The sequence below is a fragment of the Actinoplanes sp. NPDC051513 genome (assembly GCF_044454685.1).
Lineage (GTDB): Bacteria > Actinomycetota > Actinomycetes > Mycobacteriales > Micromonosporaceae > Actinoplanes.
The window spans coordinates 55647-112221 of record NZ_JBITDW010000024.1 but is presented as its reverse complement, the minus strand read 5'-3'; the positions used below and the strand labels follow the sequence as shown (position 1 = coordinate 112221).

The 56575-nt window shown below is 70.7% G+C and carries 50 protein-coding genes and 3 pseudogenes (2 of these 53 only partly in view); 22 read left to right on the top strand and 31 right to left on the bottom strand.

Annotated elements, in window-relative coordinates:
* The 8 genes from ACIA5D_RS42065 to ACIA5D_RS42030 form a co-directional block, all read left to right on the top strand.
* Positions 1-642 carry the 3' portion of an aldo/keto reductase gene (locus ACIA5D_RS42065; RefSeq protein ID WP_396036189.1) on the top strand. Its footprint begins 438 nt before the window's first position, so only the last 642 of its 1080 coding nucleotides appear in the window; the start codon falls outside the window, past its left edge; its stop codon occupies positions 640-642.
* A 412-nt stretch (positions 643-1054) separates the two neighbouring features.
* Positions 1055-2035 carry a LacI family DNA-binding transcriptional regulator gene (locus tag ACIA5D_RS42060; RefSeq protein ID WP_396036188.1) on the top strand — a complete coding sequence of 327 codons (981 nt, stop codon included), beginning with the start codon at positions 1055-1057 and terminating at the stop codon, positions 2033-2035.
* A gap of 12 nt (positions 2036-2047) precedes the next feature.
* A complete protein-coding gene (locus ACIA5D_RS42055; RefSeq protein ID WP_396036187.1) occupies positions 2048-3253 on the top strand; it encodes an extracellular solute-binding protein in 1206 nt (401 codons plus the stop codon).
* Positions 3250-4296: an ABC transporter ATP-binding protein gene (locus ACIA5D_RS42050; protein WP_396036185.1), complete on the top strand. Its 1047-nt coding sequence runs from the start codon at positions 3250-3252 to the stop codon at positions 4294-4296. Before ACIA5D_RS42055 ends, ACIA5D_RS42050 begins: the two co-directional genes overlap by 4 nt.
* Positions 4293-5165 (top strand): ABC transporter permease, encoded by an 873-nt coding sequence (locus tag ACIA5D_RS42045; protein WP_396036183.1) that lies wholly within the window; start codon positions 4293-4295, stop codon positions 5163-5165. Before ACIA5D_RS42050 ends, ACIA5D_RS42045 begins: the two co-directional genes overlap by 4 nt.
* Positions 5165-6031, top strand: coding sequence for an ABC transporter permease (locus ACIA5D_RS42040; RefSeq protein ID WP_396036181.1), 867 nt, complete (start codon positions 5165-5167; stop codon positions 6029-6031). The genes ACIA5D_RS42045 and ACIA5D_RS42040 overlap by 1 nt, the downstream gene beginning before the upstream one ends.
* Positions 6028-7233 carry a D-mannonate dehydratase ManD gene (gene manD, locus ACIA5D_RS42035; RefSeq protein ID WP_396036179.1) on the top strand — a complete coding sequence of 402 codons (1206 nt, stop codon included), beginning with the start codon at positions 6028-6030 and terminating at the stop codon, positions 7231-7233. Before ACIA5D_RS42040 ends, manD begins: the two co-directional genes overlap by 4 nt.
* A 160-nt stretch (positions 7234-7393) precedes the next feature.
* Positions 7394-8344 carry an ABC transporter substrate-binding protein gene (locus tag ACIA5D_RS42030; protein WP_396036177.1) on the top strand — a complete coding sequence of 317 codons (951 nt, stop codon included), beginning with the start codon at positions 7394-7396 and terminating at the stop codon, positions 8342-8344.
* 50 nt (positions 8345-8394) lie between these two features.
* Here the strand turns inward: ACIA5D_RS42030 and ACIA5D_RS42025 are convergent, their stop codons facing one another.
* Together ACIA5D_RS42025 and ACIA5D_RS42020 are read right to left on the bottom strand one after the other, a co-directional pair.
* Positions 8395-9807, bottom strand: a complete 1413-nt coding sequence (locus tag ACIA5D_RS42025; protein WP_396036176.1) for a gamma-glutamyltransferase — start codon at positions 9805-9807, stop codon at positions 8395-8397.
* 69 nt (positions 9808-9876) lie between these two features.
* Positions 9877-10107 carry an RIP homotypic interaction motif-containing protein gene (locus tag ACIA5D_RS42020; protein ID WP_396036175.1) on the bottom strand — a complete coding sequence of 77 codons (231 nt, stop codon included), beginning with the start codon at positions 10105-10107 and terminating at the stop codon, positions 9877-9879.
* A 159-nt stretch (positions 10108-10266) separates the two neighbouring features.
* Here ACIA5D_RS42020 and ACIA5D_RS42015 point away from each other — a divergent pair, with 159 nt between their 5' ends.
* Positions 10267-10833: a carboxymuconolactone decarboxylase family protein gene (locus ACIA5D_RS42015; RefSeq protein ID WP_396036174.1), complete on the top strand. Its 567-nt coding sequence runs from the start codon at positions 10267-10269 to the stop codon at positions 10831-10833.
* Between the two features lie 21 nt (positions 10834-10854).
* Here ACIA5D_RS42015 and ACIA5D_RS42010 read toward each other — a convergent pair whose 3' ends face one another.
* Together ACIA5D_RS42010 and ACIA5D_RS42005 are read right to left on the bottom strand one after the other, a co-directional pair.
* A complete protein-coding gene (locus ACIA5D_RS42010) occupies positions 10855-11586 on the bottom strand; it encodes an SGNH/GDSL hydrolase family protein (protein WP_396036172.1) in 732 nt (243 codons plus the stop codon).
* Positions 11587-11649: 63 nt separating this feature from the next.
* Positions 11650-12168, bottom strand: a complete 519-nt coding sequence (locus ACIA5D_RS42005) for a hypothetical protein (RefSeq protein ID WP_396036171.1) — start codon at positions 12166-12168, stop codon at positions 11650-11652.
* Between the two features lie 126 nt (positions 12169-12294).
* Here ACIA5D_RS42005 and ACIA5D_RS42000 point away from each other — a divergent pair, with 126 nt between their 5' ends.
* Positions 12295-13455 (top strand): glycosyltransferase, encoded by a 1161-nt coding sequence (locus ACIA5D_RS42000; protein WP_396036170.1) that lies wholly within the window; start codon positions 12295-12297, stop codon positions 13453-13455.
* Here ACIA5D_RS42000 and ACIA5D_RS41995 read toward each other — a convergent pair.
* Entirely contained in the window at positions 13433-14689 is a 1257-nt protein-coding gene (locus ACIA5D_RS41995; RefSeq protein ID WP_396036169.1) for a class I SAM-dependent methyltransferase, read from the bottom strand. The genes ACIA5D_RS42000 and ACIA5D_RS41995 overlap by 23 nt on opposite strands.
* A 164-nt stretch (positions 14690-14853) precedes the next feature.
* Here ACIA5D_RS41995 and ACIA5D_RS41990 point away from each other — a divergent pair, with 164 nt between their 5' ends.
* Both ACIA5D_RS41990 and ACIA5D_RS41985 read left to right on the top strand, forming a co-directional pair.
* Positions 14854-16023, top strand: coding sequence for a zinc-binding dehydrogenase (locus ACIA5D_RS41990; RefSeq protein ID WP_396036168.1), 1170 nt, complete (start codon positions 14854-14856; stop codon positions 16021-16023).
* A gap of 9 nt (positions 16024-16032) precedes the next feature.
* Positions 16033-16188 (top strand): annotated as a pseudogene (locus ACIA5D_RS41985) (ATP-binding cassette domain-containing protein); the annotation flags it as partial.
* Positions 16189-16247: 59 nt separating this feature from the next.
* Here ACIA5D_RS41985 and ACIA5D_RS41980 read toward each other — a convergent pair.
* The 10 genes and pseudogenes from ACIA5D_RS41980 to ACIA5D_RS41935 all read right to left on the bottom strand — a co-directional run.
* Positions 16248-16505: pseudogene (locus tag ACIA5D_RS41980) on the bottom strand (acyltransferase); the annotation flags it as partial.
* A 1769-nt stretch (positions 16506-18274) separates the two neighbouring features.
* Positions 18275-19810, bottom strand: a complete 1536-nt coding sequence (locus tag ACIA5D_RS41975) for a DUF1593 domain-containing protein (RefSeq protein WP_396036167.1) — start codon at positions 19808-19810, stop codon at positions 18275-18277.
* Positions 19807-20793 carry a sugar phosphate isomerase/epimerase family protein gene (locus tag ACIA5D_RS41970; RefSeq protein WP_396036166.1) on the bottom strand — a complete coding sequence of 329 codons (987 nt, stop codon included), beginning with the start codon at positions 20791-20793 and terminating at the stop codon, positions 19807-19809. The genes ACIA5D_RS41975 and ACIA5D_RS41970 overlap by 4 nt, the downstream gene beginning before the upstream one ends.
* A 1-nt stretch (position 20794) precedes the next feature.
* Positions 20795-22171, bottom strand: a complete 1377-nt coding sequence (locus ACIA5D_RS41965) for an FGGY family carbohydrate kinase (RefSeq protein ID WP_396036165.1) — start codon at positions 22169-22171, stop codon at positions 20795-20797.
* Positions 22164-23126, bottom strand: coding sequence for a transketolase family protein (locus ACIA5D_RS41960; protein WP_396036163.1), 963 nt, complete (start codon positions 23124-23126; stop codon positions 22164-22166). Before ACIA5D_RS41960 ends, ACIA5D_RS41965 begins: the two co-directional genes overlap by 8 nt.
* Positions 23123-24004 carry a transketolase gene (locus ACIA5D_RS41955; protein WP_396036162.1) on the bottom strand — a complete coding sequence of 294 codons (882 nt, stop codon included), beginning with the start codon at positions 24002-24004 and terminating at the stop codon, positions 23123-23125. Before ACIA5D_RS41955 ends, ACIA5D_RS41960 begins: the two co-directional genes overlap by 4 nt.
* Positions 24005-24092: 88 nt before the next feature.
* Positions 24093-25064, bottom strand: coding sequence for a D-ribose ABC transporter substrate-binding protein (locus tag ACIA5D_RS41950; protein ID WP_396036160.1), 972 nt, complete (start codon positions 25062-25064; stop codon positions 24093-24095).
* Positions 25065-25080: 16 nt separating this feature from the next.
* The gene (locus tag ACIA5D_RS41945; protein ID WP_396036159.1) at positions 25081-26157 is read right to left on the bottom strand and encodes an ABC transporter permease; all 1077 of its coding nucleotides are present in this window, start codon (positions 26155-26157) and stop codon (positions 25081-25083) included.
* Complete coding sequence (locus ACIA5D_RS41940; protein WP_396036158.1) at positions 26157-27674, bottom strand: sugar ABC transporter ATP-binding protein; 1518 nt, start codon at positions 27672-27674, stop codon at positions 26157-26159. The genes ACIA5D_RS41945 and ACIA5D_RS41940 overlap by 1 nt, the downstream gene beginning before the upstream one ends.
* Entirely contained in the window at positions 27671-28312 is a 642-nt protein-coding gene (locus ACIA5D_RS41935) for a DUF2291 family protein (RefSeq protein ID WP_396036157.1), read from the bottom strand. The genes ACIA5D_RS41940 and ACIA5D_RS41935 overlap by 4 nt, the downstream gene beginning before the upstream one ends.
* Positions 28313-28653: 341 nt before the next feature.
* Between ACIA5D_RS41935 and ACIA5D_RS41930 the strand changes: the two genes are divergently transcribed.
* The 3 genes from ACIA5D_RS41930 (at position 28654) to ACIA5D_RS41920 (ending at position 32482) form a co-directional block, all read left to right on the top strand.
* Positions 28654-29637, top strand: a complete 984-nt coding sequence (locus tag ACIA5D_RS41930; protein WP_396036156.1) for a sugar-binding transcriptional regulator — start codon at positions 28654-28656, stop codon at positions 29635-29637.
* Between the two features lie 22 nt (positions 29638-29659).
* A complete protein-coding gene (locus tag ACIA5D_RS41925; RefSeq protein WP_396036155.1) occupies positions 29660-31600 on the top strand; it encodes a hypothetical protein in 1941 nt (646 codons plus the stop codon).
* A 258-nt stretch (positions 31601-31858) separates the two neighbouring features.
* Positions 31859-32482, top strand: coding sequence for a maleylpyruvate isomerase N-terminal domain-containing protein (locus ACIA5D_RS41920; RefSeq protein ID WP_396036154.1), 624 nt, complete (start codon positions 31859-31861; stop codon positions 32480-32482).
* Between the two features lie 43 nt (positions 32483-32525).
* Here ACIA5D_RS41920 and ACIA5D_RS41915 read toward each other — a convergent pair whose 3' ends face one another.
* The 3 genes and pseudogenes from ACIA5D_RS41915 to ACIA5D_RS41905 form a co-directional block, all read right to left on the bottom strand.
* Positions 32526-32603 (bottom strand): hypothetical protein, encoded by a 78-nt coding sequence (locus ACIA5D_RS41915; protein ID WP_396036233.1) that lies wholly within the window; start codon positions 32601-32603, stop codon positions 32526-32528.
* Between the two features lie 202 nt (positions 32604-32805).
* A pseudogene (locus ACIA5D_RS41910) lies at positions 32806-33186 on the bottom strand (lysostaphin resistance A-like protein); the annotation flags it as partial.
* A gap of 327 nt (positions 33187-33513) precedes the next feature.
* A complete protein-coding gene (locus ACIA5D_RS41905) occupies positions 33514-34413 on the bottom strand; it encodes a LysR substrate-binding domain-containing protein (RefSeq protein ID WP_396036153.1) in 900 nt (299 codons plus the stop codon).
* Positions 34414-34504: 91 nt separating this feature from the next.
* Between ACIA5D_RS41905 and ACIA5D_RS41900 the strand changes: the two genes are divergently transcribed.
* From ACIA5D_RS41900 to ACIA5D_RS41885, 4 genes are all read left to right on the top strand, one after another.
* Positions 34505-35302, top strand: a complete 798-nt coding sequence (locus tag ACIA5D_RS41900) for a GNAT family N-acetyltransferase (RefSeq protein WP_396036152.1) — start codon at positions 34505-34507, stop codon at positions 35300-35302.
* A 246-nt stretch (positions 35303-35548) separates the two neighbouring features.
* Positions 35549-36214 (top strand): DUF4097 family beta strand repeat-containing protein, encoded by a 666-nt coding sequence (locus ACIA5D_RS41895; protein ID WP_396036151.1) that lies wholly within the window; start codon positions 35549-35551, stop codon positions 36212-36214.
* Positions 36215-36245: 31 nt separating this feature from the next.
* Complete coding sequence (locus tag ACIA5D_RS41890; RefSeq protein WP_396036150.1) at positions 36246-37181, top strand: ATP-binding cassette domain-containing protein; 936 nt, start codon at positions 36246-36248, stop codon at positions 37179-37181.
* Positions 37178-37969, top strand: a complete 792-nt coding sequence (locus ACIA5D_RS41885; protein ID WP_396036149.1) for an ABC transporter permease — start codon at positions 37178-37180, stop codon at positions 37967-37969. The genes ACIA5D_RS41890 and ACIA5D_RS41885 overlap by 4 nt, the downstream gene beginning before the upstream one ends.
* A gap of 39 nt (positions 37970-38008) precedes the next feature.
* Here the strand turns inward: ACIA5D_RS41885 and ACIA5D_RS41880 are convergent, their stop codons facing one another.
* The 7 genes from ACIA5D_RS41880 to ACIA5D_RS41850 all read right to left on the bottom strand — a co-directional run bounded on the left by ACIA5D_RS41880 (position 38009) and on the right by ACIA5D_RS41850 (position 47008).
* Complete coding sequence (locus ACIA5D_RS41880; RefSeq protein WP_396036148.1) at positions 38009-38818, bottom strand: carbohydrate ABC transporter permease; 810 nt, start codon at positions 38816-38818, stop codon at positions 38009-38011.
* A complete protein-coding gene (locus ACIA5D_RS41875; protein ID WP_396036147.1) occupies positions 38815-39699 on the bottom strand; it encodes a carbohydrate ABC transporter permease in 885 nt (294 codons plus the stop codon). The genes ACIA5D_RS41880 and ACIA5D_RS41875 overlap by 4 nt, the downstream gene beginning before the upstream one ends.
* Positions 39699-41000 (bottom strand): ABC transporter substrate-binding protein, encoded by a 1302-nt coding sequence (locus tag ACIA5D_RS41870; RefSeq protein WP_396036146.1) that lies wholly within the window; start codon positions 40998-41000, stop codon positions 39699-39701. The genes ACIA5D_RS41875 and ACIA5D_RS41870 overlap by 1 nt, the downstream gene beginning before the upstream one ends.
* The gene (locus tag ACIA5D_RS41865; RefSeq protein WP_396036145.1) at positions 40997-43039 is read right to left on the bottom strand and encodes a glycoside hydrolase family 36 protein; all 2043 of its coding nucleotides are present in this window, start codon (positions 43037-43039) and stop codon (positions 40997-40999) included. The genes ACIA5D_RS41870 and ACIA5D_RS41865 overlap by 4 nt, the downstream gene beginning before the upstream one ends.
* Before the next feature lie 22 nt (positions 43040-43061).
* Positions 43062-45182, bottom strand: coding sequence for a carbohydrate-binding protein (locus ACIA5D_RS41860; RefSeq protein WP_396036144.1), 2121 nt, complete (start codon positions 45180-45182; stop codon positions 43062-43064).
* Positions 45183-45300: 118 nt separating this feature from the next.
* A complete protein-coding gene (locus tag ACIA5D_RS41855; RefSeq protein ID WP_396036142.1) occupies positions 45301-46308 on the bottom strand; it encodes a LacI family DNA-binding transcriptional regulator in 1008 nt (335 codons plus the stop codon).
* A 139-nt stretch (positions 46309-46447) separates the two neighbouring features.
* Complete coding sequence (locus ACIA5D_RS41850; RefSeq protein ID WP_396036141.1) at positions 46448-47008, bottom strand: TetR/AcrR family transcriptional regulator; 561 nt, start codon at positions 47006-47008, stop codon at positions 46448-46450.
* Positions 47009-47112: 104 nt separating this feature from the next.
* Between ACIA5D_RS41850 and ACIA5D_RS41845 the strand changes: the two genes are divergently transcribed.
* The gene (locus ACIA5D_RS41845; protein WP_396036140.1) at positions 47113-47661 is read left to right on the top strand and encodes a hypothetical protein; all 549 of its coding nucleotides are present in this window, start codon (positions 47113-47115) and stop codon (positions 47659-47661) included.
* 83 nt (positions 47662-47744) lie between these two features.
* Entirely contained in the window at positions 47745-48536 is a 792-nt protein-coding gene (locus tag ACIA5D_RS41840; protein ID WP_396036139.1) for a hypothetical protein, read from the top strand.
* Between the two features lie 52 nt (positions 48537-48588).
* Here ACIA5D_RS41840 and ACIA5D_RS41835 read toward each other — a convergent pair whose 3' ends face one another.
* The 6 genes from ACIA5D_RS41835 to ACIA5D_RS41810 all read right to left on the bottom strand — a co-directional run bounded on the left by ACIA5D_RS41835 (position 48589) and on the right by ACIA5D_RS41810 (position 56206).
* Positions 48589-49329 carry a pectate lyase gene (locus tag ACIA5D_RS41835; RefSeq protein ID WP_396036138.1) on the bottom strand — a complete coding sequence of 247 codons (741 nt, stop codon included), beginning with the start codon at positions 49327-49329 and terminating at the stop codon, positions 48589-48591.
* A 39-nt stretch (positions 49330-49368) separates the two neighbouring features.
* Positions 49369-51093, bottom strand: a complete 1725-nt coding sequence (locus tag ACIA5D_RS41830) for an ABC transporter ATP-binding protein (RefSeq protein ID WP_396036136.1) — start codon at positions 51091-51093, stop codon at positions 49369-49371.
* Entirely contained in the window at positions 51090-52673 is a 1584-nt protein-coding gene (locus ACIA5D_RS41825) for an ABC transporter transmembrane domain-containing protein (RefSeq protein WP_396036232.1), read from the bottom strand. Before ACIA5D_RS41825 ends, ACIA5D_RS41830 begins: the two co-directional genes overlap by 4 nt.
* Before the next feature lie 130 nt (positions 52674-52803).
* A complete protein-coding gene (locus ACIA5D_RS41820) occupies positions 52804-53340 on the bottom strand; it encodes a DinB family protein (protein ID WP_396036135.1) in 537 nt (178 codons plus the stop codon).
* A 106-nt stretch (positions 53341-53446) separates the two neighbouring features.
* Positions 53447-55303: a glycoside hydrolase family 5 protein gene (locus tag ACIA5D_RS41815; RefSeq protein ID WP_396036133.1), complete on the bottom strand. Its 1857-nt coding sequence runs from the start codon at positions 55301-55303 to the stop codon at positions 53447-53449.
* 36 nt (positions 55304-55339) lie between these two features.
* Positions 55340-56206: an alpha/beta fold hydrolase gene (locus ACIA5D_RS41810; protein ID WP_396036131.1), complete on the bottom strand. Its 867-nt coding sequence runs from the start codon at positions 56204-56206 to the stop codon at positions 55340-55342.
* An 84-nt stretch (positions 56207-56290) separates the two neighbouring features.
* Here ACIA5D_RS41810 and ACIA5D_RS41805 point away from each other — a divergent pair, with 84 nt between their 5' ends.
* Positions 56291-56575, top strand: the 5' portion of a protein-coding gene (locus ACIA5D_RS41805) for a CGNR zinc finger domain-containing protein (protein ID WP_396036129.1). 228 nt of this gene lie beyond the right edge of the window; only the first 285 of its 513 coding nucleotides appear in the window; the start codon lies at positions 56291-56293; its stop codon lies off the right edge, out of view.

The window sequence follows — 56575 nt, the reverse complement described above, 5'->3', positions numbered from 1 at the left end:
GGCCTGGTCACGGCCGGGAAGGTCCGCTACCTCGGGTTCTCCAACACGCCCGCCTGGTACACGGCGCAGGCGCAGACCGTGGCGCTGCTGCGCTCGTGGACGCCGGTGATCGCGCTGCAGGTGGAGTACTCGCTGCTCGCCCGCACGGTCGAGGGCGAGATCGTGCCGCTGGCCCTGGACGCGGGGATGGGGCTGACGCCGTGGAGCCCGCTCGCCGGCGGCTACCTGTCGGGCAAGTACCGGCGGGACGGGAGCGCCGACGACACCTATCGCGGGCAGATCACCGGCGGCCCCAGTGAATCGCAATTCGCCGTCATCGACGCGGTGACGGCCGTCGCCTCCTCACTCGGCGCATCGCCCGCCGCCGTGGCGCTGGCCTGGCTGCTCGGCAAGCCCGCGGTCACCGCCCCGATCCTCGGGCCGCGTCGCCTCGAGCACCTCGCCGCCAACCTCGAGGCGCTTTCGCTCGCGTTGACCGACGAGCAGACCGCCACGCTCGACGCCGCTTCACAACCAGGGCTCAATTACCCGTACGCAGTGAACGCCGCCACCGGCCGAATGTTGCAGTTCGCCGGCGCGACCGTCGACGGCGAGCCCTCGGCCGTCTACCCGCCGCTGCTCGCCGACCCGGTGCGGCACTGAATCACAGGTCGCGCACAGCGGAAACGGCTGGTCGGACCATCCCGCACCCGACGGACGGACACCCATGACCGTCGGCCCAGATGAAGATCAAGTTAACGAAGCCGACTAGCGTCGCAGGCCAGGATCTTCCTGAAAGCCTTACTCGCAGTAGGGCGGCGCTGTGGCCTGGTAGTGCGGGACCGAACCACAGCGCCGCCGGGCTTTCCTCCCCGGCGCGTCGTCGCGGGTCACGATCCCGCGATCGGGCCGCAGGGCCGGCCTCCGCCGACACCATCGGTTGCGCCAAGATCGCCAACGTTTTCATTGGAATCATGGGATGCCGGAAAGGATCATGAAGAGATCGTGGTCGATGCCTTGACATCGATCCGAAATGGATTTCAAACTTGCCGTTAACTCCGGACAGGGGAGCGGCATGGCGGTGACGATCAAAGATGTGGCCCGCGCGGCCGGCGTCTCGGCGTCCACCGTCACGCGCGCGCTCACCCTGCCCGAGCTCGTCCACCCCGACACCCGCGAGCGCGTCCGCCGCACCGCGGTGAGCCTCGGTTACCACCCCAACCGCGCGGCCCGGGGCCTGAGCACGGGCCGCACCGGCAACATCGGCCTGCTCGTTCCCGACCTGGGCAACCCGTTCTTCCCGAGCGTGGTCAAGGGCGTGCAGGCCCGCGCGCACGAGGCCGACTACGCCGTGTTCCTCGCCGACACCGATGAGGACCCGGCCGCCGAGGCCGGCCTGGTGCGGCGGCTGTCCAAGCAGGTCGACGGCATCGTGCTCTGCTCACCGCGGATGCCCGACGAGGAGTTGCGCACGCTGGTCGCCGACACCCCGGTCGTGCTGGTCAACCGGCGCATCGCCCGGGTGCCGTCGGTGACGCCGGAGTTTCCCGACGCCATGCGGCAGGCGGTCAGCCACCTCACGGCGCTGGGTCACCGCCGCATCGCGTACGTTGCCGGCCCGCGCTCCTCCTGGGCCAACCGGGAGCGTCTGCGCTCGCTGAAGGCCGCGGCCGCCGAGATCGAGCTCGTCGAGATCGGCAACGTCAGGCCGCAGTTCGAGGGCGGCGTGGCCGCGGCCGACCAGGTGCTCGCCTCCGGGGCGACCGCCGTGATCGGCTACAACGACCTGGTCGCGCTCGGCCTGCTCAACCGCTTCACGGCCCGTGGCGTCGCGGTGCCGGGCGACATCAGCCTGCTCGGTTTCGACGACATCCCCCTGGCCGCGATGGTCCACCCCTCCCTCACCACCGTCGCCCTGCCCAAGGAGCAGTCCGGCCGCGCCGGCGTCGATCTGCTCCTGCAACTGTTCGCCGAGCCGGACCGCTCCACCGCGGCCCGGCGGGAGCTGCCCACCCAGCTCATGGTGCGCGACTCCACCGGCCCCGCCCCCGCATGAAGGGATACCCCAATGTCCCGGAAAATTGTCATAGCTGCCTCGGCAGCGATCCTCGCCCTCGCCGCGTGCGGCGCGCCGGACAAGCCCGGCGGTAGCAGCGGCAAGACCGACGGCCCGGTGCCCGACAAGCCGGGCAAGGCCGTCACGCTCAACATCCTCGACGTGGCCGGGAACCTCCAGCTCACCCAGGGCATGATCGACGAGTTCGTCAGCAAGAACAAAGACCAGATCGAGAAGGTCACGTACTCCAAGGCGACCGCCCCCGAGCTGGTCGGCAAGGTCAAGGCCCAGCAGAACGCGGGACGCGTCGACATCGACCTCGTGCTGACCGGCGTGGACGGCCTCGCCGCGGGCATCGACCAGAGCCTTTGGGTTCCGGTGCTGCCGGCGTACGCGAATCGCCTGCCCGGAATGAACGACTACCTGGACGGCGCCGCGGCCATGCAGAAGCTCGCCGGCGATTTCGGGGTGACGGTCACCTATTACCCGTCCGGCCCGCTCATCGAATACCTGCCGGCCAAGGTGCCGACCCCGCCGAAGACGGCCGAGGAACTGCTGGCGTATGCCAAGGCGAACCCGGGCGCGGTCCAGTACGCGCGGCCGTCGAACTCCGGCCCCGGCCGTACGTTCCTGATGGGTCTGCCGTATCTGCTCAAGGACGAGAATCCGAAGGACCCGGTCAACGGGTGGGCCAAGACCTGGGCCTACCTGGCCGAGCTCAACAAATACGTGACGCTCTATCCCTCGACCACCAGCGAGACCATGAAGAACCTCGCGAACGGCTCGGCGAAAATCATCGCGAGCACCACCGGCTGGGACATCAACCCGCGTGTGCTCGGCACGGTGCCCAAGGAGGCCGCGGTCGGCACGCTGGCGGGCTTCCACTGGGTGACCGACGCCCATTACGCGGTGATTCCCAAGGGCGTCGACGTCGAGAAGCAGGCCGCGATCCTCAACCTGATCAAGGACATGCTCACCCCGGCGCAGCAGGCCAAGGCGTACGACAAGGGCTACTTCTACCCCGGCCCGGCGGTGAAGGACGTGCCGTTGACGATGGCGCCGCCGGAAAGCCAGCAGGCCCTCGGCGAATACGGCCGCCCCGAGTACGAGCAGCTCATCGCCGGCAATCCCCTCGAGGTGCCGCTGGACGCCAAATCGCTGGTGGCCGCCTTCGACAAATGGGACCGCGAGATCGGCGGCGCGAAGGTGAAGAAGTGAGCTGGCTCCGCCTCGACGGGGTCACGCGGCGCTTCGGCGGCAAGGACGCGTTGTCCGGCCTCAGCCTGGGTATCGAGCGGGGCGAGTTCATCGCCCTGCTCGGCCCCTCCGGCTGCGGGAAGTCGACCGCGCTGAACTGTCTGGCCGGGCTGCTCCCGCTTTCCGAGGGCAGCATCTGGCAGGACGACAAGCGGATCGACACGCTGCCGCCGGAGCGCCGCGGATTCGGCATGGTGTTCCAGAGCTACGCCCTGTTCCCGCACCTTTCGGTGCGCCGGAACATCGCCTTCGGGCTGCAGATGCGGCGTTTGCCGCGAGCCGAGGTCCGGCGCCGCACCGACGAGGCAATTCGACTCGTACGCCTCGAGGAGCACGCCACGAAATTGCCGGGGCAATTGTCCGGCGGTCAGCAGCAGCGCGTCGCGATCGCCCGCGCGATCGTCCTCGAGCCGTCGCTGGTGCTGATGGACGAGCCGCTTTCCAACCTGGACGCGAAACTGCGCCTCGAGATGCGCACCGAGATCCGGCGGCTGCACCAGTCGCTGGGCCTCACCACCGTGTACGTCACGCACGACCAGGAGGAGGCGCTGTCGATGGCCGACCGCCTGGTCGTGCTGCGCGACGGCCGGGTGCAGCAGGTCGGCACGCCGGAAGAGCTGCACACGCGGCCCGCCAACCGGCACGTCGCCGACTTCATGGGCTACCGGAACCTGCTGCCGATGCGGGTGGCCTCCGTGTCGCGGGATGTCGTGACGGTCGAGGGGGCCGGCATGGCGCTGCGCGGCACGGCGGTCGGCGATCTGTTCCCCGGTGACGAGGTGGTGGCGGGAATCCGGCCCGAGGACCTTCAGGTCGGCGACGAAGGGGTGCCGGCCACCGTCGAGGTCGTCGAGTACCAGGGGCGCGAGCTGGCCGTGGAGGCGCGCACGTCGCAGGGCGTCATGCTGCACCTGCGGGCTGTCGACCGGCCCGCACCGGGCGACAAGATCTCCGTGGTGGCCGACCCCGCGCGGGTCCTGGTCTTCCCGGCGGCGCGATCATGACCGCGCTGCGGCACCGGCTGGCCGAACGCGGCGTCGACCGGCACCTGCTCCTCCTAGTGCCCGCGCTGCTGTGCGTGCTGATCCTGTTCGTCTATCCCTTCGCGTACGGACTGGGGCTGTCCTTCCAGCCGTCACAGGGCGGGATCTTCGGGGCCTATCGCGCGTTCTTCGAGGACGCGTACCAGCGCGACACCATCTGGACGACGCTGAAACTGTCGCTTCCGGCGGCGTTGATCAATGTGGCGGCGTCGGTGCCGATCGCGTACCGGATGCGGGGCCGTTTCCGCGGGAAGCGTCTGCTCACCACGCTGCTGGTCATTCCGATCACCCTCGGCACGGTGCTCACCGCCGAAGGGCTGCTCAATTTCCTCGGCCCGGCCGGATGGTTCAACCGGACGCTGATGTCGGCGGGAATCACCGACGAGCCGGTGCGGCTGACCAACAACTACTGGGGTGTCTTCTTCTCCCTGGTCATCACGGGATTTCCGTTCGCGTTCCTGCTGATCCTGTCGTATCTGTCGGGCATCGATCCGACCCTCGAACGGGCCGCGGCGACGCTGGGGGCCGGATGGTGGCCGCGGTTCCACCGGATCACGCTGCCGTTGCTCGCGCCGGGGCTCGCCACCACGTTCTGCCTCACGTTCGTGCTGGCATTCAGCGTCTTTCCCTCGGCCGTGCTCGTCGGCGACCCGGCCGGATCGACGCGGGTCATCTCCATTGCCGCCTATCACGCCGCCTACGAGTCCTTCGACTATCCGCTCGCGAGCGCCATCGCCGTGGTGATGGGTGTGGTCGAGCTGGCCGTCGTCGCGGCCGTGCTCGGGCTGCGAACGCTGTTCTACACCGGATCGACGGGAGGCAAAGGCTGATGGCGATCGCATTGCCGGCCACCGCGTCGCGCACCCGCCGCCGCATCGTCGCCTCGCCCGGCGCGTGGCTGGTCTGGGGGTCGGTGACCTTCTTCTCCGTGATGCTGGCCGGGGTCATTTTCTCGGTGCTGGTCAGCTCGTTCGGCCGCCGCTGGTTCGATACGTGGCTCCCCGACGGCTGGACCACCCAGTGGTACGGCCAGGCGTGGACGGAATTCACGCTGCTCGACGTGCTCATCGTGACGGTCGAGGTTTCGCTGCTGGTGGTGGGCATCTCGGTGCTCGTGGGCGTGCCGGCCTCGTACGTCCTCGCCCGCCGCACCTTCCCCGGCCGCCGGATCCTCTACCTGCTTTTCCTGCTGCCGATTCTCATGCCGCCGATCACCTACGGCATTCCGCTCGCCACGGTCCTCTACAAGTACGGCCTCGCCGGGCACATGGCGGGCGTGGTGCTGGCCAATCTCGTGCCGTCGATCCCGTTCGTCATTCTCACGATGACGCCGTTCATCGAACAGGTCGACCCGGCGATCGAACGGGCCGCCCGCATGTGCGGCGCCCGTACCTGGCAGGTGTTCCTGCGCATTCTCGCGCCGCTTCTCGTGCCGGGGATTCTCGCCGCGTCGATCCTCGTGCTAGTGCGCACGGTCGGCATGTTCGAGCTGACGTTCCTGACCGCCGGGCCCGATTCGCAGACGCTGGTGGTGGCGCTGTACTACTCGATGTCGGCGGCCGGGATCCGGGCGCAGCAGTCGGTCGACGCGATGGCGGTCATCTACACCTCGATGATGCTGGTGCTGCTCGTCATCGCGCTGCGTTTCGTGAATCCGACCCAATTGGTGGCCCGGGTCAAGGAGGACTCCTCGTGAGAATCGAGGCGGCCCGGGTCATTGTCTGCTCCCCGGGCCGCAACTTCGTGACGCTGCGCCTGGAGACGTCCGACGGCATCTCCGGCGTCGGCGACGCGACGCTCAACGGGCGGGAACTCGCCGTCGCCGCGTACCTCGAAAAGCATGTGATCCCGCTTCTGATCGGGCGGGACCCGGCGCGCATCGAGGACACCTGGCAGTACCTCTACAAGGGCGCCTATTGGCGGCGGGGGCCGGTCACGATGACCGCGATCGCCGCGGTCGACACGGCATTGTGGGACATCAAAGGCAAGGTGGCCGGGCTTCCGGTCTATCAACTGCTGGGTGGGCGGTCGCGGTCCGGGGTTTCCGTGTACGGGCATGCGAACGGGTCTTCACTTGACGGGTTGCTGTCGTCCGTGTCCTCGTTCGTGGATCGCGGCTATCGAGCCGTACGTGTGCAGGCCTTTGTTCCCGGTTTTCCGGACATCTACGGTATTTCCTCCGCGCCGGTCTACGAGCCCGCCTCCGCCGCCCTGCCGACCGAGGCCGTCTGGTCCACCCCGGAGTACCTCGCCCACATCCCGTCCGTCTTCGCGAGGGTCCGCGAGGAGTTCGGGCCGACGCTGCGGCTGCTGCACGACGTGCACCACCGGCTCACCCCGATCGAGGCCGCCCGGCTCGGCAAGTCCCTCGAGCCGTACGCGCTGACCTGGCTCGAAGATCCGGTACCGGCCGAGCTTCAGGACGGCTACCGGCTGATCCGGCAGCACACCACCACTCCCCTGGCCGTCGGCGAGGTGTTCAACTCCATCTGGGACTGCGAGCGGCTGATCCGCGAGCAGCTGATCGACTACATCCGCGCCACCGTCGTGCACGCCGGAGGCATCACCCACCTGCGCCGCATCTTCGACCTGGCCGCCCTGCACCACGTACGCACCGGCTCGCACGGCGCGACCGACCTCTCACCCGTCTGCATGTCCGCGGCCCTGCACCTCGATCTGGCGATTCCGAACTTCGGCCTGCAGGAGTACATGCCGCACGCGCCCGCGACCGACGAGGTCTTCCCGCACGGCTACCGGTACGCCGACGGCTACCTGCACCCCTCCGAGGAGCCGGGCCTGGGCGTCGACATCGACGAGTCACTCGCCGCGAAGTACCCGTACCGGCCCGCGTCACTCCCGGTTAACCGCCTCGAGGACGGCACCCTGCACGACTGGTGATTATGGATCATTTCGGTCAGTCAGGCACGCCCGACCACAATCCGTCATCCGGGTTCCCTTACGAACAGCAACTCTGTCCGTTCGCTCTGTGTTATTGCGCCGGAGATCGCGGTACCTTGCGCCGGGCGCGAGTGCGCCGTACACCTCCAGGGAGCGCACCATGCGTCGGATCCTCGCCACCGTCGCCGTGCTGGCGATGCTGTTCGCTTCCGCGGCCTGTACCTCCGACGGCGCCAAGGAAGAGCCGACCGGCGCCAAGGTGGATGTCGGCGTGATCGCCATCATCGACGTCGCGCCGATCTACCTCGGCAAGGAGAAGGGCTTCTTCAGCAAGCGGGGCATCGAGCTGAACCTCGTCCAGGAGCAGGGCGGCGGGCCGATCGTGAAGGGCGTGCTCGCCGGCAAGTACCAGTTCGGCTTCGCCAACGTGACCTCGCTGATGGCCGCCCAGTCCGACGGCGCGCCGCTCAAGGGCGTTGCCAGCGGCGTCGCCTCGACCGGCCGGGCCGGCCGCGACTTCTCCGCGATCGTGGTGAAGGACGGCAGCACCATCCGGTCGGCGAAGGACCTGGTCGGCAAGACCATCGCGGTGAACACGCTCAAGAACATCGGCGACACCACGGTCCGCCAGTCGGTACGCAAGGCCGGCGGCGACCCGAGGACCCTCAAGTTCGAGGCGATGCCGTTCCCGACCATGAACGGCGCGCTGCGCTCCGGCAAGGTCGACGCCATCTGGGTGGTCGAGCCGCAGCTCTCCGAGGCGGTCGTGTCCGGCGCGGAGGTGCTGGCGTCCAACTTCGTCGACACCGCGCCCGATCTGACCGTGGCGCTCTACTTCACCAGCAACGACACGATCGCGCAGAGCCCCGACCTGGTCACCCACTTCACCGAGGCGATCAAGGAGTCCCTGCAGTACTCCGAGGAGCACCCCGAGGAGGTCCGCGACGTGGTCGGCACCTACACGCCGATCAACGACACCGTCCGGATCGGCATGATCCTTCCGAACTGGCCGCAGGACATCAACCGCGCGTCCCTCGACACGGTGGCCCAGCTCGGCCGGGAGGACGGCATCTTCAAGAAGCCGCCGGCCCTCGACCAGCTGCTCCCCTAGCGTCGCGCCCAACCAGCCCGTCCAGGCCCGCCTTCCCGCCCGGGTTGCGCTTACCCGCCCAGGACCGCTCCCCGCCCGTCGGCGCGAGGGTCGCTCGCGGCCGCGAGCTCACCGCCGCGCAGGCGGCAGACTTGTGTGTGTCCCGCGCCGTCGTGAAGATCGCTCACGATCGTCACACCGTCGCCCGCCCCGGCCAGGCCCGGCGTTCCCGCCTCGGCCAGCACGCCGGGTCCGTCGAACACCCAGCGGGGGCGGGCCAGCAGCCCCGCGAGGTCGTCCGAGCCGACGGTCTCGGCGGCGACCTGCGCGAGGATCCACGGCTGGTTGCGCCCGCCCATGCAGCCGAGCGCGACCACCGTGTCACCGGTGATCGCCATGGTCGGGCAGAGCGTGTGCGGCGGCCGGCTGCCCGGCGCTATCCGCCCCGGGTGCTCCGGATCGAGGCTGAACGAGGCCCCGCGGTTGTGCAGCACGATGCCGGTCGCCGGATCGAGCAAGCCCGACCCGAAGCTCTCGAACAGACTCTGGATGAGCGTCACCGCGTTCCCGTCGCTGTCCACGGCCGTGACCGCCACGGTGTCCCCACCCGGCCGCGGCCCCTCGTCACCCGCCGGAGCGTCCCCGCTCAGCAGCGTTTCGAGATCCACCGCCCCCGTGCGCGGGTCGCCGAGCAGGGCATCCCTCGCCCGCCGGGCACACCGAGAGGCGGCGAGCAGGTCGTCGGCCCCCAGCACGGCGAGGAACGTCGGCCCCTGCACCGGCGGCGGCGCGGCGTGCCACGTAACCCCGCCCACCACCCGGGTCAGCGGCGTGACCACCTCGGCCTCGTGCGCCGCCAGGTCGGCCGCCACCAGCGGACTCCCCAGCTTGCGCAGCCCTTCCGCGAGCCGCCGCCCGAGGTCGCCGGCGTAGAGCTCGCGCCAGTCGGCCGCGATCGTGGAGATCGTCGCGGCCAGCGCCGGCTGCACCAGCCGGTCGTCGCCCCCGAGCAGCAGCGCGGACAGTCCCGGATCGGCCCGGATCGCGTCCATCCGGTTCGCGATCTCCCGCCGCAGCCCCGGGCTGAACGGCACGCCCTCCTCGGCGAGCCGGACCGCCGGGGCGAGCAACTCCCCCAGCGGCAGCCGCGCCCCGAACCCCGCGACCGCCGCCCACCCGGCCACCACCCCCGGCACGGTGATCGGCTGCGGCCCGCCGAACGGCATCGCATCGCCCGCCGCCCGCAGCCCGTCGATGTCCACGTTCGCGGCCGCGGCCCCGATCGACAGCACCGCCCGCGGCGCCCCACCCGCCGGCCGCACGATGGCCACGAGGTCGCCGCCCACCGAGCACTGATGCGGATACACCACGGTGAGCGCCCCCGCGGCCGCGAGCGCCGCGTCGACGGCGTTCCCCCCGGCCGCAACCGCCTCCCGGGCGGCCTCCACCGCGGCGGAATGAGGTGCGGCAACCGCTACTGCCATGGTTCCTCCCTCGGCGCCCATTCTATTGATCAAGGCCGGCGCCGCACGGCCGGCCGAAAGACCGGGCCGTCAGTTGAACGTGTTGTGCTGAGTGTTGTGGTCGCCGATCTGGACGCCCTTGACATCCTGGATGTAGACGTTACGGGTCAATGCCAGCACCTGCTGCGCCGCCGCGAGGATCTGCTCGTCGCGGTCGGCGCCCGACGCGATCAGCTGGCCCCGCAGCACCTCGGGTTCCGCCTCGATCGCCGTCACGGGGTCGTCGTTGTGGCTCAGGGTTTCGGTGGCACCGTCGGCCACGAGCAGGACGCCGGCCAGCTCGTGGTGCCATCGTTGGCCCGCAGGCCGGTCGTTCCGACGGCAAGCAGCACCGATTGTGACACTCCCGGGCGGGTCAGGTGGTCAGCCGAATGTCGTCCGAGGCTTCCCGGGCGTGACCCGGCCACCTATCCTGCTGCGATGGCGCACATCGACCTCGGCGTGGACGAGCAGCTCTTCCCCGGCATCCAGGGGCTTCTGCAGTATCGGCCGGAGACCGCGCAGCCGCTCATGATGCTGGCCGAGGTCTTGCTGAGAGGGCCCAGCACGCTGTCGCCGGGTGAGCGGGAGCTGATCGCCGCCTACGTCTCCGAGCTCAACGAGTGCGCTTACTGCGCCGCTTCGCACGCGGCCTTCGCCGCGGCTCAGCTTTCCGAAGGGGTCCGGCTGGTCGACGAGGTGCGGGCCGATCTCGAGACCGCGCCGATAACGCCCAAGCTGCGCGCATTGTTGCGCATCGCTTCCGCCGTACGCGTGGATGGGCGGGACGTGACCGCCTGGCTGGTCGCCGACGCGCGGGCCGAGGGCGCGACCGACCTCGAGATCCACGACACGGTTCTGATCGCGTCGGCGTTCAGCATGTTCAACCGCTACGTCGACGGGCTGGCCACGCTGACGCCGTCGTCGCCGGAGGCCTACCTGCACGGGGTGCACCGCATCGTCCGCGACGGCTACCTCGCCGGCCGCGGCCGGCCGCCCCAAGCGTGATGGCCGCGGCCGCCCGTCCGATCAGAACGGGCTGGTGACCGGGCTCCACGACCGGCCCTGCGGCAGGACGCCGCGCAGGGCCTCGTACCACTGGTAGGCCATCTGCTGGTAGCCCAGCGCGTTCGGATGAACGTGGTCGACCGTGTTGGCGACCGGCACCCGGGCCATGTCGACCAGCATGACGTTGTCCGGGTAAAGGGCGGCCATCAGCGGCAGCGTGCTGTTGTACCACTCGAAGTCGGCCTCGTGCCCACGGTCGACGACCAGGAGCTCGGCGAGCAGGATGCGGACCTGGGGGTTGGCGGCGACGATGTGGTCGATCAGCTCCACCAAGCGGTCGGGCGCCTCGGCGATGCGGTCGTGGCGCAGCAGGTCGTTGGTGCCGATGTCCAGCAGCACGACGTCGGGGCGCGCCTCGGCCATCCACGCGTCGATGCGCTCGGTGAGCTGGGCGATCCGCCAGCCGGGGTGCCCCTCGTGCGCGGTGGCGCCGTTGCGCTGCGAGCCGACGAAGTCGACGGGCTGGGTCAGCCAGGAGTACAGGGCGGCGCGGTAGCCGTTCTCGGCCGGGTCACCCTTGCCGAAGGTGATGCTGTCGCCGAGCGGCAGGATGCGCAGCCCCGCGCCGGAGTCACTCGCCGGCGGCGGGCCTTCCCCGGCGAAGGCCGGCGACGCCGGCGCCAGGGCGGTGCCGACGGTCAGCAGTCCGGCCAGCACGGCGGCGCGGGCGCGGGAGGCAGCAGGAAGACGCATGCCGACCTGATCGGAGCGGCCGCGCCCGGCGCTGAGCGGGGCAACCGGTCCGCAACGGCATGCTCACCGATGAGCTACCCGGCGGGCGACGGTGCTGCCGACCACGAGCAGGGCCACCAGGGCGAGGAGCACGCCGGCCAGGCCCGCGCCGCCCGGGGTCGCGTGGGTGTCGGCGGCCAGCAGGGCGGTGAAGACCAGGCCGCAGGCGATGGCGGCGGCGATCGCGGCCACGACCGGCCACGGGCGGCGCGCGGCCAGCGTGACCCGGTTCAGGGCCAGCGCCAGCAGGCCGGCGATGAGGGCACACATCGCGGTGACGAAGGCGGCGTGGTACCAGCCGGCGGCGGTGAAGCGGTGCGGGCGGGGCAGGGTCCAGTTGGGGCGCGGGTGGCCGGCGGCCAGCCACAGGGCCTGGGAGGTGACGCCGAGGGCGCCGGCGAGGGCGGCCGCAACGAGCGCGAAGGGGCGATCGCCGCGGGCGGCGGGGAGGGTGCGGACCGCGTACACGAGAAGGGCTGTCATCGCGGGAAGCGCGAGCGCGTCGCCCCAGGTGGCGCTGGCGAAATCGAAGAGGCCGGGCATGTCGGCGGAATGAGCGCCGAACGTCCAGAAGAGACAGAGTGCGCCGAATCCCGCGACGAGGACCGCGAGAGCGGCGGCTGCCGGTACCTTCGTCTCACCTTCTCGGAGTGCGGGGGACGCGGCCACGTGGTCAGGATCGCACACTTCTCGGACGCGGCCGTCGACGGTGTGAACGGCATCGCGACGTCGGTGCGGCTGCTCGTCGACCAGTTGGCGGAGCTGGGCCACGAGAGCCTCGTGACCAGCACCGGGCCGCTGTGGCGACCGGGTGGCCGGGTGCCGTCGCTGGACACGGGGATGGGCGATTTCCGGTTCGCGCTGTTCCCGATGCGCGGGCTGCGGAGTCGCGTCGGGCAGTGGCGGCCGGACATCGCGCACGTGCACACGCCGGGGCCGCTGGGCGCGGCGGGCCTGTCCGTGGCGAAGTCGATGGGCATTCCGGCGGTCTACACCTACCACACCGACATGCATGGGTACTCGGCGTTCTACCACTTCCCCACCCCGGTGATCCGGGCCGGCACGGCGCTCTACGCCCGCTTTCTGCCGCGGGGCGCCAAGGTGACCGGCAGGGGGAAGTACGCGGCGGTCGAGGCGGGCAACGCGCGGGTCTTCGAGGCCGCCGACGTCATCATCCTGCCGACGGCGACGGCTTTGCGGCACTGCAGCACCGCCGGCGCCTACGCCCGCAAGGTGCGGGTCATCTCCACTCCCCCGGGCCATCGCGGCGAGAGCAGGGCGCAGCGGAAGGAGCCGATCGTGCTCTTTGTGGGCCGCGTCTGCGCGGAGAAGGGCATTCCGCTGCTGCTGGACGCCTTCAAACTGCTGCTTCGGGTGAAGCCGGAGGCGAGGCTGGTGCTGGCCGGGCCGGTGTCGTCGCGGTTCGACCTGCGGCGCCGGCTTGTCCGCGCCGGGCTGACGGGACACGTCGACGTCACCGGCACGCTGCACGGCGCGGAAGTGCCGGCCGCCTACCGGTCGGCGAGCGTGTTCGCGTTTCCGTCCACGACGGACACTCAGGGCATCGTGCTGCACGAGGCCGCCCTCGCGGGCCTGCCGATCGTCATGGTCGATCGCGAGCTGGCGGCCGGCCATCCGCTGGGTGCGGCGGTGCGGCTGGCCGACCCGGCGCCGGCCTCTCTCGCCTCGGCCCTGAGGGCCTCGCTCGAGGACGAGAACGACGTGGTGGAGAGAGCCCAGCAGATCGCGTACGGCCTGACGCCCGCGCTCTTCGCGGAGCAGACCCTCGACGCCTACCGCGCGGCGCTCATGCCGGTCGGTCGAGGATGAGCTGGTGGACGTCGATCTCGCCGGAGACGAAGCCGGCCTCGCAGTAGGCCAGGTAGTACTCCCAGGTGCGCAGGAAGATCTCGTCGAAGCCGAGGGCGCGTACCCGCTCGGCGTTCGACAGGAAGTTGTCGCGCCACAGCCGCAGCGTCTTGGCGTAGCTCCAGCCGAATGCCCGCTTGTCGGCCAGCCGTAGCCCGGTGCCGGCGGCGAGCTGCCGCTCGACCTCCTCGACCGAGAGCATGACGCCGCCGGGGAAGATGTACTTCTGCACCCACGTGTACGTCTCGGCGAACTTCAGCCGCGCGTCGGGCAGCGTGATCGCCTGGATGCCGGCCCGGCCGCCGGGCGCGAGCAGCCGGCCGATCGTCCCGAAGTACGACGGCCAGTACTTGCGGCCCACGGCCTCGATCATCTCGACGCTGACGATGGCGTCGTAGCCCTGCACGTCGTCCACCTGGCGGTAGTCGCGCAGCTCGATGGTCACCCGGTCGGCGACGCCGGCCTCGACCACCCGCTGCTGGGCGAGCGCCTGCTGCTCGGTGGAGATGGTGATGGTGTGCACGTGCGCGCCGCGCTTCGCGGCCCGGATGGAGAGCTCGCCCCAGCCGGTGCCGATCTCGAGGACCCGGGTGCCGTCGCCGACACCGGTGAGGTCGAGCAACCGGTCGATCTTGCGACGCTGGGCGCCGGCGAGGTCGTCGTCCTCGGGGCCGGCGAACAACCCCGACGAGTACGTCATGGTCTCGTCGAGGAACAGCGCGAACATCTCGTTGGACAGGTCGTAGTGCCGCTGGATGTTGCGGCGGGCGCCCTCGACCGTGTTCTCCTCGTCGGGTTTCGGGCGTGCGCCGTGCGCCCACTGCAGCCACGGCACGTGCCGGATCCGGGCGAGCTTGCGGTACCGGCCGAGCGACCCGCTCATGGCCGCGGCGGCCGCGGTGAGCAGACCGGCCAGGTCGTCGGTGTCCCAGTCGCCGGCCTGATACGCCTCGCCGAGCCCGATGAGCCCGGTGGCGCCGACCCGGCGGTGGAAGGCGTCGGGCCGGCGCAGGCGCAGGACGGGCGGGGGGCCCGGCTCCAGCGGCTCGTCGCCGGTGATGACGCGCACCGGCACCCGGCCGGCGATGAACCGCAGGAGCGCCTTCACGGCCGCCCCGCGCAGCGGCGCGCGGGGGACCGTCTCCACATCGGGCCAGTAGCCTGCGGGCGTGGTGGGGACGTCGATCTCCGTCATAGCAGCACTCTCGGCGATCTACCGGTTACCCGCAAGACCCTGTTCAGAAGTTGAACCTGTCGATGTTGTCGGCGGTGAACTCGGTCGGCGGGCTGAGGACGATCTCGCCGTCCTTGCCCGTAGTTCTGGATGACGCGCGGCGCGGGAGGGCGCATCATCTGTCGATGCGTGCCGTCCTCGCCGACCTGTCCGTCCCCCGCTACCTGCTGACCGCCGCGACGCGAGGCCGAGTGCCGGCCGGGCTGCTCTCGCTGCGCGACGACCTGCCGGAACCGATGCTGCCCGACGCGCCCGGATGGGTCCTGCTGCGCACGGAGCTGGCCGGCATCTGCGGCAGCGACCTCGCCGTCGCGCACGCGAAGTCCTCCCCCGTGCTCAGCGCCTTCTACAGCGCCCGCAAGCAGATCCTCGGGCACGAGATCGTCGCGGTGAACAACGGGACCGGGGACCGGGTCGTGGTCGATCCCGTCCTGTCCTGCGTGCACCGCGGGTTCGATCCCTGCCGGTCGTGCCGCGACGGTTTCCCGTACGTGTGTGAGCGCTTCGACCAGCCGGGAGCCGCCCGATGCCAATCCCCGACGCAGGGCTTCGACGCCGCCCTCGGCGGCGGCTGGGGTGAGCTGATCGCGGCGCACGAGAGCCAGCTGCACCGGGTCGGCGACATGCCGGCGCGCCGGGCGGTGCTGGCCGAGCCCGCCTCGATCGGGCTGCACGCGGCGCTGCGATGGGAGCGGCGCGGCGACCGGGCGGTGGTGATCGGGCCGGGCACGATCGGGCTGCTGACCACCGCCGCGCTGCGCCGCCTGCACCCCGACCTCGACATCACCGTGGTCGGGCCGGGCGGTTTCCCGGCGGAGGACGTGGGCGCGACCAGAATGCTGCCGCCCGGCCCGCGGGTGGTCGAGGAGCTCGCGCGGATCCACGGCGGGCGGGTCATCCGGCCCCGCATCACCCGGACCCCGATCCTCGAGCAGGGCGTCGACGTCGTCTTCGACTGTGTGGCGCTGCCCAGCACGATCGACCTGGCGCTGCACCTGTTGCGCCCCACCGGGATGCTCGTGCTGGTCGGCGGCGCGGGCAGGCAACGGGTCGACTGGTCGCTGGTGTGGAACCGGCAGCTCACCGTGCAGGGCACCGTCAACTCCGGGCCCGAGCCGTCGCTCGGCGGCCGGACGACGATGTCCGAGGTCGTGGAGTGGCTGGGCGATCCCGGATACCCGGTCGACAAGCTGGTCACGCACACGTATCCCCTGGCCGAGTGGCGTGCCGCATTGTCCACCGCGGCCAAGGGCCCGCGCGCGGGGGCTGTCAAGGTGGCGCTGCGGCCCCGATAGTGGCTCGCCATGATCGAGACCATCGAGCTGACCAAGGCGTACGGGAAGGCGCGCGCGGTCGACGAGCTCTCGTTCACCGCGCTGCCGGGCCGGGTGACCGGCTTCCTCGGGCTCAACGGCTCGGGCAAGACGACCACGCTGCGCATGCTGCTCGGGCTGACCCGGTAGGTAACCAGGTACCAGAGCACCTCGGCGGCCTGTAGTCCCCACGTGCTCGACGGCGGGTCGGCGAACGGGACGACCCAGGCGATCAGATGCCACAGCGGCGGTTTCTCGTCCCAGCCGACGAGGAAGATGGCCGGGACGACGACCGCGGCGAGCACCCACAGCGCGGGCAGCAGCCGCCGCGCACGGCCGTAGACGACCGTGCGGGCGGGCCGGCGGCCGAGCGAGTTGGCCATCAGCGAGCCGGCGAGCGCGAACATCACGCCCATCGACGGGAACGCGAGCTCCAGCGCGGCGAGCGGGAAGAAGTGGTACACCGACACCCTGACGATCGCGAGGACGCGCAGCAGCTCGAAGTACCGGTCCCGGGTCTTGGTCACGGACGGACGCTATGAGCTGCTGTTTTGTACGGGCTATGGCGTTGCTGTCCGCTGTGTCCGGCCTGAAGACCATTTGGCGTCGAGGTCACCAGACCTCAGCCTGTGGACAACGGCGAAGTCTTGTCGTACCCACCCGCTCTACTCGGCCCCACCCAGGTGCCGGGGCGGGGGCCCCGGCACCTGGACGAGCGGCCCACGGAATGAGGAACTCGGGCCCCGAGCGCCCGAGATATGCACTCATATTCACCAACGGACGATCATGGGCGACCAGCGATGATGAGTAGCCGTTCGCGGCACACCGCGACTTATCAAGATCTCTGAGGCGGCGGCGCTCGGGGCGAGCCGAGGCGGCAGCAGCGGCCGTCGCGGGTGACGGGTGGGGCTTTCCGGCAATTTCGGGAGCGGGCCGGTTATCGCCATTGTTGACGGCGGCTATTCGGGGGTGAGAATGGCATGATCGAAGACGGTTCTGGGCTTACCGCCGGATTCGTTGAGGTGGGATAATTCTGGGGTGCGGCAGATGGAGTTCTTCACCAGGTCCCAGTTAGCGGAAATGCGTGATCCGACCCGGTCGCGTCGTTATTCGCCGGCGCGTGAAGAGTTCCGCCGCGTGCATGCCCGGCAGCGCGCGTGGGGGCTTGTCGAGCGGCACGCTCGTAAGCTGCGCCGCCTGCACGGCGGTGACGACGGTTCACCCTTGACCGCGGCCGAGCGCCGACTCTGGTCCGGCCGCCCGAACACACCCACGCCGCAAAAGGCACCGCCCGCCTACACCGGCCAGGACCTCGGCTCACCAGCGGAACGGGTGGCGCACCGGGGCAACCAGATCACGCAGCCCACCCCAGCGGCGCCGGCCGCTGCCGAGCAGGTCACGCAACCCGCACCCACCCAGCAACCCGCACCCACCCAGCAACCCGCACCCACCCAGCAACCCGCGCCCACCCAACAGGCCGCGCCCACCGCAGCCGAACGGATCACGCCACCCGCGCCCACGGAGCAGGCCACACCGGGTCGTTGCGTAACAACCGTCACGGTGGCTCGGCCTCGTCCGCACGCCGACCAAGACCACACACCGCCCGATCCGCGGCGCCGACCGTATTCGGCCGCCGTGCATGCCATTCCGTCAACGGTGTTCCGTGCCATTCTTTCGCAACGGCAAACACCATTCAAGAGCCTCCACCGACGACGGCAAACACCGATCACATCGGGGTGGAACGGGTCGGGCGAAAACGGTGCCGAACACAGCGGATACTCGCGCAGCCCGCCACACCACGCCCGGTATATCGCGCCCGGCACACCGCACGCCCCACCCGGCATGTCGCGCCCGCATACCGCGCCGCCGCAGTCGACGCACCGCGCCGCCGCAGTCGACGCACCGCGCCGCCGCAGTCGACGCACCGCGCCGCCGCAGTCGACGCACCGCGCCGCCGCAGTCGACGTACCGCGCCGCCGCCCGCGTGGCGAGACTGTCGTCCGGGTCATCCGACGCCACCGCCGTGTCGGCGGGCGGCATGGCCCGGGGCGTCGGTGGCGCGGCCCGCCATCGCCGGGCAGAACCGTCCACGCACCGGCGGTTGATCGAGGCCAGTCAGCAATGATGAGTGCCGCCCGACGCGGTCATCCGTGGCTGCCGCTTCCGACACCGGCCCCGGCTCGGGCCATCACCGCCAAAGCCCGCTCTAACAGACCCCCACCCCACGAGGAGGCTAGATCACGCGGATTGTTACTCGGTCATAGCGGGTGAGCGGGAACTGCCCGCCGTCCGTGCCCTGGAGAATCACCGAGATGGTCTGGCCCGGCTTCGCGTCCTTCGGAACCGTGACCGTTCCGTGGGCCGACACCGCGACCACGCCCGGGTAGGTGCCCTCCTCGCGGTACTGCCACCAGTGCGTGGCGACCCGGTCGCGGTCGGGGTCCGAGACCCGGGCCGAGAGCCGGATCGTCGAGCCCGGGCGGGCCTTCACCGACGAGCCCTGGGCGATCCGCACCGACGGCGGGTGGTTGCCGGCCGAGTAGCGGGATGTCGTCGTCCACCGGATGCGGGCGGCGAAGTCGTTCTGCGCGGCCGCCGCCCACCGCAGGGTGGTGTAGTTGGCCACGTCGGCGCCGGTGGCGTCCTTCTCGGTGGGGACCATCGTCCACAGGTTCGGCGACGCCGAGGTCTGCGTGGCCCGGCCGCCCCAGCCGCCGAGTTGCGGGTTGTCCGGCGCCTGGATCCCGGTGTCCAGCAGCATGTTGAAGGCGACGTTGTCCCCTTCGGACAGGAAGTCGTAGGGCTCCATCGGCGGGCACCACCCGGTCGGCGCCAGCTCCGGGTCGCCGAAGATGTCGAGCTGGTCGCCCGGCATCGCCTGGCCGTCGAGCCACGAGCGGTACAGCGAGCCGTACGGCCCGACCTGGATGTTCTGTTTGATCCACGCCCCGCTGAAGTAGACCCGGTCGGCCGGCAGCCCGCGCACGTTGCCCTGGCCGCTGAAATCGCAGTTGTAGCCCCAGGTCGCGTAGCCGCCCGACATCTGCTCGACCCGGATTCCCGGCCAGGAGAGCGCGATGTAGTTCTGATACGTCTCGTCCTGGAACCCGCTGGCCAGGATCACGGCCTTCGACGAGACCCCGGCGCGGATCCGCGGCCAGGACCGCGTACCCGAGTATTTCTCCTCGATGGACTTCAGCGCCCGGGCGATGGTGCTGGTCCCACCCCAGGCCTGCAGATACAGCGGCCGCGGGTCGTGGTCGAGCAGCAGCCCGCGGATGAGGTTCGAGCCCGGCGTGTCCTCGCTCATCTCGCCCTCGAAGACGATGTTCCCGACCTTCACCTTCGAGAGCAGCGACGCCGGCGAGGGATAGCTCGGGTCGTGCGTCTTCAAATTCTTGTAGACCTTCGCGTACGCCGGAAGCACCTGATCCTGGATCGTGCGCGTCCCGGTCCACCGCCACGAGGTCTGCGGCGTCGTGTATTCGCGGCCGGGCAGGAAGAACTCGGTGCCTTTGCCGTCGCCGGCCCAATGGAAGCGGCTGCTGGTGTAGACGATGCCCTCGGTGTCCAACTCGTTGGTGTAGAGCAGGTAGCGAATCAGCGAGGCGAGGTCGTCCTGCTCCATGTCGGTGGTGACGACCGTGCGCGGCTTGACCGGCGTCGAGGAGTTCGCCGAGTGCGCGGAAGCCGGGGCGGACGCCGGGGCGGCCTGCGCGGCGAGCACAAGGCCGGCGGTGGCGGCGACCGCGAGGAGGCGGCGAATCACGATTCCACCTCGCCGAAGAGCGCGTTCTGCACGATCCGCTGGGTCGCCATGGCGTCCTGCCGCTCCTGCGCCTCGGCCAGGGCCGGCTCGTCGAGGCGGTCGAGCGCCCGGTGGATCCGCTTGAGGAACTGGATCGACGTGCGGGCCGCGTCGACCGAGTCCTCGCGGAACGGGAACTGGTCGAGCTGCCACACGCCGTCCCAGCCGTTCTTGCGCAGCACGTGGAAGAACTCGAAGATCTCGCTGAGGTGCACGGTGCCGACCACGAGGTCGTCGTCCCAGCCGCGCAAATTGTCGTTCACATCCATGCCGTACAGGCGGCCGTGGTCGATGATCAGCTGGGCGGCGTCGGCGGGCGACTCGCCGCCGTAGAGGCTGTGCCCGAAGTCGAGCAGGATGCCGACGTTGTCGAGGCCGATCTCCTGGATGCCCAGCAGCGAGCGGGCGGCCGAGTCCCAGGTCATCTTCACACGGGGCTCGCGCGGCTTGTACTCGATGGCGAACTTGAGGTCGGGGTGGGCGCCGGCCAGCTCGCGCATGCCGTCGACCGCGAGCTTCCACAGCGTGCGGTGGTCGACCTGCCAGGGATAGTCCCAGCCGTCCTGGCCGGGCCAGATCTTCACGTAGTTGGCGCCGAGCTCGCGGACGATGCCGGCGGCCTCGTGCATGAGGTCGAGCGCGGCCTTGCGTACGCCCGGATCGGGGTTGGTGAACGCGCCGCGGCTGAACTTGCGCAGGTAGATCTCGGGCGTGATGCCGATGGCGGTGAGCCCCTGCGCGGCGAGGGCGTCCTTCACCTCGTCGAGGCCGACGCCGGGGGTGAAGGGGTAGTTGAGGTCGACCACGGACAGGTCCTCGACCTGCCCGGCCAGCTCGATGGCCTCGAGGGTGGTGCGGGCCGGGCCGTAGCCGTCGGAGGCGTACCGGTCGACGTAGGTGGCGAAGTGCCACAGGCCGGCGCCGAAGCGGGGGTACTCGGTCATGTCAGCTCCCTGGGTGAGGGGTGCGGGCCCGGGCCACCGCGTCGCGCCAGGCGGGACGCAGGGCGGGGTCGCTGGGACGGGGATCGAAGTCGTCGTAGTCGAGGGACCACTCGGTGCGGCCGCCGGCCAGGAAGGCGGCGCCGAGAGCGGAGAGGTTGGTGGTCCGGGCGCGCTTGACGGGTACGCCCGACAGGTCGGCCTGGATCTGCATGAGCGTGTCGTTGCCGGTGGCCCCGCCGTCCGCGAGCAGCAGGGCGGCGCCGCCCATCGCGTCCACGACGTCGGCGACCTGGTGGGCGATCGACTCGACGGCGGCGCGGGCGAGCTGGGCGGGCCGGGTGCCGAGGGTGAGGCCGCTGATCAGGCCGACCGCGGTGTCGTCCCACCAGGGTGCGGCCAGCCCGCCGAAGGCCGGGACGAGGTGGACGCCGTCGCTGGACGCCGTCGCGGCCATCTGCCCGATCCGGTCCGGCGAGAGGCCGAGCAGTTCGGCCAGCCAGGCGACGGTGGAGCCGCTCGACCGGATGTTGCCCTCGGCGGCGAGCCGGTCGTTCCAGGCCACGGTGAGGCAGACCGCGTCGCCGCCGGCCTCGCCGAGCCGCATGATCGACGAGCCGGTGCCGTAGGTGACCTTCACGCCGGCGTCGGCCGTCGCGCCGTGTGCGTACAGGGCCGCGTGCGAGTCGCCGAGCACCGCCGTGATCGGCAGCCCGTCGAGGACTCCCCCGCGCGGCCCGATCCGTCCGAGCGGGCCGGACGACGGCGTCACCACCGGAAGCGCCGTCTCCGGTATGCCGAACAACTCGAGCAGCGAAGGGCTCCACACGCCGGTCCGTACGTCGAGCAGTTGGGTACGGGAGGCGTTGCCCACCTCGATCTGGTGACTGCCGGTCAGCGCGAACAGAAGCCAGGAGTCGACGGTGCCGACCACGGCGTCCGGGGCCCGATCGAGGAGCCAGCGCAGTTTGGCCGCGCTGAACATCGGGTCGAGCGGGAGCCCGCTGATCTCCCGTACGCGACCGGCTTGACCTTTGTCTCTGAGGTCGTCGCAGAAAGGCTGGGCCCGCTGGTCCTGCCAGCCGAGCACTGGCCCGGCCGGGAGTCCGGTGCGCCGGTCCCACACCACCGCCGACTCGCGCTGCGTGCTGAGCCCGACCGCCTTCACCGCGCCGCCCGGCACGCCGTCGAGGCACGCTGACGCCGCGGCCAGGACGCTGTCGAGGATCTCGCCGGCGTCCTGCTCGACCCACCCGGGCCGGGGGTAGCGGATCGGCACCGGCGCGCTCGCCTCCCGCACGATCTCGCCGGCCGCGGAGACCAGCAGGCACTTGGTCGACGACGTGCCCTGGTCGACGGCGAGAACAAGATCGTCAAGCATCGTCGCGGGCCAGCCCGATCGCGGCCCGCCGGATGTCCGCGGCGGTCAGGCCGAAGTGCTCGAGCAGGAACGCGGTGCTGCCGGTCGGGGCGAACTCCCGGTGCACGCCGAGCATGCGCATCGGCACCGGGACCCGCTCGGTGACCACAATGGCCGCGACCGCTGCGCCCAGGCCGCCGGTGGTGGTGGCCTCCTCGGCGGTGATGATCGCCCCGGTGTCCCGCATCGCCGACCGGATCGCCTCCTCGTCGAGCGGCGCGATCGTCGACATGTTCAGCACCCGTACGGAGACGCCCTGGCCGGCGGCCTCCTCGGCGGCCTCGAGCGCCCGGGAGACCATCGTGCCGGTGGCCACCACGGTCACGTCGCTGCCGTCGCGCAGCCGCGTCGCCGTACCGAAAGTGAACGGCCGTTCGCCGGTGACCGCCGGCACCTTGAAGCGGCCTACGCGCAGGAAGACCGGAGTGTTCGCCGAAGCCGCCCAGCGGACCGCGGCGCGGGTCTCGTTCGGGTCGGCCGGGACGACGATGCCGAGGCCGGCGATCGCGCGCAGCCAGGAGAGGTCCTCGATCGAGTGGTGGGTGGGGCCGAGCTCCCCGTACGCCATGCCGGGGCTCATCCCGCAGAGGACGACCGGCGATTGGGAGTACGCGACGTCGGCCTTGATCTGCTCGAGCGCGCGGCCGGTGAGGAACGGCGCGGCGCCGCAGACGAACGGCACGTAGCCGCTGAGCGCGAGGCCGGCGCCGACCCCGACCATGTCCTGCTCGGCGATGCCGACGTTGATGAGCCGGTCCGGGAACTCCTTCGCGAAGCCGACGAGGTTGCTGGAGCCGACCGAGTCGTTGCAGACCGCCACGATCCGCTCGTCCTCGCGAGCGAGCGAGATCAGCTCTTCGGCGAAGGGGACCCGGCAGTCGAAGGTGCCGGGCGACGAAAGGACGGGCGCGCTCATCGGGCCAGCTCCGCCGTTGCCAGCGAGATCTGCTCGAGGGACGGCACCTTGTGGTGCCACTCGACGCGGTCCTCCATGAACGAGACGCCCCTTCCCTTGACCGTGTTGGCGATGACGCAGGTCGGACGCTCGCCGCGGCCGGCCGTGAACGCGTCCAGCAGCTCAAGATGATCATGCCCGTCGACGACGTGCACGTCCCAGCCGAACGCGCGGAACCTGTCGTCGAGCGGGTCGAGCGTGTTGGTCTCCTCGGTGCGGGCGCCCTGCTGGAGGCGGTTGCGGTCGACGATCGCGGTGAGGTTGGCCAGGCGGCGGTGCCCGGCGGTCATCGCCGCCTCCCAGTTGCTTCCCTCCTGCAGCTCGCCGTCGCCGAGCACGACGTAGACGTGCCGGGACGAGCCCGACAGGCGCCCGGCGACCGCCATCCCGACCGAGACCGGCAGGCCGTGGCCGAGCGGGCCGGTGTTGGTCTCGACGCCGGGGACCTTGACCCGGTTGGGGTGGCCGTTGAGCGCCGACATCGGGGCGGCGAACGTCTCCAGCTCCTCCTCCGCGAAGAAGCCGGCCGCGGCGAGGGTCGTGTAGAGGGCGCCGGCCGTGTGGCCCTTGCTGAGCACGAACCGGTCGCGGTCGGGCCAGTCGGGCTTCTCGGGGTCGATGCGCAGCACGGCGAAGAACAGGGTGGTGAGGATGTCGAGGACGGACATGTCGCCGCCCACGTGGCCCAGGCCGGCATGGCCGATCATGCGCAGGTCGGTGACACGGGACTGGTTGGCCCGCTCCCGCAGTAACTCGCGGCGTCGCTCCGGCCCGGCGTCGGCGATCTCCTGCCGGAGTCGGCGCCAGGCTGCGGCGGTACGGGGGTCGGCGACCAGCATGGGGTTCCTCTCTTCGTGTGGCTTTTCGGAATGGGCGCTTGCCCACTTAAAGTGGGCAGGCGCCCATTCGGTGGTGCGGCGGATCAGGTCAGGACGCGGCGACGGCGAAGTTGCTGACCGACTTGGCGTTGTCCGGGTTCACCAGCACGCAGTCGACCGACTGCTTCTCGGGCTGGTCGGCCTTGCCGTTCTTGATGTACGCGTCGGCCTGGTCGACGGCCATCTCGCTGATCTTGCTGGCCGGCTGGAGCACGGTCGCCTTGATGCCGTCCTTGAGGATCGACGAGACGACGTCGGGGCTGCCGTCGAAGCCGACGACGACGATGTTCTTCTTGGCGGCCTGGACCGCCGCGTAGGCGCCCAGGGCCATCGTGTCGTTGCCGGCGATGATGCCCTTGATGTTCGGGTGCGCCTGCAGGATGGTCTGGGTCTTCTGCAACGCCTCGGCCTGGTCCCAGTTCGCGCTCTGCTGGGCGACCATCTTGAGGTCCGGGTACTGGTCGAGCACGCCGTGGTAGCCCTGCGAGCGGACGCCCGCGTTGGTGTCGGTGGGCTTGCCGGTGAGCTCGGCGTACTCGCCCTTGTTGCCCATCAGCTTGGCGAACTCGGTGCCGCCGAGGCCCGCGCCCTGGGCGTTGTTGGAGACGATCTGGGCGACCGCGACGTCGGTCTTGTTGATCTCGCGGTCGATGAGGAAGGTCGGGATCTTGGCGTCCTTGGCGCGCTGGATCGCGGCGACCGAGGCGTCGGCGCCGGCGTTGTCGAGGATGATCGCGGCGGCCTTGCGGGAGATCGCGGTGTCGATCTCCTGGCTCTGCTTGGTGGGGTCGTCGTCGTGGCTGAGCACGAGGGTCTCGTAGCCGAGCTTCTTGGCCTGCGCGGCCGCGGCGTCCTGCTCGGCCTTGAAGAAGACGTTGTCCGGCGACGGCGTGATGATCACGATGAGCTTGGAGGCGGCGGGGGCGCTGCCGGAATCATCGGATTTGTCATCCGAGGAGCCGCAGGCGGTGAGGGCCAGAAGAGAGGCGGCGCCGACAGCGAGCAGAGTTCTTCTCAACATAAGGGGATTCGTCCTTTCACAAGGAGGTGCGTTTGGTGAGACCGGACTGCAGGCGCTGCTGCGCCTGCTCGGTGATGACCGCGAAGACGATCACGGCGCCCTTCACCACGGATTGCCAGAAGGTGGAGACCCCGACCAGGACCAGGCCGTCGCTGAGGAAGCCGATGACGAAGGCGCCCATGACGGTGCCGATGATGGTGCCGCGGCCGCCCGCGAGCGCGGTGCCGCCGAGGACCGCCGCGGCGATCGCGTTGAGCTCGTACGTGGTGGCGGTGTCCGGGTAGGCCGCGCCCAGCTCGGAGGTGAGCAGCAGGCCGGCCAGCGCGGCGCAGGCGCCGGAGATGACGTACACGGCGATCTTGACGCGGTTGACCCTGATGCCGGCCAGGATCGCGGCCCGCTCGTTGCCGCCGACCGCGAAGATGCGCCGGCCGAACGGGGTCTTGGTGGTCACGACGATCGCCGCGATCGCGACCAGGATCATGATCCAGACGGCGACCGGGATGCCGAGCACGCTGTCCACGCCGATGAAGGAGAAGCCCGTGTTCCCGCGTTCGGGCGTGCCGGCCAGGTCGGGGTAGGTGCCGCCGTTGCTGTGCAGCTGGGCCAGGCCGCGGGCGACGTACAGCATGCCGAGCGTGGCGATGAACGGCGCGACCTTGAACCGGGTGATCAGCAGGCCGTTGACGGCGCCGACCAGCGCGCCCACGAGGATCCCGATCAGGATCACCACGGCCACCGAGAAGAAGATCGTGCCGCCCGGGACGTTGAACCCCTTGAAGAGCAGCCCGCCGGAGACCATGCTCGCCAGCCCGGCGATCGAGCCGACCGACAGGTCGATGCCCCCGGTGAGGATCACGAAGGTGACCCCGATCGCGAGGATCGCATTGATCGCCACGTGCTTGGTCATCAGGATCAGGTTGCTCTGGGTCAGATACTCCCCCGAGATCGCGCTGAAAAAGATCACCAGCAGCACGAGTACGACCAGAGTCCGCCCTCGTAGGAGAAGCAACGCGGCCCGGGCGAGGGCCTGGTTCCGGGGAGCTTCCGGCGTCGCGGCCTTGGCCGGGGCCGCGACATCAGTGTCGGTCATCAGGACGCCTCCAGGACGCTCTCGGACGCGGAGGCGGTGACGAGGGCCTCCTCGGTGACGTTCTCGGCGGTGAACTCGGCGGTGATGCGGCCGCGGGCCATGACCAGGACCCGGTCGGCCATGGCGATCACCTCGGCCAGCTCGGACGAGATGAACAGGACCCCGAAGCCCTGCGCGGCGAGGTCGGCCATCAGCGCGGCGATCTGGGACTTCGCGCCGACGTCGATGCCCCGGGTGGGCTCGTCGAGCAGCAGCACCACCGGTTCGGTGAGCAGCGCCCGGGCCAGCACGACCTTCTGCTGGTTGCCGCCGGACAGCGCGGTGACCGCCGCCGACAGGCCCGGGATCTTGATGGCCAGGTCCTTGACCTTCGCGGCCGCCGTGCGCTGCTCGGCACCGCCGGAGAGAAGCCCGGCATGGGTGAACCGGGCCACGGTGGCGAGCAGGATGTTGTCGCGCACGGACATGGTCTGCACGAGGCCGTCGCGCTGCCGGTCCTCGGGCACGAGCGCGAGGCCGGCCGCCATCCGGGCCTGGACCGTGCCCTCCTTTTCCTCCTTGCCGCGCATCAGGACCCGGCCGGAGGCGGCCCGCCGCATGCCCATCAGGCACTCGACGAGCTCGGTGCGGCCGGCGCCCATGAGGCCGTAGATGCCGACCACCTCGCCGGCCCGCACGGTCAGCGAGACGTCGTGGACGGGCACGGTTCCGGGGAGGCTCAGATCGCGGACGTCCAGCAGGAGGTCGCCCACCGGGGAGCTGTTGCGGACGTAGAGCGAGTCGGGGTCACGGCCGACCATCTGCCGGACGATCCACCCGGTGTCAGTGCGGCTCATCGACTCGTGTGCGACCAGGTTGCCGTCGCGGAAGACGGTGACCCAGTCGCCGATGCGGCGGAACTCGTCGAGCTTGTGCGAGATGTAGATGACCGTGACGTCCTGTTCGCGCAGGTCGGCCATCACGTCGAAGAGGACGTCGACCTCGTGGTTGGACAGCGCCGAGGTCGGCTCGTCCATGATCAGCACGCGGACGTCCTCGAGCAATGCCCGCCCGATCTCGACGAGCTGCTGCTGGCCGATCGGCAGGTCGCCGACGGGCGTGTTCGGGTCGAGGCGGTCCTGGCCGAGCCTCTTGAGGACCTCGCGAGCCCGGCGACGCTGTTCCCGGGCATCGACGAAACGCTTCCCGCGACGGAGCTCCCGGCCGGCGAACATGTTCTCGGCGATCGACAGGTTGGGGAACAGCGACAGCTCCTGGTGAATGATCCCGATGCCGAGCGCCTGGGCGTCGCGGGGGCTGCCGAGCGTGACCGGCTCGCCGTCGAGCAGGATCTCGCCGCTGGTCGGCTGCTCCGAGCCGGAGAGGATCTTCATGAGCGTCGACTTGCCGGCGCCGTTCTCCCCCACCAGGACGTTGACCTTGCCCCGGTACGCGGTGAAGGTGACGTCCTTGAGCGCGCGCACGCCGCCGTAGCTCTTGCTGATGTCGTGCGCCTCGAGAATCTCGGCCGAGGTCATGGCGTCACCGTCAGCTCGGTCGGGACCACGAAGATCGTTCCAGGGCTCAGCGCCGAGAACGCGCCGTAGAACTGGACCTTCTTGCCCTTCAGCGACGACAGGTCGACCTTGGCGATCACGTCGGTCTTCGCCTTGGCGTTGATCTGGTTGGCCGCCGCGGCGTAGTCGATCTGGTTGGTGAAGTCGCCGAACGAGATGAAGCCGACCCCGTCGCGAATGGCGGTGCCGGCGATGACCGGGCCGGTCGCGATGGTGACCTTCGTGTCGCCCACCTGGACCGTCATCGGGCCGGTGGGCACCGAGGTGTCGATGCCGGTCACCGTTCCCGACCCCTTGACCATGTACGCGTACGGGCTGCCGGTGCCCGCCTGGTGGCCGTACTGCTTGCCGGCCGCCTCCGGGTCCTTCGCGATCGCCGCGGCCACCGTGGTGACGTCGACCGCCTTGTCGTGCACGGTCGGCACGATCTTCGACGACCAGTTGTCGGCCACGTACGTCTTGGGGTCGGTCGCGCCCGGCTTGGCCGCCGTGGCCTGCCCGTCCTTCTCGTACACATAGACGCCCGGCACTTTGGAGCAGGCCGTCGTCAGCGTTGCCGCGAGGAGGAGGGCCGCGGCCCGGCGTGCGATCACCTTCATGCTGAATATCCATTCATAGGCGACTGGCCATGCAGCTACTGTGAACGCTCGATGTCGTCGTTGTCAACGGGTTGCGTTCTTGACTCTCGGCTGACGTCATGATTACCGTCCTGTTGCGGTACTGATGCAGCACTGAATTTCTATTCGTCCTGTTTCAGGAAGGACGCACGTTGCAGACTCGGACAGTTCGCCGGCTATCTACCGCCGCGGCCCTGGCGGTCACGCTGCCGCTGGCTGAAGCACTACCAGCGGGTGATTGTGACCGTTAGGTAGGTTCTTCCCTCCGAAGCTGAATGGATATTCTTCCTAGCTGCGCGGGGCTACGCACGGGGAGGGCCGTAATGGTGGACAGCTACACGGCGGAGATCGCCACCGATCAGATCCGCCTGCTCACCAAGGTCGCGCGCATGTATCACGAGCGCGGCATGCGGCAGCCCCAGATCGCCGAGCAGCTGCACATCTCCCAGCCGCGGGTCTCCCGGCTGCTCAAGCGGGCGGTCGAGCTCGGCATAGTGCGCACCACGGTGATCGCGCCGCGGGGCGTCTATGCCGAGCTCGAGGAGCAGATCGAGCAGGCGTACGGCGTCACCGAGGTGATCGTCGCGGACACCGACGACCACGCCGACGAGACCCAGGTGATGCGGGCGCTCGGCGCGGCCGCGGCCGTCTACCTGGAGACCACGCTGATGGGCGGCGAGCGGATCGGCGTCTCCTCGTGGAGCTCGACGATCCTGGCCACGGTCGAGGCCATGCACCCGCGGCCCACCCCCGTCGCCGACCAGGTGGTCCAGATGATCGGCGGCGTCGGCAACGTCACCGCCCAGACCCAGGCCACCCGCATCACCGGCCGGCTGGCCGCGCTGACCGGCGCCCAGGCCGTCTACCTGCCGGCGCCCGGCCTGCTCGCCTCGGGCGACATGCGGCAGATGTTCGTCAGCGACCCCAACATCGAGCCGGTGCTGCGCGCCTGCGACGACCTCACCATGGCGCTGGTCGGCGTCGGCAGCATCGAGCCGTCGCCGCTGCTGCGCGAGAGCGGCAACGCGGTCGCCGAGAGCGAGTTGCCGGCGCTGCGGTCGGCGGGCGCGGTCGGCGACGTGTGCATCCGCTTCTTCGACTCCGACGGCGTGCACATCGAGTCCGAACTGGACGATCGCGTGCTCGGCATCGCGGCCGGCACCCTGCGCGCGATCCCGCGCCGCGTCGCGGTGGCCGGCGGCACCCGCAAGAGCACCGCGATCCGGGCGGCCCTGCGCGGCGGTTGGGTCAACGTCCTGATCACCGACCTCCAGGTGGCCCGCAGCCTCATGGCACCGCAGGCGTAACTCTTTCGGTACGGTGCTCGCGATGGTGAGGGAGCACTCGGTGTTCGAGGACCTGCCGCCCGGCGGTCCCGTTCCGGTCGCGGACGCCTGGCGGGCCGGCGTGCTCCTGCATGCCCGCGGCGAGTTCGACGCCGCCGATCGCATCTATGCGCGAGCCGTCGACGACGAGGACACGGCAACGGCGGATCGCGCGCAGCTCCTGGCCGCGCGGGCCTCGCTCAGCTGGGCGCAGGGCGGTGACAACGTCCGCGAGCTGGCCGGCCAGGCGGTGTTCGAAGCACAGCGGAGCAAGGACGACGCCGCCCTCGCCGCCGCCTATGTGGCGCAGGCTCTCGGGGCCTACCAGGCCGGGGACAGGGCGGCCAACGAGCACGCGTACGCCCTCGCGCTCGCCGCCGCGGAGCGCGCGGGAGACGTGCGGCAGCAGGTGCGGATCCGCAGCAACGTGGGCTCCCGGCTTCTCGAGGAGGGCCGCTATCGCACCGCGATCGCCGAGCTGGACCAGGCGATCCGGCTGGGCGAAGGCGCCGATCTGCCCGAGCTGATGGCGCTCGCGCGGCACAACCGGGCCGAGGCCTGGCTGGGGCTCGGCGAGCTGCGCCGGGCCCGCGACGACGCGGACGCCTCGCTCAGCGGATGGCAGCGGATGGGCTCGCCGCAGGCCGCGTTCGGACTGCTCACCATCGCGCGGGTGCACCGGCAGCTGGGCCTGGCGAGCCAGGCGGTCGCCACCTACCGCGAAGCGATCGCGCTGGCCGAGCCCACCGCGAACGCCCAGGTCCTCATCGAGGCCTGGGCCGGCCTGGCCCGCGCGGTCTTCGCCGACGACCCGGCCGAGGCCGGCCGCACGGCCAAGCAGGCCCTCGCCCAGTCGCCGACGGGCGGTGCGGTGCTGCCCGAGCTCGCGGCCGGCTGGGTCTCGCTGTGCTCCGGCGATCGGCCGGCCGCGGCGGCGCATGCGGCGCGGGCCAAGGCGGAGGCCGGGCGCAGGCGCGACGCGGCCGGGCTGGCGGAGGCGCTCGAGCTGGGGGCGCTCGCGGACGAGCGGTCGGTGGCGGGGCGGCTGTCCGATCTGGCGGAGGCGGCGGCCATCTGGGGCGAGGTGGGCAACGGGCTCGCGGCGGCCACCAACGCGGTCGTGCGGGGCCGGCTCACCGCGGATTGGCCGGCGGAAGCGGTCGCGCGCACGCGGTTGCATGCTCTCGGCGTACGCGATGGGGTCTGGCAGATCGCCGGACCGCTGGCCGCGCTCGGCGCGCCACCCACCGCCGAGGTCGCGATCCGGGCGCTCGGGGAATTTGCCGTGCTGTTGTCGGGAGAGTCGGTGCCGACCGCGGCGTGGCAGTCACGGAAAGCGCGGGACCTCGTGAAATTGCTCGCGGCCCGGTCGGGTGGGCCGATTTCGCGGCACACGCTGGCGGTGGCGTTGTGGCCGGAGGCCGAGGCTGCCGTCGCGGGGCGCCGGCTGGCGGTGCTCGTGTCGACCGTGCGAGGGGTGTTCGATCCGGGGCACCGGCGGCCGGCGGGACATTTCCTGGCCGCCGACGAGGACAGCGTGCGGCTCGACACCCGGCACGTGGCGCTGGACACGGCGGCGTTCGCGGCTGCCGCTCGTGCCGCGCTGGCGGCGCCGCGCGACGAGGCCCGGCTCGAGGCGGTGGCCACGCTCTATGCCGGAGAGCTCTGCGTGGGGGACGAGAGCGCGCGGGTCACGCTGGCCGATCTGCATCGGGAAGTGTTGCGGCGGCTGGCGATCGGGGCGGGACCCGAGACCGCGGCGGGGTGGTACCGGCGGATCGTCGCGGGTGAGCGGTACGACGAGGCCGCGCACCTGGGGCTGATCGGGGCGCTGACCGCGGCCGGGCGGCACGGGGAGGCGCGGCGGGCCTACGACGAGTACGCGGCGGCGATGCGGGAGATCGACGTTTCGCCGGCCTCGCGGGAGAGCCTGAACAAATCCTGAACCGGGTCCGAAACGCTCCTGACACCCTGTGCGCGCGGCGCGGGTGGGCCGCTGATGAGATCCTCGTGGCGGCGTGCGCGGCCCACCCGGCGTCAGATCGCGCCGCGTCTTTGACCTGGTCACGCGGCTGGGATTCGCTCCACGGCCGGCTGCGCCGGATGGCCCTCGCCGAGACCCACGCCCATCTTTGGCACCTCGCGGACATCGAAATGGTCGCGCCTACTCACGGTGACCCCGCGTTGTGGCTAAGGTCGAGCAATGTCCATCGATGACCGTCTCACCACACTCGACGCGCTCTGGTCGGTCTGGGCCGGGACCGGGAAGGGGCTGACCGAAGCCGACTGGCGGCGGCCCACCCGGCTCGACGGCTGGGACCTGCGGGCCCTCTGGGCGCACTCGGCCGCATGGCCGTTCGGATTCTCGATCCTCGTCGGCCGGGTCACCGACGCGCCGGCCACCCACGCCACCGCGGCGGCGCTGCTCGGCGAGTTCAACGTCCCGGACGGGATCGCCAACACGACGCGTGACCGGGTCGCCGATTCGGGGCGCGAAGACGCCGAGAAGTACACGGTCGAACAGCTGGTCGACCAGTTCGCCACGACCGGGCCGCACGCGATCGCGCAGGCGCGGCAGCTCGGGGACGTGTCGATCGACTACTTCGGCCGGGCGGTGCTGCCCCTCGGCGAGGCGGTCAGCATCGGCATCCTCGAGGCGACCGTCCACCTGCTCGACGTGCAGCGGGCGCTCGGCCACGAGCCGGACGTGCCGGCCGACGGGCTCGCGCACACCGCGGAGGTGATCGCGCACATCGCGCCGCCCGTCGACTTCATCGAGGCCGCGACCGGCCGGGCGTCAACCGACCTCTTCCCGGTCATGTCCTAGAGCCGCCCGCGACCTGCGTCCCAAGCCGATCGGAGATCCTTCGTCACATGTAGGCGTGCCCGTGCCGCCAGTAGCCCACGAAGTCAAGGTGCGCCTTGTCGAAGCCGCGCTCCTCGACCAGGTGCCGCCGCGCCTACGAGGGCACCGTTCCGGTCATTCCGGCCGCCGGCGAGCAAGCGGCGCTGCAGAAAGATCACCACCATCGCGTACGCGACGAGCGCCGGAACGTCGATCGCGACCAGTTGCCACGGCATGTCCGCCGCGGTCTCGTCCGTGCTCAGGTCGCCGAAGGCGGCCATCAGCAGCGTGCCGAGCAGGTTGTTGGCCACGTGCAGCGCGATCGCCGCTTCGAGGCCGCCGGTCCGCACCGTCAGCCAGCCCGCGACGACCCCGAACACCACCAGGTCGGCGAAGCCCCACGGCGTGCCCCAGCCGTGCAGCGCGGCGAAGACGACGGCCTGCACCGCGATCGGCAGCCACGGTCGACGGCAGTAGGCACCGATCGCCTGCATCAGCCAGCCCCGGATGACGTACTCCTCGGCCGCCGCCTGCACCGGCACCACGTGCACCACGACGAGCGCCGACACCAGGAATGTCCGCCAGCCCACGAGTTCGGTGGCATCCCCGGCGGATTCGGGAACCAGCACGGCCGCGATCCCCAGCAGGACCACGACCGCGACCGCCGCGACGCCGAAGCAGGCCATCATCCACGGCCACCGCAGCCGTCCCGCCACCGACGAGAGCGTCCCGGCCGGTCGGCCCTGTATCCAGCGCGCCGCCGCGAACGTGGGCGGCAGCAGCGCCGCGACCGCGAGGAACGTCAGCGCCAGCTCGGTGAGCGGGCCCAGCGTCGGCAGCCCGGCGTCGTCGAGGGGCCGGCCGGCGATCACGGCAACGATCATCGCGACGAGGAACATCCCGATCGCCAGGGCGAGACCGCCCGCCAGGATGAACAGCGTGCCCAGCACCGATTTCCACCAGCGGAGCTGTGGCGTGCGAGCCAGGCGGTGGTAATCGGTTGTCGGCATGCCTCAAAGTGTCGCGGGCGGAGACAACAGCGCGTCGCCGGCGGCTCGGAGGAAGGCGCGGATCAGCGAGGTCTCCCCGGCGCTGCGCCACACCGGCGCGTACGGCAGGACCGGTCCATCGGTGATGGGCAGGAAGGTGACGTCGCTGCGCAGCCGGGAGTAGGCCGAGTACTCCCCGATCGGTGAGATGACGCTGCCGGCGCTGATGGCCGTGAAGGCCTCCGCGAGGGTGGCCACGGTGACTCCGGGCCGGACGGGCCGGCCCGCCGGTGTCACGGCCGGGGTGTGCGCCTGCCACACGTAGTCGGGAATGGGCCCGTCCGGATACACCACCGGGTAGTCGCCGAGAACCTCCATGTCGACCCGGTCCCGGCCGGCCAGCGGGTGATCCGGCGCGACGGCCAGCACCAGCCGCTCGGTGAACAGTTCCGGCCCCACGACGAGGTCGGGCTCGCGGACGGGCAGCCAGAGCACCCCGACGTCGATCCGGCCGGCGCGCAGCCCACTGAACGGGTCGGTCGGGAGGACCTCGCGCATGCGCAACTCACATCCCGGGTGCCGCTGCCGGAACAGATCGAGGACGGCCGCGATCTTCTGGTGGTGGATGTCGAACGTGCCGACGGTCAGGGTGCCGGCTTGCCCGCGAGCGGCGGCAGTCGCTTCCTCGATGCCGGCCATGATCTCGCCGTAGCCCGCGGCGAGCCGGTCGCGGAGCCGCTCGCCGAGCGGGGTGAGCCGCACGCTGCGGCTGGTCCGCTCGAAGAGGGCGCCGCCGATCCGGCGCTCCTGCTGCTTGATCGACTGACTCACCCGCGCCTGGGACACCCGGAGGCGCTCGGCCGTGCGCCCGAAGTGCAGCTCCTCGGCCAGCGCCAGAAAGATCTCGATGTCGCGTAGCTCCACCAGGCCATCTCTCCCATCGATAACCGGTGGCTAATCCGGCGGTTCAATCTTTCACATTGTTCGGCGCCGATGGCCCGGCGATCGTGGTGCCATGCGGGAACCCTTGATCGACATCGTGGCGGCGCCGGAGCAACCCGGGGGCGCACGGTGGCAGGCGGTGGCGCTGGGCGGCTCCGTCGCCGGGGTGGCCGGCCTGCGGCCGACCATACCGCTGCCGGCCCTCTCGGACCCGGGGCCGGACGCCGCCGAGCTGACGCTGTACGTGGAACCGGAGTGGCGGCGGCGCGGGATCGGCTCCCGGCTGCTGGCCGCCGTCCGGGAACACAGCGCCGCGCCACGCCTGCTCGCGGACGTGACCGCGGGCTCGCCGGCGGAGGCGTTCTGCCGCCGGCACGGCTTTCGCCACACCCTGTCCCGGCGCCACGACCTGCTCACCTACTGCGATGTTCACCAGGCCTGGCTGGGTGAGCTGGTCGACGCCGAGCACCCCGGCTACCGCCTGATCCACTGGACCGGCCACCTTCCCGGCGCCCCCGACATCCAGGATCTGCTGCGCAGCCCGAGCCACCCCGGCAACGCCGTGCTGACCGCGGCGGACGCGGACGGCGACCTGGCGGCCTACGCCGTGGCGGTGGTTGGCCGGCCCGCTGAGCCCCGCGCCCGTCAGTACGGACCGGCCGTGCTTCCCGGCCATCACGGACGGCGGCTCGGGCTCTGGGTCAATGCCGCCCTGATCCAGCGGCTGCGCGAGATCCACCCCCAGATCACCGAGATCGAAACCGCCGCCGCCGGGGACGATCCCGTCCTGCCGGCCGCACGCCGGCACCTCGGCTTCCATCCCGTCCGGCGAACTCGGCTCTACGAGCTGCGGGAGCGAGGCCGGTCGTGAACAGCACCAGGTTCTGGCTGCTTGCCGCCGGCGCGTTGTTCCGGCGTGTGTCGGCGCCGTCGCGTTCATTCCCTAGCCAATGCAACGACCCAACGCGGGGACGTTGCATTAGAAACAGTGCCATTGCAATGAAATCCTGGCGCTGGCCTGCTGTTATTCTATCTGCACGCAACAAGGCAGTTGCCGGGCTGGTGAACGCAACGTAGCGTTTCGCACATCAGAAACACCGAGCGCAAGGAGCCGGCAATGCAGAAGTTCGATACCCCCGCCCCGATCACCGCCGTCCTCGACATCCCCGCCGGGCGCGTCCAGCTCATCGCCGGCGACCGGGCCGACACCGCCGTCGAGGTCCGGCCCACGGATGCCTCGAAGGGCCGCGACGTGCAGGTGGCCGCGCAGACCACGGTCGAGTACGCCGACGGCGTCCTGCGCATCCGCACCTCCGAGCCCGCGAACAAGCTCATCGGCCACTCCGGATCGGTCGAGGTCACCGTCGAGCTGCCCGCCGGCTCTCGGGTCGAGGGCAGGTCCGCCGCCGCCGAGCTGCGCGGCGTCGGCCGCCTCGGCGAGGTCGCGTTCGACGGCGCGTACCGCGAGATCAAGATCGACGAAGCCGCGAGCCTGCGCCTCGCCGCGATCGACGGCGACGTCGAGGTCGGGCGGCTGGGCGGCTCCGCCGAGATCAGCACCGCTCGCGGCGACATCCGGATCGCCGAGGCCGTGGGCGGCACGGTCGTCCTGACCACCCAGTCCGGCGACATCTCGGTCGACGCCGCCAACGGGGTCTCGGCCGCCCTGGACGCCGGCACCGGCTACGGCCGCGTGAGCAACGCCCTCAAGAACGACGGCGCCGTCGAGCTCGGCATCCGCGCCACCACCTCCCACGGCGACATCACCGCCCGCAGTCTCTGAAACGCCCGCAGTCTCTGAAGGAGCACTCATCATGACCAACCTGGCCATCGCGGCGAACGGGCTGCGCAAGTCGTACGGCGACAAGGTCGTGCTCGACGGCATCGACCTGGTCGTGCCCGAAGGAACGATCTTCTCCCTGCTGGGCCCGAACGGCGCCGGCAAGACCACCGCCGTCAAGATCCTCTCCACCCTCATCACCAAGGACGGCGGCGACGTCCGGGTGGGCGGCCATGACCTGACCGCCGACCCGCAGGCGGTCCGGGCCTCGATCGGCGTCACCGGCCAGTTCTCGGCCGTCGACGGCCTGATCACCGGTGAGGAGAACATGCTGCTCATGGCGGACCTGCACCACCTGCCCCGCCGCGAGGGCGCCCGCGTCGCCGCCGAGCTGCTGCAGCGCTTCGACCTGGTCGAGGCCGCGAGCAAGCCCGCCTCCACCTACTCGGGCGGCATGAAGCGCCGCCTCGACATCGCGATGACCCTGGTCGGCAGCCCACGGATCATCTTCCTCGACGAGCCCACCACCGGCCTCGACCCCCGCAGCCGGCACACCATGTGGCAGATCATCCGTCAGCTCGTCGCCGACGGCGTCACCGTCTTCCTCACCACGCAGTACCTGGACGAGGCCGACGAGCTCGCCGACCGCATCGCCGTGCTCCACGACGGGAAGATCGCGGCCGAGGGCACCGCCGGTGAGCTGAAGCGGCTCGTTCCGGGCGGGCATGTCCGGCTCCGCTTCACCGACCCCGCCGCCTATCAGCACGCCGCCCTCACCCTGTCCGACGCGGCCGGCGACGACGAGGCGCTGTCGCTGCAGATCCCGAGCGGCGGCAGCCAGCGCGAGCTGCGCGCCGTCCTCGACCGGCTGGACTCCGCCGCCATCGAGGCGGACGAGCTGACCGTGCACACCCCCGACCTCGACGACGTCTTCTTCGCCCTGACCCAGCCCATGGAGGCCCTCCGATGAGCACTCTCGCCCTCGCCGCCCGCGACTCGTCCACGATGCTGCGCCGCAACCTCCTGCACGCGCGGCGGTACCCGTCGCTCACTCTGAACCTGCTGCTCACCCCGATCATGCTGTTGCTGTTGTTCGTCTTCATCTTCGGCGACACGCTGAGCGCGGGCATCGACGGCGGTCCACCCGACCGCGCCAAGTACATCGCGTATCTCGTCCCCGGCCTGCTGCTGATGACCATCGGCAGCACCGTGATCGGGACGGCGGTCTCCGTCTCCAACGACATGACCGAGGGCATCATCGCCCGTTTCCGCACGATGGCGATCCATCGCGGCTCGGTGATCGTCGGGCATGTGATCGGCAGCGTCCTGCAGTCGGTCATGAGCGTCGTGCTCGTCGGCGCGGTCGCCGTGGCCATCGGCTTCCGCTCCACCGACGCCACCGCCCTGGACTGGCTGGCGGCGTTCGGGCTGCTCGTCCTGTTCGCCCTGGCGCTCACCTGGATCGCGGTCGGCATGGGCCTGGTCAGCCCGAACGCCGAGGCCGCCAGCAACAACGCGATGCCGCTGATCCTGCTGCCGCTGCTGTCCAGCGCCTTCGTCCCGGTCGACTCGATGCCGGGCTGGTTCCAGCCGATCGCCGAGTACCAGCCGTTCACGCCGGCCATCGAGACCCTGCGGGGCCTGCTGCTCGGCACCGAGATCGGTCACAACGGGTGGCTCGCCGTCGCCTGGTGCGTGGGCCTCACGGTGCTCGGCTACTTCTGGTCGACCTCGAAGTTCAACAACGACCCCAAGTAACACCTGAAGGCGGCGTACACCTCGGTGTACGCCGCCTTTCTATTTGACCGCGCCGCCGGTGATGCCGGAGATGAGCCGGCGCTGGGCCACCGCGAAGACCGCCACCAACGGCAGGCTCATCAGCATCACGTACGCGAAGATCAGGTGCCAGTTGTTGAGGTAGAGCCCCGCGCTCGCCACCCGGAACAGGTTGAGCGGCAAGGTGTCCAGCCGCCCGCCCACCACGAAGAAGGCGTAGAACACGTCGTTCCAGACGTACAGGCAGATCAGGATCGTGGCGGTCGCCAGCACCGGCCGCAGCAGCGGCAGCACCACCCGCCGGAAGACCAGCACCGGCCCGGCCCCGTCGATCTGCGCCGCCTCCTCGAGCGCCACCGGGATCGTACGGACGAAGCCGGTGACGAAGAAGATCACCGTCGAGAGGTAGATGCCGAGGTAGACGCAGATCATTCCGATCACCGTCCCGGCCAGCCCGAGCTGCCGCAGCAACAGCACCACCGTCACGACGGCCGGCGGCAGGATGATCCCGCTGATGCCCAGCGCGTACAGCGTCGCGGTGAGCCGCGACGACCGCCGGGCCAGCACCCACGCCGCCATCGACCCGAGAATCAGCACCAGCACGACCGTGGGCGCCACGATCAGCATGCTGCCGAAGAAAGCGGCCGGCACGTCGGCCTGGGTCCACACCTCCCGCAGGTTGTCGAGCAGCTGCCAGTGCGAGGGCAGCGAGAGGTCGGGGTCGACCGCCTCGCCCTGCGACTTCCCGGCCGTCACCACGACCAGCCACAGCGGAACCCCGATGAGAACCGCCGTCAACAACAGAGCCGCGAACGGCTGCACCCGCCTCACAGGATCTCCTCCCGCTTGCGCAGCACGTAGATGACCGGGACGGCCAGCAGCGCCACCATCAGGAACAACACCAGACTCATCGTGGTGGCCTGGGCGAACAGCCCCTGACCGAACGTTCGGTAGATGAAGATGTTGAGGATCTCGGTGGTCCGGGCCGGGCCGCCGCCGGTGGTCGCCTGGACGATGTCGAAGCCGTTCATCGAGCCGAGCAGCGCGGTCGCGACGTTGAAGGTGACCGCGGGCGCAAGCAGCGGCGCCCGGATCCGCCAGAACGACCGCCATCGCGAGGCGCCGTCGATCGAGGCCGCCTCCACCAGGTCGAGCGGGATGGTCTTGAGCCCGGCCAGGTAGATCAGCATCGACAGGCCCATCCACTTCCAGGCGTGGATCAGCGACACGACCAGCAGCGTCCAGGTCGTGTCGGCGAGCAGGCCGCTCGGCTTGAGCAGGGCCTGGAAGATGTAGCCGACGGCGAGCGCCGACATCAGCACCGGCAGCAGGAAGAACGTCCGCGCGATCCGGTTGACCAGGGTGTCCCGTTCGAGCAGCACCGCCAGCCCGAAGCCGAAGACATTCTGGAAAATCGCGACCAGGACGGCGTACTCGAGGGTGATCCGCAGCGACCGCCAGAGCGTGCCGTCCGCGGCCAGCGACGTGAAGTTGTCGAACCCGACCGGGTTGATCGCGCTCTTGAAACCGGACCAGTCGGTGAACGCGTACACGAAATTGAAGACGGTCGGCAGCACGAAGAACACGACCAGGACGGCGTACGCGGGAAGCAGAAACCACAACGGATGGGTGACCCGGCCGATGGGTTTCCCCGTGCGGCGCGGCGGTGTCGCCGGCCGCACGGGGGCCCGGGAGACGGTTGCGGTGGCCATCAGAAACCCGTGGCGCCGGCGGCCTTGGCGAGCTGGGCGAACTGGTCCTGGGTGGCCTTGGCGACCTGGTCGGGGGTCATGGTTCCGGCGATCATGTCGGCCAGGTTGATGTAGAGGTCGGGGTTGGCGACGGCGAGCGCCTGCATCGAGCCGACCGAGTCCGCGAGCGATGCGTGCACGTCGAGCAGCGCCTGCGGCACGCCCGCGGGGTTCGCGACGCCGGTCTCCAGCGAAACGGTCTTCCGGTCGGTCACGAAATCGGAATAACCAGGGCCCATCCAGTACGCGAGGAGCTGACGCGCCGCCGCTTCCCGCTTGCTGTCGCCGGTCTTGAACGCGACCAGCGCGTTCGACTGGTCGGGGATGAAGGTCCCCATGTTGCCGGACGGCGAGATCGGGAAGAAGCCGATCTTCTTGTCCAGCGTCGCGGTGTCGGCCTTGGCCTGCAGCTGCCCGAAGAACGAGTTGACCTGCACGACCATCGCGGCCTTGCCGTCGAGCAACGCCGCGCCCTGATCCTCGAATTTCGCGGTCCTGATGTCTTTGTTGAACAATCCTTCGCCGATCAGCGCCTGGTACTTCTTGATGGCGTCCACGACGGTCGGGTCGGTGAACTTCTCCGAGCCGTTGTTGATCCGGTCCCACAGGCCGCTCTTGGCGGCGTCGGCGAGCTGCACCTGCACCCACCACTGGGTGGCCCACCGGTCGGCGCCCATCTCGTAGAAGGGCGTGACCCCCTTGCCCTTGAGCTGCCGGGCCAGGGCGATCATGTCGTCGAAGCTCTTGGGCGTCGCGGCGATCCCGTTGGCCGCGAAAATTTCCTTGTTGTAGTAGACGCCCTCGACGGCCGGACTGGTCACCAGCGCCGCGTAGCGGGTGTCGCCGAGCAGCCCGGTGATGTCGCGCAGTTTCGGATCCAGCGCCGGAAGCCACGGCGCGCCGGTGAGCGGCTGCAGGTTGGCCTTCGCGTTGATCGCGGTGAGCATGGACGCGGTCGGCTGCCAGAACGCGAGGTCCGGTTTGTCGCCGGTGGCGACCTTGGTCTGCACGCCCTGTTCGTAGGGGTCGGGCACGGTGACGACCTGCACGGTCGCGCCGGTCGCCTGCTGGAAGCCCTCGATCACCTTGGCCGGCACGGTGTTGCTGTTCTGCGCGGCCCAGATGGTGAGCTTGACCCCGTCGAGCTTGGCGGCCGGGTCGGCCCAGGTGGTGTCGCCGCTCGACGTGGTCGTGGCGCCGGGGTCGCTGCAGGCCCCGAGGAGCAGCGCGACACCGGCAAGGGCGCTGAGTATGCGTTTCATAGCGATCCTTCGGTCGGGAGTTCATTCGGGAGGAGGCGGAACAGCCGGGCGGAGAAGGGCTCGTCGCCGGTCGCGGTGACGGTGAGCCCGCCCGGCGACCACGCGGTGGTCCAGGCCGGCAACCCGCGGGGGTAGAGCGCGTCGGCCGTGACGCGCTGGGAGAACGGAAGGGTGACGCTGGGTGTGGCGCCCGGTCGGCGCCACAACGCCAGGTAGGTGACGCCCGGGGCACGCAGGGCGACCGCCAGCCAGGCGTCGTCCCACGCGGGCAGGCCGAGGGGCCAGGCGGGCGCCGCGGTCGCGATCTCGCCGCGAATTTTCCGGTACGTGTCGACGCCGTCGCCCACGAGCCGCCGCTGCCCACCGCTCATGGCGTCGAGCCGCCCGGAGAGGTAGAGCCGGCCGGCGAGGCCGGTGACCATCGTGTACGCGATCTGCTCGTCGGTCATCTCGGGTTGCGGATAGGCCCAGTTGGCCGCCTGCTCGGGCAGCACCGACAGCGGCGCGGCCACCGCGATCGGCGGGTAGCGGCGCCAGTCCTGCTGGTCGCTGGTGGATTGCAGCTGCATGCGGCTGAGCAGCGCGTAGTCGGCCCGCATCCCGCCGGACGCGCAATTTTCCAGGATCAGCCCCGGATGCCGGTCGAGCAGGGCGTCGAGCCAGGCGAGGTGGGCCCGGTTGTGGCCGAGCAGCCCCGCGCCGACGCTGCCCGCTTCGAGATCGGTGCCGGCGCCCGGGTCGATGTTGTAGTCGAGCTTGAGATAGCCGACCCCGAGCTGCTCGACGAGCCGGTCGACCACCTCGTCGAGATGCCCGACCGCCGCCGGGTGCCGCAGGTCGAGGTGGAACCGGCCGTGCTCGACCAGCCGCACCCCGCCGCGCTGCAGGAAAGCCTCGTCGGGCAGCTTGTCGCGCATCGGGCTGTGCACGCCGATCACCTCGGGCTCGAGCCACAACCCGGCCACCATGCCGCGGCCGCGGATCCGGGCGATGACCTCCTCGATGCCCCGCGGGAACCGGGTCTGTGACGGCTGCCATTCGCCGACGCTGTCCCACCAGGCGGCGCTGTTGTCGTACCAGCCGGCATCCACGCAGAACACCTCGGCGCCGGTCTCGGCGGCCGCGTCGATGAGCGGCAACAGCTTGGCCGTGGTCGGGTCGCCCATCAGCGTGTTCATGTAGTCGTTGAAGACGACCGGAAGCTCGGCCCGGTCGAGGTGCGGCCGGATCAGGTGCCGGCGGTGCGCGGTCATCTCGGCGACCGCGCCCTCGAGGCCTTGCGACGAAACCGCCAGCGAGACCGGCACGGTGGTGAAGGACTCCCCCGGCGCGAGCCACTGCTGCCATTGGTGGTCGATGTCGGTGGGCCCGAGCAACGCCACATAGGCGCCGGCGAGCCGCTCGCCGGTCTCCCACCGCCACGGGCCGTTGTGCTCGACCTGCCAGATCCAGGCGTCGCCGCGCCGCCGGTCGATCAGGCCGCCGACCGGCAGGTGCGAGCCGGTCGACCAGGTGCCGGTGCTGACCCGCGCGAGCCGGCCGCGGCCGGACTGGCCGTGGAGCAGCAGGCCGAGGTCGGGCACGAGCCCGTCGCGCAGCGCCTGCCTCGTCCACCGGCCCTCGCCGAGCCATTCGCTCGCGCCGGACACCAGGTCGAGATCGGCGATCGGGTGGGTGTCGCCGAGGCCGAGGGCGAGCGAGGTGACGCCGAGCAGCAGGATCGGCTCGGCGCCCTCGTTCGTCAGGGTCGTGGTGGCCTGGCAGGCGGCGACGCCGCCCGCCGAGCGGAGGGTCACCCGGGCGGCCAGCCCGCTGCCGGCGTCGCGCTGGTCGAGCCGCAGCTCGTGAAAGTTTCCGTCGCGACTCTCCGCGTGGCCGGTGTAGCGCAGGCCCCGGCCGATCGCCGTGTCCGCGAACCGCTGCGAGACATGCGCCCGGCCGAAACCGGCGGCGAGCACTTCGACCAGCGCCTGCCCGCCCCACGAGAGGGGCGCGTCCTCCGGCGCGTCGATGACGAACCGGCCCCAGGTGACCCTCACTGTGTTACTCCCCGTGGTGTGCTCAGCCGACCGGCGCGGCGATCTGGATGCGGTCGATGTTCGGCGCGTAACCGCTGGAGGCGTTGCCGAACGTGATGGTGTTGGCGCCGGCGGCCAGGTCCACGTTGACGACCCGGGTCCAGTAGTTCGACCAGCCGAGCGTGTTGCGGAAGTAGACCTTCTTCGCCGCGCCGCCGTTGACGCTGATCTCGGCGTACCGGTCGACGATGTTGCTGTTGTAGTTGGTGGCGCCGTCGCCGAGCTCGCCGTTCGCGTAGCCGACGACCGTGCGATAGCGACCGGCCGCGGCGACGCTGATTCCGTTGAAACGCATCGTGTTCGCACTTCCGGCGCCCAGCCACCCGACGTACTTGCCGCCCGACGCCGCGGCGTCACTCACGACGACCGCGGTTCCGCTCAACGTGTTGCCCTCGGCCTCATAGGCCGTCACGGTTCCGCTTGTCGCCGCCACATCCAGGTAATCCAGATTGACGGCGTCGCGGTCGTCGCTCGCGTAGGCGTTGTACTCGACGCGGCTGATGCCGGCCGGCAGGTAGACCTTGGTGGTGGCGGTTTTCCACGTGTTCCAGTCGGCGGTTCCCGGCAGGGCGACCGTCGTCAGGTCGCTCCCGTTGAGCCGGAGCCTGACCGAACGGTCGGTAGGTGCGCCGGTGTAAGGGCCGGCCGAGTAGCGGATCCCCAGGTTGTAGTAGCCGTCCGAGGGCACCGAGACGACGAATTTCGTGCTCGCCGTGGTGCTGGCGCCGTACCCCTCGACGAAATAGGTGCTCACGATTTTCGCGGTGCCGCCGATGGCGGCATATTCCGCCTCGTAGCGGCGGGCGGGAGCGACGTCACCGTTGGGCGTCACGATGATCTGGTACGCCGATTGGCCCTTGAGCCCGGTCAGCGGAACCGTGACCTGCGCGCCCGCGGAGGCGAAGTCGCCCTCCTTGACCACGTACGGCCCGGCCGACGGGTTGAGGCCCGAGGTGTCGACGCCCCAGACCGTCGCGTGCACGGTCGTCCCCAGGTAAGACGGGATGCCCTTGACCACGACGTTGGTGTCGTATGTGCCGGACGCCGGGTTGTTGCCGCCGAAAATCACCCGGGCCTGTTTCTTGCCGGCGTCGACCGCGGCCAGTCCCTGCAGCGACCCGCCGGCGGGCGGCGTCACGGCGACGGTGTTGCCGGTCAGCTCGCCGTACCACTTGTAGAGCCACCATCCGCCGGTCGCCTGGTTGTTGTGGGTGACCAGGTCGTTGAGCCCGCCCGCGGTGGTCCAGTACGCGAGGCAGCCGTCCACCTTGCTCGCCTCGAACTTCGCCACGAACTGGACGAGGTTGCCCGGGACGCCGAGGTCGCCGGACGATCGGCCGTACTCGTTGATGGTGATCGGCCTTCGGCTGACGCCGAGATTCGTCTCGATCGCGCGGTAGTCGTCGTAGTGGCTCTGCCAGCTGGTGAAGAAGTCGTTGCCGAGCTCGTGCCAGGTCATCACGTCGGGGAGAACGCCGTTGTCACGGGCGTACGTGAGAAAGGTCCGCAGGTCGGCCGAGCGATAGGAGGCGAAGTTGGGCCCGGCGATGCGGGCGGTGGAGTCGATCGACCGAATCTTCTGGAACACGGTCTTCCAGTCGGCCAGCAGCCCGCTCAGATTGCCGGAGTACCAGATGCCGTCGGGCTCGTTGAACGGGACGTAGACGTAGGAGCTCCGGTACGGGTCGGCGACCACCTTGCGGGTGATCGTGTCCACCTTGGCCAGGTAGTCGGCGATCCCGAGGTTCTCGTACGGCCACTGCTTGTAGACGTCCTGCATGTAGATCTGGATGTCGCGGCCGCCGGTGCGCTTGAACATCGGGGCGATCTTGAGGGCATCGCCGTTGGGGTGTTGCAGCCCGTCCGGGGCCTTCTGGGCGGTCACCTGCGGTTTCAGGGCCGCCAGCATGGTCTCGTCGGGGATGCCCTCGTCGCCGAGCCCGTACAGGAAGCCGGTCGCGCCGTAGCGCAGCGCTCCCGTGCTCGTCGCCAGATCCAAGGTGAGCGTCGACGCCGCCGCGCTCGCCGGGGTGGCGATCGGCGTGACCGCGCTGGTGGCTGCCAGCGCAAGCACGCCGATGATGGCTGCTCTTCTCGATCTCATGGCCCTCCCTTTGGCCGATGTGACCGGTCACATTGTCGGTCATGAGTGTGACCGGTCACACGCATCACGGGAAGGGTCCGTTACCGGTTTGTTACCAGGATGATGCGGTCGACGCGGGTCACTTCGGTGACGCCGTCGATTCGCGGATCACCAGGCGCGGCGGCTCGGGCGCGGTCTCCGGCTCGCCGGCCAGCGCCGCCACGCACTGGCGGCCGAGCGCACCGAAGTCCATCCGGACCGTGGTCAGCGCCGGCGTCCAGTAGGCCGCGCCCGGAACGTCGTCGAAGCCCACGATGCTCACGTCGCCGGGCACGTCCCGGCCGGCCTCGTAGAGCGCGCGGCGGACCGCGAGGGCGGTGTCGTCGTTGCCGCAAAGGATCGCCGTGACGTCTCCGCCGGCCGCCAGTCGCTGACCCGCCTGGTACGCCGACCGGTAGTCCCAGCCCGCCGGGACCACCGCGGGAACCGTCCGGCCCGCCGCCTCGAGGGCCTCCCGCCAGCCCGTCCCCCGCGCGCTGGCCCGCGCCTCGGAGGGGATCGCGACGTGATGGACCGTGCGGTGCCCCAGGTCGAGCAGGTGCCGGGTCGCGTCCGCCGCGGCCTGGCGCTCGTCGAGGAAGATCATGCGGCAACCGGCGCCGGGCAGGCCGCCCGCCTCGGTGGCCGCCACGACCGGCACGTCGTCCGGCAGCTCGCGCAGCACCCCCGCGCCGGCCGGGTCGAAGGCCACCACCACGAGGCTGCCCGCGGTCGGGTCGCTCACGTACTCGACGGCCTGCCGCACGTCGGCCGCCGCATCGGACTCGACCACCCGGACGCCCACGGCCAGCCCCAGCAGGCGCGCCGCTTCCTCGACGCCTTGCAGCACGCTCGCGTACCCGTAAAGGGTGGTGTTCGCCGTGACCACGGTGACCGCTCGAGCCCGGCCCAGCCCCAGCGCCCGCGCCGCGCGGTTCGGCCGGTACTGCAGCCGCTCCATGACCTCGACCACCAGCTGCCGCGTCTCGGGCCGCACCCGGGGCGAGTTGTTGATCACTCGGGACACGGTCTGGTGCGAGACGCCCGCCGCGGCGGCGACGTCCCGGATGCGCGGCGAGGTCTCCCCGCGCCGATCTCTTGCGGTCAAGGCAGGCCGGCTTTCGTCGAGGCCACAGGTCGCCACGAGCGTACGACTCCGCCCCCGGCGCCACCGATCGTAGACCAGTTCGTCTACCTAGCGGCGGGACAGCGCGGCGAGACAGCGCGGCCGCACCGGTCGCGGCCGCTCACGGCCGCGGGCGGATCACCGCCTGGCAGCCGCGCAGGAAGGAGCCGCCGGCCGCCGCCGGGTCACCGAGATAGCCGGCGACCATCGCGCCGTCGCGCAGCAGCATCAGCTCGTCGGCGACGGCGGCCTGATCCGGCAGCCCGAGCGGCGCGATGAGCTGCTCGAACGTCGACCTGTACCAGGCCCGGTGCTCGGTCACCAACCGGCGCACCGGGCTGTCGGCGTCGGGGTACTCGGCCGCGGCGTTGATGAACGGGCAGCCGCGGAACCCCGGGCTGCACGCCACCGCCCCGAGCCCCTCGGAGATCAGCCGCAACGCCGCGTCGACATCACCGCCGGCGCGCGCGATGGCGCCGCCGACACCTTCGCGCTCGCGCGCCGCCTGGCCCTGCAGGTAGGCCACGACCAGGTCGTCCTTGGTGTGGAAATGCCGGTAGAAGGTGACCTTCGTGGTGCCGACCCGTTCAATGATCTTGTCGGCGCTCACCGCGCGGACCCCCTGCGCGTAGAAGAGCTCGGAAGCCGCCTCCACGAGGCGTTCCCTTACCGGCGATGTCACGGCGCCCATGATACGGACCTCACATTCCTCTTGCGCCGAGCCGTTCCGCCAGGCATCGTGAGCGGTGGAGTTACTAGTTAGTCTACCTCTGTCGAAGGGTTGTCATGACCGCTGTCGCCTCCCCCGCCATCGCACCCGCACTCCGGCGGCTGTACCTCGTCCGCTTCGGCTTCGCTCTCGTCTGGGCCGTCCTGCTGTTCGCGACCGCCTCGGACCTCGGGCCGCTGAGCGTGCCCCTGCTGGTGCTCTATCCCCTGTTCGACGTCGCCGCGGCGGTGGTCGACGCGCGCTCGTCCCGGTCGGCCCGATCCGCTATCGGCCTCTACGTCAACATCGCCGTCAGCTCGCTGGCCACCGTCGGCGTGGCCGTGGCCGCCACCTCCGGCATCCCCACGGTCCTGCGGGTGTGGGGGATCTGGGCCATCGCCTCCGGCCTGGTGCAGCTCGTCGTCGGCATCGCCCGCCGCCGCATGGGCGGCCAGTGGCCGATGATCGTCAGCGGCGCCATCTCCACGCTCGCCGGGACGTCCTTCATCCTGCAGGCCGCCAAGGACGGCGCGTCGTTGAGCGCCCTGGCCGGCTACGCCCTGCTGGGCGGCATCTTCTTTCTCGCCTCGGCACTGCGCCTGGGCCGCGCCACCCGGCCCCGCTGAACACACTTGTTTCCGGCCGATCTATCTCATAGCAGGCATACCATCTCATCGACCTGATTCATCGGTGACATGTGGGGGCTGTCATGAGGGCTGGTAGAAGGCAATGCGGCCGGATCGCGGCGGCAGCGATCCTGGCCGGGGCGTCGCTCGCGTCCGGCGCGCCGGCGGAGGCATCCGACCTTTCCACCACCCAAGTGATCGTTCCGGCCAGTGGGCGCTGGGTGGACACCGGAATCGACGTGGCGGCGGGCGGGTCCTTGGAGATCACCGCCTGGGGCACGTGGAAGGACGGCGAAACTGTCTCCGGACCGAACGGCTCCGACAAGGCGTGGCCGGACAATTTCCTCAACCTGGATGAGCTCGGCGTCTGCTCGGTCTGCGCCCGGAGGCTGACTCTTCGCTGGGGCTCGCTCGAGGGCTACATCGGCAACGCCCCGCCGGCGCCCGGAAGTTACACGTCGCCGGCGATCCGGCCGGAAGCCGAGAAGGTCTTCTTCGTCGGCGCGATCTACGAGGACTCGCCACCCGACTCCGGCCGGCTCTGGCTGAACAAGAACGCGGACGCCTACAGCAACTACACCGTGGACAACCGCGGTCATGTCGTCGCCAACATCGCCGCGGCCACGCCGTCCGGCGGCAACCCCGAGTTCCCGCCGTCCGGCGGCAACCCCGAGATCCCCTGGCCCGGCGGCAACCCCGAAATCCCCTGGCCTGGCAGCAACCCCGAAATCCCGGCGCCCGGCAACAACCCCGAAATCCCCGTGCCCGGCAACAACCCTGGATTCCCGATGCCCGGCAGCCCCCAGATGCCCAGTTGGGTCTGCCTCGGCGGCATCCCCGGCAGCTGCAACAGCGGGCCCAACCATCCGGGCTGAAGACGCCCGGGGGCGGCGGCTGAAAACCGGACCGCCGCCGGCGTCACGGCCGTCAGGGACCGGTGACTCCGGTCGCGATGCAACTGGTCCCGTCGGGGCCTTCGCCGATCTTCGTCGGCTCGTCGCCCGTGTCGTTGCCCTCGAACAGGTCGCACAGCGAGATGTCGTCGCCGACCAGCGTCACGCCACTGAGCGTGACCTTGTCGCCGAGGTTCACGTTGATGCCGGCCAGGGTGCCGCCCGGCGCGGTCGCCGTCACGTTCGAGATCGTCGTGGTGCGTGCCGCCTGGGTGGAGCAGTTGCCGCACGAGCGGTAGAGCTTGCCGAAGTCGGCGACCGCGAAGTTCCGGATCGTCACCGAGCCGCCGGCGCCCCGGTTGTCCTGGAACACCTTGTCGTCGGCGGAGGACGCGCTGCCACCGTCGATGACCACGGTGGCGTTCGTGCCGCGGAAGGTCGCCGCGTCCTCGCCGACGTCCTCCCATTTCACGTTGCTGAGCGTGCAGCTGCCGGCGCAGTGCACGCCGTCGGCGGCCGGGCTGCCGATCACGACGTTCTGCAGCGTCGCGCCCGCGGCCAGGTCGAACAGCGGGTCCTGTCCCTCGTCCTGGCCGCCGTTGCCGAGGTCGCCGCCGCCGACGAAGCGCTGGCCCGCGCCGTCGAAGACGCCGGTGACCTCGATGGTGGCGGTGACCACTTGATCGCCCTCGGCGGCGGATGCGAAGTTCGTGAAGACCACCGCGGCGCCGACACCGACGACGGCAACCGCGGCAGCAAGGAGTCGTCTTCTCATGCCGATCGATACGAAGACGACAGGTAAGCGGTTTCCTGGCTAAGCGAGATTTAAGTCGGAACCGTGCCACGACCTCCAGAGCGCGGCATACTCGCCGTCCGCCGCCACGAGGTCGTCGTGGCTGCCCAGCTCCGTGATCCGGCCGTCGCGCATCACGGCGACCTCGTCGGCGTCGTGCGCCGTCATCAGCCGGTGCGCGATCGCGATGACTGTCCGCTCGTGCAGCACCGCCGCGAGCGCCCGCTCGGCCGTGCGGGCCGCGGTCGGGTCGAGCAGGGCGGTCGCCTCGTCGAGGATCACCGTGTGCGGGTCGGCGAGGACCACCCGGGCCAGCGCCAGCTGCTGGGCCTGCGCGCCGTCGAGCGGATGCTCCCCGAGGTCGCGGTCGAGGTCGTCGGCCCAGTCGGCGCCGACCGTGGCGAGCGCCCGGCGCATCTGGTCGTCGGTCGCGGCCACCATGAGGTTGTCCCGCAGTGTCTCGCGGAAGACGTGGTGCTCCTGGGTGACCAGCACGACCTGGCGGCGCAGCTCGTCGGGCGGCAGGTCGGCGATCGGCACGCCGCCCACGGTGACCGTTCCGGCGGCCGGCCGGTCGACGCCCGCGATCAGGCGGCCCAGGGTGGACTTGCCCGCGCCGGAGAGGCCGACGATCGCGAGGCGCTCGCCGGGACGAACGGTCAAGGTCACGTCGTGGAGGACGTCACGGCCCTTCTCGTACGCGTAATGCACGCCTTTGATCTCGATGCGGTCGTCCTCGGGTGAGCGGGTCGCGGCGGGTGGCGGGCCCGGGATGGCGGCCAGGCCCTCGACCCGCGCGAAGGACGCGCTGCTGCTCTGCAGGTTCTCGATCCAGAGGAGCAGGGTGTCCAGCGGCCCGACCAGTTGCCGCAGGTAGAGCACGGCCGCGCCGACCGTGCCCAGGCTGACCTGGCCGTCGAGGTAGAGCAAGCCGCCCAGCAGCAGCACGAGCACCGCCGGCACCGCGTACGAGGTCTCCACCAGCGGGAAGAACACGCTGCGCAGGGCCAAGGTGGCCATCCGGGTGCGCCTGGTCTCGACGATCGCGGCGTGACCCGCGTCGAGACGCCGCTGCCGCAGCCCGAACGCCTCGACCGTGCGGGCGCCCTCGGTGGTGGCGGCCAGCTCGTCGGCGAGCCGCGAGTTCGCCGCGCCCTCCGCGAGGTACGCGTCGCGGGCCCGCTTCAGGTACCACCGGGTGACGAACCAGATGCCGGAGAGGCCGACCACGCCGACGCCGCCAAGCAGCGGATTGACCACCAGCACCGCGCCGATGATGAAGACCATCTGGACGAGGCCGACGAGGATGTTCGGCAGGATGTCGCGCAGCGTGGTGGCGACCGCGTCGATGTCGGTGGTGCCGCGGGCGGCGAGGTCGCCGGCGGGCACCCGCTCGATCACGCTCGCGGGCAGGGCGAGCGCGCGGCGCAGGTAGCCCTCGCGGATGCGGGCGGCGGTGCGCTCGCCGAAGCGGTAGGCGATCGCGAGCGCGTAGCGGGACAGCAGCATCTGGGCGATCGCGCAGCCGAGCACGCCGAGCGCGAGCCGGTCGACCACGTCGACGCCGCCGCCGGAGGTGACCGTGTCGATGACCCGGCCGAGCAGCCAGGGTCCGCCGAGGGCGGCGAGCGCGGCCAGGACGTTGAGCGCGATCATGGCGGCGACCGCGGGGCGGTCGGCGGCGAGCAGGCGCAGCGCGGCCCGCCCGACGGCCCGCTGGTCGGCGATGGGCAGCGACGAGGTCACGCGTCTTCCTCGTCGCCGAAGATGCGGGTGACCAGCGCGCGATAGCCGGGCTCGGCCAGCAGCTCGCGATGGGTGCCGCTGGCCGCGACGCGGCCGTCCACCAGGTAGTGCACGACGTCGGCGCGGTCGAGCAGCACCGGCGAGGTGGTCGCCACCACGGTGCCGCGGCCCTCGCGTTCGCGGACGAGGCGCTCGGCGATGGCCGACTCGGTGTGCGCGTCGACCGCCGAGGTCGGCTCGACGGTCAGGAGCATCTCGGGGTTGGCGTGCACGGCCCGGGCCAGCCGCACCCGCTGCCGCTGGCCGCCGGAGAGGTTGCGGCCGCGCCACTCGATCTCGCGGCCGAGGTCGGTGGCGACGTCCTGCGCCACGGCGGCGTCGATGGCCGCGCGCACCCGGTCGTCGTCGGGCTCGTCGCGGCCGGCCACCACCTCGCGCAGCGTGCCGGCGAAGAGGTCGGCGTCCTGGTCGGCCACGAGGATCCGCTCGCGCACCTCGGGCAGCGCGAACGCGGACAGGGGCCGGCCTCCCCAGGTCGCACGGGTGGGACCGTATCGGCCGAGGCGGTCGACGATGGCGGCGGCGTCGTGCGGACTGTTGCCGGCCAGGGCGGTGAACAGGCCCGGTTCGGCGACGACACCCGACTCGGGATCGACGAGAGGGGCGGAGACGCCGGGAGTGGCGCCTGCCGGGTCGTCGGACGGCAGGCGCAGGAAGTTGGTCACCCGGCGCGCGGCGACCAGGCCGTGCACGGTGTCGAAGCCGCAGAAGATGAGCACGTTCACCGGGATGACCAGCATCGCGGTGTACCCGTACACGGCGATCAGCTGACCCACGGTGATCTCGCCGGTCGCCGCGAGGCGGGCCGCCATCCACACCACGACCGCGAGGAACACGATCGGCAGCCCCTCCCCCAGGGCGCCGATCCAGCTCGACGGGCCGCCGACGCGGTAGCCCTGGTCGCGCAGGGTCGCCGACTGCCGCTCGTACCGCCGCTCGTGAAGCTCTTTTCCGCCCAGGCCGTTGAGGATGCGCAGGCCGCCGAGGACGTCGACGAGACGGGCGTTGAGGTGGCCCTGGTGCTCGCGGTAGCGCGACCCGGCCCGCTGGGTGCGGCGCAGCAGCGGCGCGACGGTGAGCGCGAGCACCGGCACGCCGATCAGGACGACGAGGGCGAGCTTTCCGGACGTGCGGTCGAGCAGGATCGCGATGGTGACGTACGCGACGATCGAGGCCACGCCGACACCGCCGACGTTCATGGCCCGGCCGATCGTCCACACGTCGGAGATGCCGATCGTGACCACCTCGCCGGTCGTCACCCGCCGGGGAAGCGCCGAGCCGAGCCGGGTCGCCTGCGTCATCACCAGATCGGCCGTGCGCAACGCCGCGGCCAGCCGCAGTTTCGTCATGCTGCGGTGCCGCATGATCCCCAGCCCCGCGCTGGCCACGCCGGTGACCAGCACCGCGACGCACCAGAACACCAGCGCCTCGACCTTGCGGGGGTGCAGTCCGCGGTCGATGGCCTGCGAGATCAGCCAGGGCGTGAACGCCAGACTCAGAAACCAGAGCGACCCGAACATCGCGCCGAGCCCGACGCGTCCGGAGTATTCGGTCGCCAGCCACCACAGAAATCGAACGGGCCCCCGTGTCATCACCCCGGCAATCCTGCCAAATCACACCGGGGTGCCGTCACCCGATTTTCCCGCGCGCCTACTCGCCGGTGGCGCCGTCGATGGCTTCGCGGAGGAGGTCGGCGTGGCCGACGTGGCGGGCGTACTCCTCGACCAGGTGTGCCAGGACGAAGCGCACATCCGTGTCGCCGTACTCCGGGTTCGGCACGGTGCGCGCCAGGTCCCAGGTGGCCTTCGCGAACACCTCCCGCGACTCCTCGCACGCCGCCAGGTAGTCCGCGTAGACCTCCGCGGCCGGCGTGGGGTCGGCCTCGTCGAACCACTCGTCACCGTCGGCGGTGACCTCGCTCCGGTAGGGGAAGAAGCGCGGCTCCGAGTCGGCCAGCCGGCGCTGGAACCAGTAGCGCTCGACCCCCTGGAGATGACGCATGAGCCCCAGCAGGGTCAGACCCGACGACGGCAGGGGCCGGCGCCGTAGCTGAGCCTCCGTGAGGCCCTCGCACTTCCACAGGAAGGTCGCCCGGTGGTAGTCGAGGTTCGAGGCGATCAGTTCTTGCCACGATCCCGACAGCTTGCGCTCGGGCCGGGCGATCCTCTCGATCACGACGTCGCTCATGGTGCCGTCCTCTCGCGGTGGGTATCCGCTTCTATGACGAGGAGGACGGACCGGAAACGACAGCTCCGGGAAACTTTTCTTCACCCCGGCCGGGCCGAGCGTGTGTTCACCTGCAATACAGGGCGTCGGGCGTGCGGGACTTGCCGATGCGGCCCGTGTACGCGACGCCGGCCACATACTCGCCGGCCGCGCACTGTCCTTTGTGGTTTCCGGTGGCGAAGTCGCCGCCGGGGTTGCCCGCCGGCCGGTTGTCGCCGCGGTCGAACCACAACGTGCGGCCCGGATTCTGCGGTGCGGCCGCGGCCGCGCACAGCACGCTCGACATGGCCGCGCTCCGCACCGCATAGCCGACGACGTACGCCCCGGGCGGGCATTGGAGCTTGCTGTAGCCGGAGGCCCAGTCGGTGGTGACGTACCGCTCGTCCTTCACGACCTCGTACCCGGTCACCGTGGCGGCGAGATCGGTGCACAGCCCCCGGTTGCCGGTGTGCGCCAGGCCGGCGAGGCGCTGCCCGTCCGGGCAGGCCGCCTTGCGCGCCCCCGAATCCCAGTCGGGGCGGTCCCGCATCGCCGCGGACTGGACGAAGTCGCCGTGGTCGGGGCTGAGCATCGACCAGCGCGTCACCGGCTCGACCACGCCGGTGCGGCCCGCGCTCCCGATGAGGCGGTTCCAGATCTCGGCCCGCCAGGCGTCGCCGGTCGCGCGGTGCCCGTCGCGGTCCCAGAACAGCAGCGCCCAGTTGTTGCCGCCGCGCGTCTCCGACCAGCCCACCACCGGCCAGTACGCGAAGTCCGCGTCGGCCTGGATCAGGTAGTCGGCGAAGTTGGCGAACCACACCCGCTGCGCCGACCCGGCCGCCGAGCTCCCGTCCACGCCGAACTCGCTGATCCACACCGGCGCCGTGAAATGCTGCCCCTGTTCCGCGGAGACGAAGAACGCGTCCCGGTAGAGCACGTCGAACAACTCGTCCCGGCTGAAGTCGCGGTACCGCGGGTCGCTGGTCTCCCCGATCCCGGTGGCCCCGCTGTGATTCGGCCCGGTGTAGTCGTAGAAGTGGGCCGAGTAGACCAGCTTGCCGGACGTGACGAGCGTGTGCGACAGCCACCGCGCCGGCGTCAGCGTGGGCCGCCCGTGCGCGAATCCGTCGACCGGGATCCCCGTCCAGTTGATCCCCTCCACGATGATCAGCAGGTTGGGGTTGGCCTCGCGCAGGATCCGGTCGCCGAGGTGCTGCGAGGCCGCGAACCAGTCGTGCGCGTCGCCGCTGCCCCAGTTCGGGTCGTCCCACACGTCGCGGCGCACCTCGTTGTAGAGGTCGGCCCCCACGACGCGGGGGTTGTCCCGGTAGCGCCGGACCATCGCCAGCCAGTTCTCCTCCCACTGCTGGGCCGACTGGCCGGAGTTCCACCGCTCGTTCCCGTCGACGCCACAACACCACCGGGTCGTGTTGGTGTGGTTGTTGAGGATCACCGCGAGCCCCGCGCCGGTCAGGGCCGCGACGACCTCGTCGTACACCTGGAGCGGCGTCTTCCCCCGCAGCTGCGGATTCGCCGCGACGGCGGCGTCGGTCACCGCCTGCGTGTCACCGAGCATCTCGTCGGAGAACTGCAGCCGCACGCTGTTGAGCCCGATCTCCCGGAAACTGGCCACGATCTCGGCGAGCGGCGCCCGGTCCAGGCCCATCGGGACGCGGTGGGAATTCTCTCCGGCGTGATGGTTCGCGTCGTCGTCGACGTCACCGCTGCCGTTCCAGGTGCCGCTCGCGCCGTGCCAGTTCCCGGAGCGCAGCTTGAACCGCACCCCCTTGGCGTCCACTATGTACCGCCCGCGCGTGCTCAGTGGTGGCGCGAACCCCGCGTCGGCCTGGGCGGTGGGTGCGGCTTCGGCGGGGACCGTCGCGCTCAGCGGCACGACAAGAGCAAGCAGCAGGGGTACGACCAACGCGCGCGCGACCATATTCATCGACCTCCGCGGATATCTAAACCCGCGCAGACATGTTTACCAAGGGTGTTTCGCGAGAAAGTTTCGCATCAGCTCGGCCACCTCGCCGACGGCCGACTCGAGCAGGAAGTGGCCGCCGTCGAGCAGGTGGATCTCGGCGTCGGTCAGGTCCGTCGCGAACGCCCGGGCGCCGTCGGGCCCGAAGATCTGGTCGCCCTTTCCCCAGACCGCGAGGAGCGGCACCTGCGACTGGCGGAAGTACTCGTGCAGCCGCGGATAGAGCGGCGGGTTGGTGGCGTAGTCGCTGAACAGATCGAGCTGCACGGCGTCGTTGCCCGGCCGCGAGACCAGCGCGAAGTCGTGCTCCCAGGCGGTCGGGTCGATCAGCGTCTCGTCGGGCACCCCGGTCAGGTACTGCCAGCGGATGCCCTCGCGGGTCAGGGCCTGCCGCATGGCGGCCTCCGTCTCCGGGTTGCGGTCCTTGTGGTACGCCCAGACGCCCGCCCAGAAATCGGGGACGAAACCGGCCTCGTACGCGTTGCCGTTCTGCGTGACGATCGCCGTGACCTTGCCGGGGTCGCGCAGCGCGAGCCGCCACCCGACGGGCGCGCCGTAGTCCTGCACGTAGATCGCGTATCGCTCGACGCCGAGCTGGGCGAGCAACCCGGCGGTGAGGCCGGTGAGCGCGTCGAATGTGTACGCGAACTCGTCCGCCGCCGGGGCGTCGGACAGCCCGAACCCGAGGTGGTCGGGCGCGATCACGCGGAAGTCGTCCGCCAGCCGCGGAATCAGCTCGCGAAACATGAACGAGCTCGTCGGAAACCCGTGCAGCAGCACGATCGCCGGTTTTCCCGGATCGCCCGCCTCCCGATAGAAGAGCCGGCGCCCGTCGACCGTCGCGTAACGGTAGTGAACCTCGGTCATGACATAACCCCCTTGAAGCTTTTTGACGGTTAGCACCGTGCCATTCGCTCGTGTAACCTGTCAAGCGAGCTTTGGAGGTTAGATATGGCGGCGGACGAGAACGCCCTGCTGGCGCTGCTCAACAGCAGTCCGGTGATCGCCGGCACACCCGCCGACGAGCTGGCCGACGAGGAGTCGGCCCGGCGGTGGCTTCGTGCCCACAAGATCCCGGCGCGGGCCGAGGACGCCGCGGTGCTGCGCGCGGGTCGCGATCTGCTCCAGGCCGTGGTGCGTGGCGATCTACCGCCGAGGGCGCTCTCCCCCCTGCTGGACGGCGTCGTGTCCCGCCCGTCGATCACCCCCGAGGGCCTGGACTGGACGGTCGACCTG

Excerpts from the sequence above, each read along its gene's own strand:
- ACIA5D_RS42060 (WP_396036188.1), top strand. The coding sequence starts at position 1,055 with ATGGCGGTGACGATCAAAGATGTGGCCCGCGCGGCCGGCGTCTCGGCG.
- ACIA5D_RS42055 (WP_396036187.1), top strand. The coding sequence starts at position 2,048 with ATGTCCCGGAAAATTGTCATAGCTGCCTCGGCAGCGATCCTCGCCCTC.
- ACIA5D_RS42045 (WP_396036183.1), top strand. The coding sequence starts at position 4,293 with ATGACCGCGCTGCGGCACCGGCTGGCCGAACGCGGCGTCGACCGGCAC.
- ACIA5D_RS42040 (WP_396036181.1), top strand. The coding sequence starts at position 5,165 with ATGGCGATCGCATTGCCGGCCACCGCGTCGCGCACCCGCCGCCGCATC.
- ACIA5D_RS42030 (WP_396036177.1), top strand. The coding sequence starts at position 7,394 with ATGCGTCGGATCCTCGCCACCGTCGCCGTGCTGGCGATGCTGTTCGCT.
- ACIA5D_RS42025 (WP_396036176.1), bottom strand. The coding sequence starts at position 9,807 with ATGGCAGTAGCGGTTGCCGCACCTCATTCCGCCGCGGTGGAGGCCGCC.
- ACIA5D_RS42015 (WP_396036174.1), top strand. The coding sequence starts at position 10,267 with ATGGCGCACATCGACCTCGGCGTGGACGAGCAGCTCTTCCCCGGCATC.
- ACIA5D_RS42010 (WP_396036172.1), bottom strand. The coding sequence starts at position 11,586 with ATGCGTCTTCCTGCTGCCTCCCGCGCCCGCGCCGCCGTGCTGGCCGGA.
- ACIA5D_RS42005 (WP_396036171.1), bottom strand. The coding sequence starts at position 12,168 with ATGCCCGGCCTCTTCGATTTCGCCAGCGCCACCTGGGGCGACGCGCTC.
- ACIA5D_RS41995 (WP_396036169.1), bottom strand. The coding sequence starts at position 14,689 with ATGACGGAGATCGACGTCCCCACCACGCCCGCAGGCTACTGGCCCGAT.
- ACIA5D_RS41990 (WP_396036168.1), top strand. The coding sequence starts at position 14,854 with ATGCGTGCCGTCCTCGCCGACCTGTCCGTCCCCCGCTACCTGCTGACC.
- ACIA5D_RS41970 (WP_396036166.1), bottom strand. The coding sequence starts at position 20,793 with ATGACCGAGTACCCCCGCTTCGGCGCCGGCCTGTGGCACTTCGCCACC.
- ACIA5D_RS41965 (WP_396036165.1), bottom strand. The coding sequence starts at position 22,171 with ATGCTTGACGATCTTGTTCTCGCCGTCGACCAGGGCACGTCGTCGACC.
- ACIA5D_RS41960 (WP_396036163.1), bottom strand. The coding sequence starts at position 23,126 with ATGAGCGCGCCCGTCCTTTCGTCGCCCGGCACCTTCGACTGCCGGGTC.
- ACIA5D_RS41955 (WP_396036162.1), bottom strand. The coding sequence starts at position 24,004 with ATGCTGGTCGCCGACCCCCGTACCGCCGCAGCCTGGCGCCGACTCCGG.
- ACIA5D_RS41950 (WP_396036160.1), bottom strand. The coding sequence starts at position 25,064 with ATGTTGAGAAGAACTCTGCTCGCTGTCGGCGCCGCCTCTCTTCTGGCC.
- ACIA5D_RS41945 (WP_396036159.1), bottom strand. The coding sequence starts at position 26,157 with ATGACCGACACTGATGTCGCGGCCCCGGCCAAGGCCGCGACGCCGGAA.
- ACIA5D_RS41940 (WP_396036158.1), bottom strand. The coding sequence starts at position 27,674 with ATGACCTCGGCCGAGATTCTCGAGGCGCACGACATCAGCAAGAGCTAC.
- ACIA5D_RS41935 (WP_396036157.1), bottom strand. The coding sequence starts at position 28,312 with ATGAAGGTGATCGCACGCCGGGCCGCGGCCCTCCTCCTCGCGGCAACG.
- ACIA5D_RS41930 (WP_396036156.1), top strand. The coding sequence starts at position 28,654 with ATGGTGGACAGCTACACGGCGGAGATCGCCACCGATCAGATCCGCCTG.
- ACIA5D_RS41925 (WP_396036155.1), top strand. The coding sequence starts at position 29,660 with ATGGTGAGGGAGCACTCGGTGTTCGAGGACCTGCCGCCCGGCGGTCCC.
- ACIA5D_RS41920 (WP_396036154.1), top strand. The coding sequence starts at position 31,859 with ATGTCCATCGATGACCGTCTCACCACACTCGACGCGCTCTGGTCGGTC.
- ACIA5D_RS41900 (WP_396036152.1), top strand. The coding sequence starts at position 34,505 with ATGCGGGAACCCTTGATCGACATCGTGGCGGCGCCGGAGCAACCCGGG.
- ACIA5D_RS41895 (WP_396036151.1), top strand. The coding sequence starts at position 35,549 with ATGCAGAAGTTCGATACCCCCGCCCCGATCACCGCCGTCCTCGACATC.
- ACIA5D_RS41890 (WP_396036150.1), top strand. The coding sequence starts at position 36,246 with ATGACCAACCTGGCCATCGCGGCGAACGGGCTGCGCAAGTCGTACGGC.
- ACIA5D_RS41885 (WP_396036149.1), top strand. The coding sequence starts at position 37,178 with ATGAGCACTCTCGCCCTCGCCGCCCGCGACTCGTCCACGATGCTGCGC.
- ACIA5D_RS41875 (WP_396036147.1), bottom strand. The coding sequence starts at position 39,699 with ATGGCCACCGCAACCGTCTCCCGGGCCCCCGTGCGGCCGGCGACACCG.
- ACIA5D_RS41870 (WP_396036146.1), bottom strand. The coding sequence starts at position 41,000 with ATGAAACGCATACTCAGCGCCCTTGCCGGTGTCGCGCTGCTCCTCGGG.
- ACIA5D_RS41860 (WP_396036144.1), bottom strand. The coding sequence starts at position 45,182 with ATGAGATCGAGAAGAGCAGCCATCATCGGCGTGCTTGCGCTGGCAGCC.
- ACIA5D_RS41845 (WP_396036140.1), top strand. The coding sequence starts at position 47,113 with ATGACCGCTGTCGCCTCCCCCGCCATCGCACCCGCACTCCGGCGGCTG.
- ACIA5D_RS41840 (WP_396036139.1), top strand. The coding sequence starts at position 47,745 with ATGAGGGCTGGTAGAAGGCAATGCGGCCGGATCGCGGCGGCAGCGATC.
- ACIA5D_RS41835 (WP_396036138.1), bottom strand. The coding sequence starts at position 49,329 with ATGAGAAGACGACTCCTTGCTGCCGCGGTTGCCGTCGTCGGTGTCGGC.
- ACIA5D_RS41825 (WP_396036232.1), bottom strand. The coding sequence starts at position 52,673 with ATGTTCGGGTCGCTCTGGTTTCTGAGTCTGGCGTTCACGCCCTGGCTG.
- ACIA5D_RS41820 (WP_396036135.1), bottom strand. The coding sequence starts at position 53,340 with ATGAGCGACGTCGTGATCGAGAGGATCGCCCGGCCCGAGCGCAAGCTG.
- ACIA5D_RS41815 (WP_396036133.1), bottom strand. The coding sequence starts at position 55,303 with ATGAATATGGTCGCGCGCGCGTTGGTCGTACCCCTGCTGCTTGCTCTT.
- ACIA5D_RS41810 (WP_396036131.1), bottom strand. The coding sequence starts at position 56,206 with ATGACCGAGGTTCACTACCGTTACGCGACGGTCGACGGGCGCCGGCTC.